This is a genomic window from Rhizobium sp. YAF28 (genome assembly GCF_052113285.1).
GTDB lineage: Bacteria > Pseudomonadota > Alphaproteobacteria > Rhizobiales > Rhizobiaceae > Rhizobium.
The window spans coordinates 610,157-666,944 of record NZ_JBFRCX010000002.1 but is presented as its reverse complement, the minus strand read 5'-3'; the positions used below and the strand labels follow the sequence as shown (position 1 = coordinate 666,944).

The following is a 56,788-nucleotide window of genomic DNA, read 5'->3' as shown; positions in this document are numbered from 1 at the left end:
CAAGCAGTACCGCATCCAGGAAGTCATCAAGCGCCGCCAGATCCTGCTGGTGCAGGTCGCCAAGGAAGAGCGTGGCAACAAGGGTGCTGCTCTCACCACCTATCTTTCGCTCGCAGGTCGCTACTCGGTTCTGATGCCGAACACGGCGCGCGGTGGCGGTATTTCCCGCAAGATCACCAACCCCCAGGACCGCAAGCGGCTGAAGGAAATCGCCCGCATGCTCGAAGTGCCGCAGGGTATGGGCGTGATCCTGCGTACGGCCGGTGCGAACCGCACCAAGGTCGAGGTCAAGCGCGACTTTGAATATCTGATGCGCCTGTGGGAGAACGTCCGCACGCTGACGCTCGCTTCTACCGCTCCGTGCCTCGTCTACGAGGAAGGCTCGCTCATCAAGCGCTCTATCCGAGATCTCTACAACAAGGATATCAGCGAGATCATCGTTGCCGGCGAAGAAGGCTATCGTGAAGCAAAAGACTTCATGAAGATGCTGATGCCGAGCCACGCCAAGGTGGTTCAGCCCTACCGCGATATCCACCCGATCTTCTCGCGCTCCGGCATCGAAGCGCAGCTCGATCGCATGCTGCAGCCGCAGGTAACGCTGAAGTCCGGCGGCTATCTGATCATGAACCAGACGGAAGCGCTGGTTTCGATCGACGTCAACTCCGGCCGTTCGACCCGCGAACACTCGATCGAGGACACGGCCCTTCAGACGAACCTCGAAGCGGCGGAAGAAATCGCCCGTCAGCTTCGCCTGCGCGACCTTGCCGGCCTGATCGTCATCGACTTCATCGACATGGAAGAAAAGCGCAACAACCGCGCTGTCGAGAAGAAGCTGAAGGAATGCCTGAAGAACGACCGCGCCCGCATCCAGGTCGGCCGCATCTCGCATTTCGGCCTTCTGGAAATGTCGCGCCAGCGCATCCGCGCTTCCGTTCTCGAATCGACGACGCAGGTCTGCTCGCATTGCGGCGGCACCGGCCATGTCCGTTCACAGTCCTCCGTCGCCCTGCATGTGCTGCGCGGCGTCGAGGAATATCTGCTCAAGAACACCACGCACAACATCACCGTGCGCACGACGCCAGATATCGCGCTCTACCTGCTCAACCATAAGCGTCAGACGATCGTCGATTATGAAAGCCGCTTCGGTGTGGCGATCATCATCGATGCGGATGGCTCGGTTGGTGCGCAGCACTTCGCGATCGATCGTGGCGAGCCGGTTGAAAACCCGGTCAAGATCGAAAGTCTCTTCAATTTCGCAGCCATCCCCGATGACGATGACGACGATATCGTCATCGAGCATGACGAGGAGGAAGACGAAGAACTGGAAGAAAAGCCTGTTGCTGCCGAACGCCCGGCTGCTCGCGCAGAGGCTGAAGGCGAAGGTGGACGCAAGCGCAAGCGCCGTCGCCGCCGTCGCGGCCGCAATGGCAATGCCGAGCAGCAGGTTGGTGCCGATACTGTCTCTGACGTGGCTGACGATAGTGATGAGGGCGAGGACGACGGCAGCGAGGGCGATAGTGACGCCAGCGAAGCTCCAGCCGAAACCCACGCCGACGGCGAGGATTCGCAGCGCCGCAAGCGCCGCCGTCGCGGCAAGCGCGGTGGCCGCCGCAACCGCGGTGAAGAAGGTGCTGAAGTCAACGCCGCTTCCGAAGGTGACGAGGGCGACGATAGTGGAGCCGACGAGACGTCCGAGACCGCAGCGGAAGTGATCGAAGTCGTCGCAGCCGAAACGGTTGAAGCTCAGCCGGCAATGGCTGCTGTCGAAGCTGGCGAAAGTGTTGCCGAAGAGGTCAAGCCGGCACGCGGCCGTGGCCGCCGCAAGGCAGCTGCCGCACCCTCGCCGATCGAGGAGCCCGTAATCGAAGCGCCTATCGCTGAGACCGCGGCCCAGGCCGACTCGGAAGTGATGGAAGCGTCTGCGGATCTCGCAACACCGGCGCAGGAAGAGGCAAAGCCGGTTCGCGCCAACCGCGGATCGAACATCTCGTCTTCTGAGCCGACCGTCACCTCGACCCGCACCGAAAGCGCGGAAGCTGAGGGCGAAGGCAAGCCGAAGAAGGCTGGCTGGTGGCAGCGCCGCGGCTTCTTCTGAAAGCTGATTTTCGGCGATAAGTGATATGATCCGGCTGCGGCGACGCGGCCGGATTTTTTTGTGCCGTAGAGTGGCAGAGCCCAGTATCAGCCGGCCAGAAAAAAGTTCAGGATTAGAGTGTTCAGCGAACCAGATGGTGGTTTCCGAAGACGAAACAAGCTGCGGCACAAGACGCGTAGAGCCGCGCGAGGATCAAAAGCGCAGCCCGCCCTGATTTGCCCGCATTGACGCCGAGATGAATGTCGCTGATGGCCGCCTTGCGAGCCTGCGACACCCGCTCATCCGAAAGCGCAATGCAGTCGCCCTGCCCCTGAAGGCGTGGCAGGCGGTTCATGCCATGCTTGTCCGACACGAGAACGGTCTTCTTCGGGACTCAGCACCAGATAGAGGTGGAATAAATGTGACCGATCAGCCTGATATCGCGGTACAGATGGCTCGCATCCTGCCCACTGTCACCAGTCGCAAGCGAGATGGCGTAGACCTCACCGAGATCGTCTTGCCGCGCGTTGCGAAATGGCAGCATTTACGCTGCCGGCGGATAGAGCAGATCGACGATGTAGCTCGCATCGAAGCGGGAATCGAGCATGCCGTAGGTCGAGCGCCAGCCGCCTGCAAGACGGGTCTCGATGAAGGCATCGGCAATGCGCCCTGCCCCGAGCCGGTAAAGCTCGGCGGCGCCGGCAACGAGCGCCAGCTGCTCGACGAGCAAGCGGGCAGCGCCCTCGTCCTGTTCGCAGAGCGCGATCGCGGCGCGCAGCACGTCGATCGTCTTCTTGCCGGCCGGCCCAAGATCGCGCGCAAAGCCTGCAAATACCGTCTCGAACAGATCCTTGCCGCGGTTCAGCACACGCAGCACATCGAGCGCCATGACGTTGCCCGAACCTTCCCAGATCGCATTGACCGGCGCCTCGCGATAGTGGCGGGCGATCGGGCGTTCTTCGATGTAGCCGCTGCCGCCGATGCATTCCATCGCCTCATAGATCAGCGACGGGGCGATCTTGCAGCACCAGTATTTGGCGACCGGCGTCATGACGCGGGCATAGGCGGCATCTTCCGCATTGCCGCGCGCCTTGTCGAAGGCATCGGCCAGGCGGAAGGAAAGAGCCGTGGCGGCTGCCACATCGAGCGCCATGTCGGCGAGCACGCGCGTCATGATCGGCTGGTTGACCAGCATCTTGCCGAAAACGCTGCGGCCGCGGGTGTGGTGCACGGCCTCGGCGAGCGATGCGCGCATGATGCCCGAAGAGGCAAGCGCGCAATCGAGCCGCGTCAGCGTCACCATATCGAGGATGGTGCGGATGCCGGCATCGGGACCGCCGAGCAGGAAACCGAACGTATCGGTGAACTCCACTTCGGAAGAAGCATTGGAGCGGTTGCCGATCTTATCCTTCAAGCGCTGGAACTGCAGGCCATTGGCAGAACCATCCTCGAGCAGACGCGGCACCAGGAAGCAGCCCATGCCGTCCTTGGTCTGTGCCAGCATGATGAAGGCGTCGCTCATCGGCGCGGACATGAACCACTTGTGGCCGGACAGCCGGTAAATGCCTTCGCTGACCTTTTCGGCAGTGGTCTTGTTGGCGCGGACGTCGGTGCCGCCCTGTTTTTCCGTCATGCCCATGCCGATCGTCACGGCCGATTTCTGCATGGCCGGACGATTGGACGAGTCATATTTGCGCGACAGGATCTTCGGCGCCCAGTCCTTCTGCACGGCCGGTGAGGCCGAGAGAGCGGCAACGGACGCGCTTGTCATCGTCAACGGGCAAAGATGGCCGGATTCCAGCTGCGCCGTCAGATAGAAGCGGGCTGCGCGAATATGGTGGGCCTGATCCTTGGCCTCCGTATCGGCCTGCGGATCCCAGACGGAGGAATGCAGGCCGGACGCCATCGAACGGCGCATCAGCGCATGCCAGGCGGGGTGGAATTCGACGATATCAAGACGTTCGCCGCGCGGGCCATGGGTGCGCAGCTGCGGCGTGCCCTGGTTTGCCATGCGCGCCAGTTCCTGCGCTTCCGGCGAGGTGACGAAGCGGCCCATGTTTTCAAGGTCTTCACGGATGGTGCGTGGCAGTGTGGCAGTCAGATCGACGATCAGCGGATCGGATCGGTAGGCGTTGATTCCCGACCAGAGGCTCGGCTGGTTGAGTTCGGCGAGTTTGTCTTCAGTCCGGTTTGCGGAGGTCATAGTTCGCTTCTATTTCATGAGCCCGGCAAAAGGAAACCGGAAGTTCGTGATTCGCAGATTTCTGCTCTAGCGGGATTCGATGGAAAATGCATGGGGAACATGGGATTTGCGTACAGCACAAGCTTGCCCCTTCCCCCCGCACTCTTTATAGACCCCGCGAAGACAATAAGAGGCAGGGTCATGGTCTTTTTCCCCCACCGCCACCTCATTGGCATCAAGGGCCTCACCGAGCAGGATATTACCTATCTTCTCGACAAGGCTGACGAAGCCGTCAAGATCAGCCGACAGAGAGAAAAGAAGACGTCGACCCTTCGGGGCCTGACGCAGATCAACCTCTTCTTCGAGGCATCGACACGGACGCAAGCCTCCTTCGAACTTGCCGGCAAGCGCCTCGGCGCCGACGTGATGAACATGTCGGTCGGCAATTCCTCGGTGAAGAAGGGCGAAACGCTGATCGACACGGCTATGACGCTGAACGCGATGCGGCCGGACGTCCTGATCATCCGCCACTCCAGCGCCGGTGCCGCGGCACTTCTCGCCCAGAAGGTCTCCTGCTCCGTCGTCAATGCAGGCGACGGCCAGCATGAGCACCCGACGCAGGCGCTGCTCGACGCGCTGACGATCCGTCGCGCCAAGGGCCGGCTGTCCCGCATCATCGTCGCAATCTGCGGCGACGTCTTACATTCGCGGGTGGCGCGCTCCAACATTCTTCTTCTGAACGCCATGGGCGCGCGGGTGCGGGTCGTCGCTCCCGCTACGCTGCTGCCGGCCGGCATTGCCGAGATGGGCGTCGAGGTCTTCCATTCGATGAAGGAAGGGCTGAAGGACGCAGATGTGGTGATGATGCTGCGGCTGCAGCGCGAGCGCATGTCCGGCGCCTTCGTGCCGTCGGTGCGCGAATATTACCATTTCTACGGCCTCGACGCGGAAACACTGAAGGCAGCGAAGGAGGATGCTCTCGTCATGCATCCGGGACCGATGAACCGCGGCGTGGAGATTGCCTCCGAGGTCGCCGATGGCCCGCAGAGCGTGATCGCCGAACAGGTGGAAATGGGGGTCGCCGTGCGCATGGCCGTCATGGAGACGCTGCTCGTTTCCCAGAACCAGGGTCCCCGCACTGATGGAGTGGGCGCATGAGCAATCTCGTCCTCAAGAACGTCCGCATCATCGACCCTTCCCGCAATCTCGATGAGATCGGCACGATCGTCGTCAAGGATGGTCTCATCGTCGCGGCCGGCAAGGATGCACAGAGCCAGGGAACGCCTGAGGGTGCCACCGTGCGCGACTGCACCGGCCTCGTCGCGGCGCCGGGCCTCGTGGATGCGCGCGTCCATATCGGCGAACCGGGCGGCGAGCACCGCGAGACAATCGCTTCGGCAAGCCGGGCTGCGGCAGCGGGCGGTGTGACCTCCATCATCATGATGCCGGATACGCATCCCGTCATCGACGACATCGCGCTCGTCGAGTTCGTCAAGAAGACGGCACGGGACACGGCCGTCATCAACGTCTACCCGGCAGCAGCCATTACCAAGGGGCTCGCTGGTGAGGAGATGACTGAAATCGGCCTCCTGATGCAGGCAGGCGCCGTCGCCTTTACCGACGCACATTCCAGCATCTCCGATACACAGGTGCTGCGCCGGGTGATGACCTATGCACGCGAATTCGGCGCCGTCCTTTCCTGCGCCACGCGCGACAAATATCTTGGCGCCAATGGCGTCATGCATGAAGGCCTGCTTGCAAGCTGGCTCGGCCTCTCCGGCATTCCGAAGGAAGCGGAACTGATCCCGCTCGAGCGTGACCTGCGCATCGCGCAGCTGACGCGCGGCAACTACCATGCGGCGATGATCTCCGTGCCTGAGTCGGTCGAGGCGATCGAGCTTGCCCGCGCGCGTGGCGTGAAGGTCACCTGCGGTGTCTCGATCAACAATCTGGCGCTGAACGAGAATGACATCGGCGAATATCGCACCTTCTTCAAACTCTATCCACCGCTGCGCTCCGAAGACGACCGGGTTGCAATGGTGGATGCGCTGGCAAAAGGCGCGATCGATATCATCGTCTCCTCGCATGACCCGCAGGATGTCGATACCAAGCGCCTGCCCTTCGGCGAGGCCGAAGATGGCGCGGTCGGACTGGAGACGATGCTCGCGGCAGCGCTACGGCTTTATCACAGCGAGCAGGTCAGCCTGTTGCGGCTGATCGATGCGATGTCGACGCGGCCGGCGCAGATCTTTGGCCTCGATGCCGGCACGCTGAAGCCCGGCGCCAAGGCCGATATCGCGCTGATCGATCTCGAAGAACCTTGGCTTGTCTCCAAGGACATGCTTCTCTCCCGCTCGAAGAACACACCGTTCGAGGATGCGCGCTTCAGCGGGCGAGCCGTTGCGACCTATGTCGAGGGCACGCTGGTTCACGCATTGCAGGACTGAGGGCTGCCCTGCCCTTCCGGGCATCCTCTCGGCAAAAGACTTGGGGAACAAAAATGATATCTGATCTTGTCACCTGGCAGATTACCCTGCCTCTGGCGCTTGCCGCCGTCGTCGTTGGCTACCTGCTCGGCTCCATCCCGTTCGGTCTCATCCTCACGCGCGCCGCCGGCCTTGGTGATGTGCGCAGCATCGGCTCCGGCAATATCGGCGCGACCAACGTTCTACGTACCGGCAACAAGAAGCTCGCGGCCGCTACGCTTCTGCTCGATGCGCTGAAAGCCGCCGCGGCCGCCTGGATCATGGCTTATTTCGCAGGTGAGGAAGCGGGCATCATCGCCGGTTTCTTTGCCTTCATTGGCCACCTGTTCCCCGTCTGGATCGGTTTCAAGGGCGGCAAGGGTGTTGCCACCTATATCGGCACGCTGCTCGGCGTTGCGCCATCAATGGTTCTGCTCTTTGCAGCCGTCTGGCTTGGGGTTGCCTTCGTCAGCCGCTATTCCTCGCTTTCAGCGCTTGTTGCGATGCTTGTCATTCCGGTTGCATTGTGGATATTGGGCGACGAAAAGGTTGCGGCAATCATGGCGATCATGAGCGTCATCTCCTACTGGAAACACAAGGCCAATATCTCCCGCCTGATCAGCGGGACGGAAAGCAAGATCGGGGCTAAGGGGTAATGGACGCGCTCAGCGCAAAGCCAAAAGGAATTGCGCTGACGGAGAGACAGAGGATCGCCTGGCTGAGGCTGATCCGCTCCGACAATGTCGGCCCTGCGACCTTTCGCGATCTCATCAATCATTTCGGTTCGGCGGAAGCCGCTCTTTCCATGCTGCCGGAACTATCGGCGCGTGGCGGCGCGACGCGTTCGATCCGCATCGCCACCGAAGCCGAAGCATACCGCGAACTCGAAGCGGCGCAGCGCTTCGGCGCCCGCTTCATCGGCATCGGCGAGCCTGATTATCCGCAGGCGGTCCGCCAGATCGACGGTGCGCCGCCACTGCTCGCGGTCAAGGGCGATCTTTCCGTGCTGGACAGGCCGGCGGTCGGCATCGTCGGTTCGCGCAATGCTTCCGTCAGCGGCGCGAAGTTCGCGGCGATGATCGCCCGAGACTGTGGCCGGGCCGGCTATGCGGTCGTCTCCGGCCTCGCCCGCGGTATCGACACGGCCGCCCATCGGGCGAGCCTCGTTACCGGCACCATTGCCGCAATGGCCGGAGGGCTGGACCAGCCCTACCCGCCTGAGAATGTCGGATTGCTGGAGGAGATATGGAATGGCAACGGGCTTGCCGTCAGCGAGATGCCTTTCGGCTGGGAGCCGCGTGCGCGTGATTTCCCCCGCCGTAATCGGCTGATTGCCGGCATCTCGCTCGGCGTTGCGGTCGTGGAGGCAGCAGTTCGCTCCGGTTCGCTGATCACGGCGCGGATGGCGGGCGAATTCGGGCGGCTGGTCTTTGCCGTGCCGGGTTCGCCGCTCGATCCGCGCTGCCACGGCACGAACGGCCTTCTGAAGGACGGGGCGATGATCGTCACTTCGCCCGAGGATGTCGTGGAAGCGCTGGCGCCGCTCTCTCAACCCGATCTCTTCTCGCTGCCGTCAGCCGAAGAACCGAAGCGCGAAGGCAGCAGGATGTCGCTTCCGCCCGACGAAACGGATCGCACGCTCGTCATCGATGCGCTCGGTCCGACGCCGACGGAGGTCGACGACATCATCCGTCATACCGGTCTTTCGGCTTCCGCCGTCTATCTCGTTCTTCTGGAACTGGATATGGCCGGGCGGCTCCATCGCCATGTCGGCGGGCTGGTTTCAATTTCCATGGCCGACTGAGCCGCTATCGATGCGTGACTGCAGGTCTCCGGCTTCGACACAGGCCATTTCGATGAGATAACAGAGCATCTCCGCATTTTCGCGTTCTGCCACCTGGCGCAACTCTGCGAGCATCTGCCGGATGAAAGCAATGTTTTCAAGCGATGCCGAGCGATCGGCGTCTTTTTCTGCAGCCTTGGGCGCCATAATTGTCTTTATGAAATCGGAGAGCGCTGCTTTACCAGGAGCCCGAACCACACTTCAAAAACGATAGCGCAATCATCCTGAATTGCAATAGGTTCAGAATCTCGTAATGGTTGCGATACGCGGCAAAGAGGTAAAATTGAAGCAAACCTCTTGACCAGAGCGAATTCCCTGTCCATGTCGGGGGGCCGGTATTCATGTTGCAGTGCATGTTACGCCTGCCTCTCCGCCGGATCGGCATCTTTTTTAGAGAATCATCATGAATGTTGTAGTGGTGGAATCGCCTGCCAAGGCCAAGACGATCAATAAGTATCTGGGTCCAGGATACAAGGTGCTCGCCTCTTTCGGCCATGTGCGCGATCTGCCTGCCAAGGATGGATCAGTTCTTCCGGATCAGGATTTCGAGATGCTTTGGGAGGTGGACAGCGCGTCCGCCAAGCGCATGAAGGATATTGCCGACGCGGTGAAATCCTCCGATGCCCTGTTCCTGGCGACCGACCCGGATCGCGAAGGCGAAGCAATCTCCTGGCATGTTCTCGACCTTCTGAACAAGAAGCGTGTCATCAACGGCAAGCCGGTCAAGCGTGTGGTCTTCAACGCCATCACCAAGAAGGCCGTGCTCGATGCGATGGCCGATCCGCGCGACATCGACGTCCCGCTGGTCGATGCCTATCTGGCACGCCGCGCACTCGATTACCTCGTGGGCTTCAACCTCTCGCCGGTTCTCTGGCGCAAGCTGCCCGGTGCGCGTTCCGCCGGCCGCGTGCAGTCGGTTGCGCTGCGCCTCGTATGCGATCGAGAATCCGAGATTGAGCGCTTCATTTCCGAGGAATACTGGAACCTTTCGGCGCTCTTGAAGACGCCGCGCGGCGACGAGTTCGAGGCAAGACTGGTTGCCGCCAATGGCAAGCGGCTGCAGCCGCGCTCGATCGGAAATGGCGAAGAAGCCGGCAAGCTGAAGGCGCTGCTGGAAGGCGCCAGCTATGTCGTCGAAAGCGTCGAGGCAAAGCCGGTCAAGCGCAACCCGGCACCGCCCTTTACCACTTCCACGCTGCAGCAGGCGGCCTCCTCCAAGCTCGGCTTCTCGGCCTCGCGCACCATGCAGATCGCGCAGAAGCTTTACGAGGGCGTCGACATTGGCGGCGAGACCGTCGGTCTGATCACCTATATGCGTACGGACGGCGTGCAGATGGCGCCGGAAGCGATCGATGCGGCGCGAGGCGCCATCGGGGAACAATTCGGCGAGCGTTACCTGCCGGAAAAGGCACGTTTCTACTCGACCAAGGCGAAGAACGCCCAGGAAGCACACGAAGCGATCCGCCCGACCGACTTCAACCGCTCACCGGATCGCGTCCGCAAGTTCCTGGATGCCGACCAGATCCGTCTCTACGATCTGGTCTGGAAGCGCGGTATCGCCAGCCAGATGGCATCGGCCGAAATCGAGCGTACGACGGCTGAAATCATTGCCGACAACAACGGCCAGAAGGCTGGCCTGCGCGCCGTCGGTTCCGTCATCCGCTTCGACGGCTTCATCGCCGCCTATACCGACCAGAAGGAGGATGGCGAGCAGAGCGACGACGCAGATGACGAAGACGGCCGCCTGCCGGAGATCAATGCGCGCGAGAACCTCGCCAAGCAGAAGATCAACTCGACGCAGCACTTTACCGAGCCGCCACCGCGTTATTCCGAAGCCTCGCTCATCAAGAAAATGGAAGAGCTCGGCATCGGCCGTCCGTCGACCTATGCCGCGACGCTCGCTACCTTGCGCGATCGTGACTATGTGACGATCGACAAGCGCAAGCTGATCCCGCAGGCGAAGGGGCGTCTCGTTACCGCCTTCCTCGAAAGCTTCTTCACCAAGTATGTCGAATATGATTTCACGGCCGATCTCGAAGAGAAGCTCGACCGGATCTCCGCCGGCGAACTGAACTGGAAGCAGGTTCTTCGTGACTTCTGGAAGGATTTCTTCTCGCAGATCGAAGACACCAAGGAACTGCGCGTCACCAATGTCCTGGATTCGCTCAACGAAGCACTGGCGCCGCTGGTCTTCCCGAAGCGCGAAGACGGCAGCGATCCGCGCATCTGCCAGGTTTGCGGCACCGGCAACCTGTCGCTAAAGCTCGGCAAGTACGGCGCCTTCGTCGGCTGCTCCAATTATCCGGAGTGCAACTATACCCGCCAACTCTCCTCCGAAAACGGCGGCGAGGCCGAAGGCGCTGCTGTGAACGAGCCGAAGAACCTCGGCACCGACCCGACAACCGGCGAGGAACTGACGCTGCGTTCGGGCCGTTTCGGACCCTATATCCAGCGCGGCGACGGCAAGGATGCCAAGCGCTCCTCACTGCCGAAGGGCTGGAAGCCCGAGGATATCGACTACGAGAAGGCGATGGCGCTGATTTCGCTGCCGCGCGATATCGGCAAACATCCGGAATCCGGCAAGATGATCTCGTCCGGGCTCGGTCGCTACGGGCCGTTCCTGCTTCATGACGGCACCTATGCCAATCTGGAAAGCATCGAGGACGTCTTCTCGGTCGGTCTCAACCGCGCCGTGACGCTGATTGCCGAAAAGCAGGCCAAGGCGCCAGGCGGCAACCGCGGAACGCCGGCAGCCCTGAAGGAACTCGGCGCTCATCCTGACGGTGGCGCGATCACCGTTCGCGACGGCCGCTACGGCCCCTATGTCAACTGGGGCAAGGTCAACGCGACGCTGCCGAAGGGCAAGGATCCGCAGGCCATCACCGTCGAAGAGGCGCTGGCGCTGATTGCGGAAAAGGCAGGCAAGGCTCCCGCCGCCAAGACAAAGGCCAAGTCAGCAGCGAAGCCGAAGGCTGCGGCCGCTGAAGCCAAGACGACGAAGACCGCCGCAAAGCCGAAGGCAACCAAGGCAAAAGCGCCGGCGAAACCGAAGAAGAGCTGAGAGTGGCGAGAGAACCGCGCGAGACTACGAGAGCCATGGGCAAGCGCCCGGGAAAATTCGGACGCGCGAGCAGGGAACCTGCGCCTGAGCCGCTAAACATCGTGCACGGCATCTTGCCGCCGCGCGAAGTCATCTTGCGCTTCATCGCCGAACATCCGCAGAAAGCCTCCAAACGCGAGCTCGCTAAGGCCTTCGGGCTGAAGGGCGAAAGCCGCGTCGAGCTCAAGCACCTGCTGCAGGAGCTGGAGCAGGAAGGCATGCTGCAGAAGACCCGCAAGTCGCTGATCCGGCCCGGTGCGCTGCCGCCCGTCACCGTGCTCGACATTACCACGCGCGACAAGGATGGCGAGTTGATCGGCCGCCCGGCCGAGTGGCCCGAGGATCAGGGCGTAGCACCCGCTGTCGCCATCCGCCAGCAATCGCCGGCTGGCCGCCAGGGCAAGGGCAAGTCGCCCGTTGCCGGTCTCGGCGACCGCATCCTCGCCAAGATCTTCCCGGCCGTCGATCGAGGTGGCCCCGCCTATACGGCCCGCATCATCAAGGTGATCGACAAGCGGCGCGGCGCCAGCATGGGCGTCTTCAAGGATGCCCCCGGGGGGGCCGGACGCCTGCTGCCGATCGAGCGGCGCGGCGAGGAAATGGTGATCGACCCTGAATACAAGGGCGACGCCAAGGACGGCGATCTCGTCGAAGTGGAAATTGCCCGCCTCGGCCGGTTCGGCCTGCCGCGTGCCAAGGTTCTCTCGGTCGTCGGCTCGGTCGCTTCGGAAAAGGCGATCTCGATGATCGCCATCCATGCGCACGGTATTCCGCACGTCTTCCCGCCAGCCGCAGTCGCAGAGGCGGATGACGCCAAGCCTGCCACCATGTCGCATCGGGAGGACTGGCGCGACCTGCCACTGATCACCATCGACCCTGCCGATGCCAAGGACCATGACGACGCGGTCTATGCCGAGGATGATCCATCGGAAGACAATGCCGGCGGCGTTATCGTCACCGTCGCCATTGCCGATGTCTCCTGGTATGTGCGGCCGAATTCGCCGCTCGACCGTGAAGCGCTGAAGCGCGGCAACTCGGTCTACTTTCCTGATCGTGTCGTGCCGATGCTGCCGGAGCGGATCTCCAACGATCTCTGCTCGCTGAAAGAAGGGGTCGACCGCCCTGCCCTTGCGGTTCGCATGGTCTTCTCGAAGGACGGCCGCAAGATCGGCCATACCTTCCATCGCATCATGATGAAGAGTGCTGCCAAGCTGTCCTATCAGCAGGCGCAGGCGGCGATCGACGGCAAGCCTGACGACAAGACCGGGCCGATGCTGGAGCCAATCTTGAAGCCGCTGTGGCACGCTTACGAGACGATGAAGCGCGGCCGCGACCGGCGCCAGCCGCTCGAGCTCGACATGCCCGAGCGCAAGATCCTGCTGAAGCCTGACGGCACCGTCGACAGGGTCTTCGTGCCGCCCCGCCTCGATGCCCACAAGCTGATCGAAGAAATGATGATCCAGGCGAACGTTTGCGCTGCCGAGACATTGGAAAAAAAGCGCCAGCCGCTGATTTACCGTATCCACGATACGCCAACGCTTGCCAAGCAGGAGGTGCTGCGCGAGTTCCTCGCTACCCTCGGCATCTCGCTTGCCAAAGGCGGCAATATGCGCGCCAACAGCTTCAACGGCATCCTCGCCAAGGCTGACAACACGCCGCACCAGACGATGGTCAACGAGATGGTACTGCGCTCGCAGAGCCAGGCGATCTACAGTCCCGAAAATATCGGCCATTTCGGCCTGAACCTGATGAAGTATGCGCACTTCACCTCGCCGATCCGCCGTTATGCCGACCTGATCGTGCATCGTGCGCTAGTCGGCTCGCTCGGCTTCGGCGAGGGCGGCATCACACCGGACGAGGAAGCGACGCTCGACGACATCTCCGCCGAAATCTCCACCTTCGAACGTCGCGCCATGGCCGCCGAGCGCGAGACGGTCGATCGGCTCATCGCCCATCATCTTGCCGGCCGCATAGGCCAGGAATTCGAAGGGCGCGTTTCGGGCGTCACCAAATCCGGTCTGTTTATCATGCTGCCGGACTATGGCGCTGATGGTTTCATCCCTATATCTACGCTCGGCACCGACTACTTCATCTATGACGAGGCGCATCAGGCGCTATCGGGTGAAAAGACAGGTCTTGGCTATCGTCTCGGCGACGATGTGACTGTGCGGTTGGCAGAGGCGATCCCGCTTGCGGGCGCCCTGCGCTTCGAGATGCTGAGCGAGGGACGCAAGATGCCGACGGCTGTGCGCTCCTTCCACAAGGCGGGGCGACGCGACGCAAGCCGCGCTCGCAAGAAGATCGGAACGAGGCCACCGAGCGGGCGGCGCTGAAGCAACTCCAGCAAAAGTGCGCAGCGGTTTTGCGTCCGGAATTGCGTGAAGAGAAAGAGACGGAGCCTTTCCATATTTCGAAGAAAAATGGAAAGGCTCTGGTTCCGGGAAGGGAAAGATCGATGAGCACACCGACAGACGAGGTCGTACGCTACGGGGATACGCCCGATGCCGAGCGCCCGCTCGGACGCTCCATCATGCGCGGCATGCTGAACCGCTGCCCGGCCTGCGGCAGCGGCAAGCTGTTTCGCGCCTTTCTGAAGCCGGTCGATCATTGCGCCGCCTGTGGCGAGGCGATGTACCACCAGCGCGCCGACGACCTGCCGCCCTATATCGTCATCCTCGTGCTCGGCCATGTCGTCGTCGGTGGGTTCATGCTGACGGACATGGCCTTTGTCCTGCCGGTCTGGGTGCATCTCGCCATCTGGACACCGATCACCATCATCACGGCGCTCGTCTCGATCCAGCCGATCAAGGGCGGCGTCGTAGGCCTGCAATGGGCGCTGAAGATGCACGGTTTCGGCGGCCATGATGACGAACCAGAAGATTACGACGTACCCGGCCGGCAAGCTTGAACACCTTCACCTTCCAGACATATTTCGCGTGTAGTGGCAGCGACCAGAGCGCCACGGCCCATAGCCGACTATCTGCAGAGGATCGACACGGTCATCATCTTTTGTACGGGGAAAGCTTACACTCAAGAAATCGTCGGCGGATGCCAGAAATATTGTGAAACCCTGCCCGTCACTTGGATTTGGCATGCCTATGTCTTTCTATGTGGCTCCAGACGGACGATTCGTCCGCATACCTCTCTAAGGATGGATAAATGTCTCAGCCGAGGAACGGCACACCGGGCGATGTTGAGGAAATCCATTGGCCTTCTCTGGTGGCAGCCGTCTCGTCCATCTCCGCCGTCGGCATAGCGATCGGCCTGGGACTTCCTCTCCTCAGCATAATTCTCGAAAAGCGTGGCATTTCTTCCACCCTCATCGGCCTCAATACCGCTATGGCCGGTATTGCGGCGATGGCGGCGGCACCGATCACCACCAAGCTCGCGCATAAATACGGTGTCGCGCCCACCATGATGTGGGCGGTGCTGATCTCGGCGCTCAGCGCGCTCGGCTTCTACTATGCGCAGGACTTCTGGATGTGGTTTCCGCTGCGTTTCGCCTTCCACGGCGCAACGACCACACTCTTCATCCTCTCTGAATTCTGGATCAATGCGGCCTCGCCGCCTTCCAAACGCGGCTTCGTGCTCGGCATCTACGCGACCGTCCTTTCACTCGGCTTTGCTGCTGGGCCGCTGATCTTCTCGCTGCTAGGCAGCGACGGCATCCTGCCCTTCCTGGTCGGTGCCTTCGCGATCCTGCTGGCTGCGATCCCGATCTTCATCGCCCGGCACGAAAGCCCTGTCCTGGACGAGAAGCCAGAACTGCATTTCATGCGCTATGTCTTCCTGGTGCCGACCGCAACCGCGGCCGTCTTCATCTTCGGTGCAGTCGAAGCCGGCGGCCTGTCGCTCTTTCCGATCTTTGCGGTGCGCGCGCATTTCACCGAAACGCAGGCGGCCCTGCTGCTCACCATGATGGGTGTCGGCAACGTCATCTTCCAGATCCCGCTCGGGTTGCTTTCGGACCGTATCAAGGACAAGCGTCCCCTGCTGGCGCTGATGGCGCTGACCGGTTTCGTCGGAACAATGATGCTCCCGGTCCTCGTCAATAACTGGATTCTCATGGCCGGACTTCTGCTTTTCTGGGGCGGCTGCGTCTCCGGCCTCTACACGGTCGGTCTCAGCCATCTCGGCTCGCGGCTGACAGGTTCGGACCTTGCGGCGGCCAATGCGGCCTTCGTTTTCTGTTATGCCGTCGGCACCGTTGCAGGCCCCCAGGTAATCGGCGCTGCCATCGATGTTGCCGGAAACAACGGTTTTGCCTATGCAATTGCCGGTTTCTTCGGGCTTTATGCCTTGCTTGCCGGCATAAGACTGCTTTTCCTCGGAAAGCGGGCTTGACTTTTCGGGCTAGATTCGTAGTTTCGCGCCAGAATTTGCCGTGGAGCCTATCCGGTTTTCCACGGCTTTCATTTTCTTAAAGGCAGGACGACCATGGCCAAGGCTACCACTATCAAGATCAAGCTTCTGTCGACGGCCGACACCGGTTTCTTCTACGTCACGACGAAGAACAGCCGTACGATGACGGACAAGATGACGAAGACCAAGTACGACCCGATTGCCAAAAAGCACGTCGAGTTCAAGGAAACCAAGATCAAGTAATTACCTGATCTCACGGCTCTTTCAAAAAGCGCGCGCCTCCGGGTAGCGCGCTTTTTGTTTGCACTGGACTTCCTGACGGCAATGTTAGCGCAAACAAAGAAAAACGCCGCCCTTCCATCTTCGGGAAGTGACGGCGTTTTTACGAAAAGGGGGTCGGCCAGCATGCAAAACGGCACGAGGAACCGTTTGAGATTGCGTACCAGCCGACCGACCCCACGACCCAGGAGATGCGGCGGACCTGAGCATCATGGGGTATCGACAGCTCCTCCATGGGAGCGTTTTCTGTTCTGAGCCGATAATTTGCGCAAAAATGAAAGAAAATCAACAAATTCTTAATGGTAAAATTTCCGAGTATGATTCTATGGTTAAAAGTCCAGTTTTGGCACGTGTAAAGACGCAACCAAATCTCTTTTACCAAAAGGACAATATTTGATATCAGCAAGAATTTCAGAAATATATTACAACAACACCTCAGCCCCTCCCCTAACGTAAGGCGCCGGCGTTACGTTTTGTGAAATACGATTTACAGAGGCCAGACAATCAGGATGCAACTATAGTCCGCTCTTCTTTTCGCGTTCGACGCCTCTAGCTTTCGGAAGCAGGCGATACGTGTTATCGGAAGAAACACGCTTTAAAGTCCATTTTCTGGCTATCGGGTTGAAAAACCGGCGCCTTAGTTTCAGCCAACAAAATTAAATATTCGTAAGGTTCAGCTACTCCCAGTGGATAACCGAAAGCGACGCATTACGGAACGTTATGTCGTCAGGCGGCGGAGGCTACGACGCGGTTGCGCCCGGTATTCTTCGCCTCATAGAGCGCAAGGTCTGCCTGCTTCATGAGCTGGTCGGGCGTTATGACCGAGGCGATGCGCGAGGATATGCCGAAGGAGGCCGTAATATTCAGCGTTTCGCCCGACGACTTCAGCAGGAACGGCGTGCTTTCGATGGCCGCGCGCAAGCGCTCGGCAACGGCCGCGGCAATTTCCGGCGAGGTGTCCGGCATGACGACGACGAACTCTTCCCCGCCGTAACGGCAGGCAAGATCAGCGCCGCGGACGGTCGAGCGCACGCGGTTTGCGAATTCCTTCAGCACCTGGTCGCCGCCGTCATGGCCATAGGTGTCGTTGACCTGCTTGAAGCGGTCGATATCGGTAATCAGCACCGAGAGCGGCCGGCCACGGGCCATCGAGCGGTTGAAGAGCACATTGAGATGGTTGTCGAGATAACGGCGGTTATTGAGACCGGTCAACGGATCGGTGACAGCGAGTTCGATCGTCTGCTTGACACTGGCGCGCAGGCGGTCGTTGTAGCGCTTGCGGCGGATCTGCGTCAGGCTGCGGGCGACCAGCTCGTTCGGATCGACAGGGCGCACGATGTAGTCATTGACCCCGAGATCGAGCGCGCGGACAACCATCTCGTCGGCCCCCTGCTCCGTGATGATCAGGATCGGCAGGAAACGGGTCCGCTCCAGCGAGCGGAACTGCGAGCAAAGCCTGAGCGGATCGTATTCATCGAAATTGGCGTTGACGATGACGAGTTCGAAGGCGCTCTCGGCGGCTTCGAAAAGAGCCGCCTGCGGATCGGAGATGGCGACCACGTCTGCGACGGGCTTCAGCGTCTTGATGATGCGTTCCTGCGAGTTGGCACGGCTGTCGACCAGCAACACCTGTCCCGCCTCGTCGGAGCGTCCGTCGCCGGTGCGCATCAACTCGTCCATCCCCATCGTATGGGCGGTCTCGGCGCGCACGCGCAACTCGTCGCTCAGCGTCTTCAGGCGCAGCAGACTTTTTACGCGGGAAATGAGCTGCAGGTCGTTGACGGGCTTTGTCAGGAAGTCGTCGGCACCGGCCTTCAGGCCGCGCACGCGGTCGGTCGACTGGTCGAGCGCGGTGACCATGACGACGGGGATATGGGCGGTCTTCGGATTGGCCTTCAGCCGCTCGCAGACTTCGAAACCGTCAATGCCGGGCATCATGATGTCGAGCAGGATGAGATCCACCTGGTTGCGGTCGCAGATCGCCAGCGCCTCGTAGCCGTCGGCCGCGGTCAGCACGTCGAAATATTCTGCCAGCAGCCGCGCTTCGAGCAGCTTCACATTTGCCGGAATATCATCAACAACCAGTATTCGCGCAGTCATGAATCTTTTTTCCGATGCCTCAGGCGTCGCCCAAATAAGTCTTAATCGTCTCAATGAATTTCGGAACGGAGATCGGTTTCGAGACATAAGCCTCGCAGCCGCCCTGCCTGATCCGCTCCTCGTCGCCCTTCATGGCAAAGGCCGTAACGGCAATGACCGGGATCACATGCAGTTCGTCGTCTTCCTTCAGCCACTTGGTGACTTCGAGGCCGGAAACTTCCGGAAGCTGAATATCCATAAGTATAAGATCGGGGCGATGTTTGCGCGCAAGATCAAGCGCTTCCATGCCGTTGCGGGTCTGGATCGTGGTATAGCCCGAGGCCTCGATGAGGTCGCGAAAGAGCTTCATGTTGAGCTCGTTATCTTCTACAATCATCACCTGTTTGGGCATGATCAGCTGTCCCTACGTCCGCTCTTGAAGCCAAATGTCCATGATAAGACATTAGCTGACAAATGGCTCCATGAAACCGATAGTGCAAGCTACCGGTATTTGGTTGAAGAAAAGGTAACTCGACCACCGCAATGCAAAGCAATTTCAAGACTTCGAAACAACTTGCGGCGGCAGCCGATCCGCAAGAAACGGCCATCGCCGTCCTTGGCTGGCTTGCGAACGACCCGGATCTCTTCGGTCGCTTCCTGGCATTGACAGGCGTAGAACCCCAGCAAGTGCGTAATGCCATCAACGATCCTGGCTTTCTCGCCGGCATGCTGGATTTCCTCATGAACCATGAGCCGACGGCGATCGCCTTCTGTGAGGCGACGAACACGACGCCGGAAGCGCTGACTGGGGCATGGCGCCACTTCTCGCCGCCCGGCCTCGACTCTGGGGAATACTGATCGTGAGCAACAGCGCCGAATTCGACATCTCGCATATCCGCCTTGGCGACAGGCCGCTCATCGTCTGCGATGTCGATGATGTGGTGCTGCAATTCATCGGTCCTTTCCAACTGTACCTCAAAAGTCTCGGCCATGAATTTCTGCCGCGCTCCTTCCGTCTTCATGGCAACATCGTCTCGCTGGCCGACGGGGTTGCGCTTGAGGATCAGCATGTCAGCCGGCTGATCCTGGAATTCTTCGAAGCCCAGGAAAGCTGGCAGACGCCTATGGATCCCGTCGTTTCGACGCTCGAACGCTTGTCTGATGATGCCGACGTCCTGTTCCTCACCGCGATGCCACCGCAGTTTTCCGCCCACCGTCGTCGCCTTCTCGACAGCGCGGGCCTTACCTTCCCGTTGCTTGCCAGCGAACAGCCGAAGGGACCGATCGTGCAGGCGCTGCATGGCGGTCGCGATCTTCCTGTCGTCTTTATCGATGATATGGCGCGCAACCTGCATTCCGTGAAGGAGCATGTGGCAGATTGCCTGCTCATCCATCTCATGCCGGATTCGCCCGTTCACCGCTTCGCGCCGGCCGCCGCCGAGAATATCGCGCGGGCGAGAGACTGGGCTCATGCCGCCGAACTCATCGACCAACACCTTGCGGCACACACGATCAGCCGTGCAAATCCAGCCGCATGAGCGGCCGGCCGTCCTTGCGCCGCGCGATCGTTTCGAAACCTGCCGTGTCGAAAATCGCCGTGGAGCCGATGCAAAGCGTGACGGATTTCGACTGCTTCACATGGTCGATCGGACAGGCTTCCAGCAACCGTGCGCCCTGACCGCGGGCATAATCGACGGCACCAGCAAGCAATCTGTGGCTCAAGCCTTTTCCGCGCAGCTTCGGCAACAGGAAGAAGCAACTGACTGCCCAGATAGAGGGATCATGAGCGTCACCCTCCTCGAGTGGCCGCGAAACCGTTCGCGGCGAATTGAACTGCGGCACGTCGTGGCGCGGCCCCACCTGAACCCAGGCCACAGGCTCGCCCTCGATATAACAGAGAATGCCCGGCGGCGGTCCCACCTCAATGCGGCCCTGCATATGGGCCTTGCGCTCCGAAGGCTCCATCGTCGTGCGGACGGCATGCGGAAGGCGCAGTGCCACGCACCAACAATTATAGAAGGCACCCTGCGGGCCGAACAGCTTTTCGAAATCGCCCCAGCGCTCGGCCGTGACAGGTTCGAAACGAAGATCGATATCCACGGCCAAGCTGTCCTCCCTCTCTTGAGACTCAAAAGCTTAGGGCGTAATGTTGCAATGTTCAACCTTTGTTCTCACCATGGCGCCTGCATCTGACAAGACACCCGGCTTCTGTCGCGACTGCCTTGCCGAGCAGAAGGGAGACGTGCGTCGCTGCCATGTTTGCGGCAGCCCGCGTCTGGTGCGTCACAAAGAGCTCTATGATCTGACGCTCGCGCATATTGACTGCGACGCTTTTTACGCCGCCGTGGAGAAACGCGACAATCCGGAGCTCGCCGATAAACCCGTGATCATCGGCGGCGGCAAGCGCGGCGTTGTCTCCACCGCCTGCTACATCGCCCGCATCCACGGCGTACGCTCGGCTATGCCGATGTTCAAGGCGCTGGAGGCTTGCCCGCAGGCGGTCGTTATCCGCCCGGACATGGAGAAATATGTCAAGGTCGGGCGGGAGGTTCGCGCACTGATGCAGGAACTGACACCGCTTGTGCAGCCGCTCTCCATCGACGAGGCCTTCCTGGAACTCGGCGGCACGGAACGGCTGCATCACGATCCGCCGGCCCGCACGCTGGCGAAGTTTGCCCGCCGCGTCGAAAAGGAGATCGGCATTACCGTCTCGGTCGGTCTTTCCTATTGCAAATTCCTCGCCAAGGTCGCCTCCGATCTGCAGAAACCGCGTGGTTTTTCCATCATCGGACGCGAGGAAGCCGTGGAGTTTCTGGCGCCCCGTCCCGTGACGACCATCTGGGGCGTCGGCAAGGCATTTGCCGCGACGCTCGAAGCAGACGGCATCCGCACGATCGGCCAGTTGCAGCAAATGGAAGAGAACGACCTGATGCGTCGTTACGGCAGCATCGGCCAGCGGCTTTCCCGCTTGTCGCGCGGCATCGACGACCGCGAGGTGCATATCAACGATGCCGCCAAGAGCGTCTCAGCCGAAACCACCTTCTTCGATGACATCTCTCGTTATGACGATCTGGTGCCGATCCTGCGCAACCTCTCGGAAAAGGTCTCCTGGCGGCTGAAGAAGAACGGCATTGCCGGCCAGACGGTGGTGCTGAAGATGAAGACGGCCGATTTCAAATCGCGCACCCGCAACCGGCGCCTTGAAGACCCGACACAGCTTGCCGACAAGATCTTCCGCACGGGGCTCGACCTTCTGGAGAAGGAAACCGACGGCACGAAATTCCGCCTGATCGGCATTGGCGTCACCGATCTCGGCGATGCCGGCCGCGCCGACCCGCCCGATCTCATCGACCAGCAATCCGGCCGCCGCGCGGCGGCGGAAGCCGCCATGGACAAGTTGCGCGACAAGTTCGGCAAGGGCACGGTCGAAACCGGCTATACTTTTGGCGGCAAGGGGAACCGCTAGCCTACAGCATCAGGCTTTCCGAAAATCGGAATCGATTTTCGGAAAGCCTGATGCGTAGATTCCAAGAGTTAGAGCGTCTTTGTGCGTCCGAATGGACGCACGGCGCTCTAGGCCGGCACCGCGGCCAGTTCCTGTAGTGCCGCCGCCCTGTTCTTCGCAGCCTGTGCATAACCGGGTTCGATCGCGATGGCACGATCATAGCTTTCCAGCGCCTCATCGTGGCGCCCCAGTCGCCGTAAAACATTGCCGCGATTGTTGAGAGCGATGGCGTGACCCGCATCGAGAGCGATTGCCCGATCGTAACTTGCAAGCGCGCCATCGAAATTCGAAAGCCGCGCCTGGATATTGCCGCGATTGCAATAGGCTGAGGCGGATGTCGGTTTCGCCTCGATCGCATTGTCGACGCAGACTGCTGCGCCACGCAGATCGCCCTTCTGCAACAGAAGCAATGCCAGATGCTGCAGAGCATCGAAATGATCTGGCATGACTAAGATCACGTCGCGATAGCCAGCTTCCGCAGCAGTAAGATCGCCGGCCCGATGACGTTCGGCGGCAGCACTGAAATGGGTTTCGGGGTCACCGGTCAACCTTGGCCGCCGCGCCGCCTCGATTTTCGCCAGCAATGAGCTGGCTTGCGCATGTTTCTCGTCGACGGCCAGGATCTGCCGGCAGCAGAGTTCGGCGGCGGTCGGGTTTCCATTCCTGAAGAAATGCACCGCCTGATGCATGGCGATGCCAAGCGAGTGCGGATCGAGACGGTCGCCGATATTACGGCCGGTGAGCGTCGAGATCTGTAGCTTCTCGACGATATGATGCTCCGATCCGAGTAAATCCTTATAACTGTAATTGCCGGTGCCCATGTCGTAGATGCGGTAGCCATTTTCGATCGCCCAGCGCAGATTGTAGCAATGGAGCATGAAGCCGGGGCTGATCGAGTGGCGGAAGGTCAGGTCGCGGCTTCCGAGAAAGCACATCATCGACTTGCGGTAGGGATCGAGGAAGATGATGAAGGTGCCGACCGGCTTGTCCTGATGCCAGAGGATCGGCATGAAGACCGTGCCATGCTCGATGCAGGCCGGCAGCATATGACGGCTGTTGTCGAGAATGAACTTTCCGTAGCGCGGCTGGCGCTCGCCCCATTGCAGGTTCCACATCTCGTAAAAGAGCGCCAGGTCGCGCTCCATCGTCTCGGGCGTGACGTGCGTGATGCGCAGCTTGTTCTGCGGCGCGACCAGATCGCGCAGCGCTTTTCGCGCATTGCGCCGGGTCTTCGAGCCGAAACGCTCATCGACGAAGGTTTCGAAATCATCGCCGAGCGGCACATAGACATAGACGTCGTGGTCGATGTTTTCACCAACCGAGGTGATGTGCGGCCTGCGAGCGACCTTTCTCTTTGAAAATTCGGAAGCCGGAAAGGCCTCGAGGAGCGCCTTCAGTCTCTCCTCGGATATATAGACATCGTCGAGATCGAGATGTTTCCAATTGAAGGTCTGGAGGCAACCGGCAAAGGCGCTGAGCGCCGCTTCGACATCCTCGGGACGCGTCAGGAGGCCGTTATAGCCGGCATAGGGTGTGCCGCCGAGCCGCAGGATATTGACGAGGCCCTGCCCTTCCTCGAATTCGACATGCAGCTGGATGGGCAGGAAAGCCACGTATCGTTCATCCCCCTCCTGCCGCCTGGCGGCGAGAACGAACCACGACGCGCGCCGCTCCAGCCATTTGACGATCCAGTGCCAGGAGAGGAAGTAGTTCCCCTCCGGATCGGCAGCATAGACCTCGTTCCAGTTGTCTTTCAGGGCATGCAGATCATCGAACGCGGAAACAATATCGACATGCATTTCCAAGTCTCCCCCAAGACTTCTCCTTTTTTAGATTTGCATAAAATTGAATATCCCACAATCTCGTGATCAAAGCGGCGCCGCGTATTCAAGCCTTCGTTAAACTTCGCGTGCTTAACTCGCGTCGTTTTTGTGCATGTGGTGTATTGCGTCATGTCTGTGCGTGTAAGCGTTCTTATCGGGTTGCTGTCGGCAACCGCTCTTGTCCATCCGGCTTTTGCAGCAGACGCGCGCACGCTGCAGATTTTCGTGTCCAAGGATAAGCAGTCGCTGGCCGTCTATGACGGTGCGGAGGTCGTGGCGACCTCCAAGATCTCGAGCGGCAAGGACGGGCACACGACGCCGAGCGGTATCTTCTCCGTCATCGAGAAGCAGAAGTACCACGAATCCAACATCTATTCGAACGCGCCGATGCCCTTCATGCAGCGGCTGACATGGTCCGGCATCGCGCTGCACGAGTCTAGTTCCGTGCCGCGCTATCCGGCCTCGCATGGCTGCGTGCGCATGCCCGGCGCCTTTGCGAAATCGCTCTACAAGATGACCGAGATGGGCGTGCCTGTCATCATTACCGACAGTGAGCTGATACCAGAGCCGATTGACCATCCGACCCTGTTCCGCCCCGACCGGCCCGAACCGGCACCACTGCTGTCGGACGTGGAGCTGCGGCCGTCCATAGGTGACGCGAAGAAGCAGGTGCAGGTCGCCATGAACGAGACGACGGCTGCCCTGCCGATGCCGCAGTTCCAGCTGCAGGCGCCTGCTGCGGATAGCGCGCCGATCAGCATGCTGATTACGCGTCGGACGCTGCGTGAAAACGTCATCGATATCCAGACCCTGCTGAACCAGCTCGGCTTTGCTGCCGGCGAGCCTGATGGGCTGGCCGGTCCTGCGACCGTTCAGGCCATCAATGCCTTCAAGGCGCTGCGGCCAACGGAATTTGTCCGTGACAAGGGCCTGGTCACTGATACTCTCCTTAAGGAAGTTTACGCCGCGGCAGGCAAAGGCGAGCCTCCGAATGGCGTCATCATGGTACGCCAGGATTTCAAGCCGCTCTTCGAGGCGCCCATTACCATCGCCGATCCGGGTCTTGCTCTCGGCACGCACTTCTTCTCGCTGCATTCAGTCAATGAGGCCGCCGGCACGGCGGACTGGCTGGGCGTAACGCTGGAGAACAATCTCTCCCGCGAAACGGTGAAGCGGCTCGGCATCGCCAATCAGGAAAGCTCCATCATCAGCGGCCGTTCAATCGCCAGAGCGCTCAGCCGCATCTCGATGTCAGAAGAAACCCGTCACCGGATCGATGCACTGATCTCGCCCGGCTCAACGCTGACGATATCAGATACCGGCCTCGGATCCGAAACCGGCGAAGGCACGGGATTCATCACCATCACCCGCGAGAGCTGAGGCCTACCAAAGCTTCTCGCTGGCGCGTTCATCGTAGCTTCGGCGGGCGGAGATGATCTTTGCCTGGTTCGTTTCCGTCCAGACCACGAGCGCCTTGATTGTGTCGTGCAGCGTGCAGCCGAGCTCCGTCAGAGCATAGTCAACCCTTGGCGGAACGACGGGATAGACTGTCCGCTCGATCAGCCCGTCACGCTCGAGCTGACGCAATGTCGTCGTCAGCATGCGCTGGCTGATGCCATCGATGCTCTTGCGCAATTCGGTAAAGCGCAAGGTGCGTTTTTCGAGCAGGGCAATGACCAACAGCGACCATTTGTCGGCGATGCGATCGAGGATCTGGCGCACCTCACATTCCTCCCGCGAATCCCACTGGTGGACGTCGTAATCGCGGTCGGTGCTGCAGCAGTCACTCGGTGAGTTTGAAGTGCCTTCTTCCATGGCTGCAAACCATGCCTTATGTCAGCCTTGGTTACAATAGGGAACCGAGGATCAATATGTAACCATTCTCGCTCTTCCCTGCTTCACCGACAAGGAAATCAGAATGTCTACAAGTCCTCCACTGGCAGTGGATAGCGGAAGAATGAGCCGCAGCGCCGCCGGAATGCTCGCCGTTCTGTGCGGCGCGATCTTTCTCGAAGGCGTCGATGCGGCCATGCTCAATATCGCGCTTCCATCGATCCGGGCCGAGCTTGGTCTTTCGACCACCACGCTGAGCGCCGTGGTTTCGGCCTATGTGCTTGCCTATGCCGGGATGATGCTGCTTGGCGGGCGCGTCGCCGACATGTACGGCAAGCGCAAGGTCTTCCTGACGGCACTGACCGTCTTCCTGCTGTTCTCCGGCCTCGGCGGCTTTGCGACCGAGGGCTGGATGCTGCTGACGGCCCGCTTCGTGACGGGTGCAGCGGCCGCCTTCATGACGCCCGCCGGGCTTGCGCTCATCAATGGCAGCTTTCGCGAGGGATCGCAGCGTAACAGGGCCGTGCTGATCTATGCCGGCACGGCATCAGCCGGCTTCTCCCTCGGCCTTGTCATCGGCGGGCTTCTGTCCGCTGTCGGCTGGCGATGGGTGTTCTTCGCACCTGTTATCTTCTCCGCCATCCTGCTCGTTGCCGGCATGAAGCTGATCGTGGAGAACAAGGAGGACACAACCCCACGCCAGAGGTTCGACATTGCCGGTGCGGTGACCCTGACTGGCGCCATGCTGCTTGCCGCCTATGCGCTGACCCGGCTGGAACATGCCACCAGTGAGCTAACCTTGACGATCGCAGCAGCAGGCGCGAGCGCTGTGCTCTGGCTCGCCTTCATCCTGATCGAACGCAATTCGCGGGCGCCGCTGGTACGGTTCGGGATCTTCCGGTCTGCCGCCTTGGTACAATCCAACCTCGGAGCGATGCTCTTCACCGGCGCCTTCTTCGGCTTCCAGTTCATCGTCTCGCTCTACCTGCAGGAACTGCTCGGCTGGTCCTCTTTCGAAACCAGCCTCGCCCTCATCGTCATCGGCATGGACGCCATTCTGGCGCCGCTGCTGACGCCCCTGCTCGTCGAGCGCTTCGGTAATGGACGCGTGGTGCTTGGCGGCTTTGCTTTTGCCATCGCGGGCTACGCGCTCTTCCTTGGTATGGGGCTCGACTGGACTTATGCGGCGATGCTGCCGTCGACGATCCTGCTCGGCCTGGCCTTCTCGCTTGGCTACGGCCCGCTGACGATCATTGCGACTGAGGGTATTGCCGAAAACGAACAGGGACTGGCAAGCGGGCTGGTGAATACGTCGTTCCAGTTCGGCGCGGCACTCGGCCTCTCTGCCGTCAGCGCCGTCGGCACACTTGCTCTCGGCGATGGAGACAGCCCATCCGAACGCCTGGAAGCGCTGCGCACCGCCTTGCTGGTGCCGGTAGCGGCGACGTTGATCGGCATGGTCATCATGGGCTTCGGCAGAGGCCGCTGCGCGGATGCATCCTGCCGTCTGCAGGCCGGCTGAAAAATAATGGCGACCGGTGCACTGCCGGTCGCACTTTTCGTTCAGACGAGTTCGACGTCGACGACGCCAGGAGCAGCCCGCAACGCAGCTGCGATCTCGGGCGTGATGCGATATTTCTCTTGCAGCACCACTTCGACCTCGCGCTTGCCCTCCTCCTTGATGACGATGAAGGAGACGAGGCCGTCGCCCTTGGCGTTCAGATGTGCGGCGACGGCGCGTAGCGGGCCGGAGTCGCGGACATAGACGCGTAGCGCCTTCTGCATCTGCAGCGACTTTTCTTCCAGCGACTGGATGGTCTGCAGACGCAGGCTGACACCTTCCGGCCGCTCTTCGCCGATCGCGGTGATGACGAAGGATTTCCCGGGCTCGAGTATGTCAGAATACTGGTTCAGCATTTCGGAGAAGAGCACGGCTTCATACTGGCCGGAGGAATCCGAGAAGACGATGATGCCCATCTTGTTGCCGGTGCGCGTCTTGCGCTCTTGCTTGGAAATGACGGTGCCCGCCAGTCGCCCGTTCGCAGCACCTTGCTTCACCGCCGTCGAGAAATCCGCGAAGGTCTGTACGCGCATCTTCTGAAGGATGTTGTTGTAGCTGTCGAGCGGATGGGCGGTCAGGTAGAAGCCCAGCACCTGGAACTCCTTGAGTAGCCGCTCGGAGGCAAGCCAGGGCGAGAATGGCGGCAGGGCGATCTTTTCCGGGCCCGAGGATAGGGCACCGCCGAAAATATCCGACTGGCCGCTCAGTTTGTTTTCCTGGGCGCGCTGCGCATAGCCGAGCACGCGGTCGAGACCGGCCGAAAGCTGGGCGCGATCCAGGTTGAAGCAATCAAAGGCTCCGGCGTAGATCAGGCTTTCCAGCACGCGGCGGTTCACCTGGCGCGGATCGATCCGCAGGCAGAAATCCTCGATGCTGGCAAAGGGCTTATCGCCGCGCATTTCGACGATGTGATCGACAGCGGATTCGCCGACACCCTTGAGAGCCGCAAGCGCGTAATAGATACGGTTATCGCCGGTCTCGAACTGGCGGAAGGAGGTCTGGACGGAGGGCGCGATGACCTCGATGCCCAGGCGCTTGGCATCCTGGCGGAAGTCGTTGACCTTTTCGGTGTTCGACATATCGAGCGTCATCGACGCGGCCAGGAATTCGACCGGATAATGCGCCTTCATATAGGCCGTCTGATAGGAGACGATGGCGTAGGCGGCAGCGTGCGACTTGTTGAAGCCGTAGTTTGCGAACTTTGCGAGCAGTTCGAAGATGTTGTCGGCCTGCGGCTTCGACACGCCGTTCTGGACCGCGCCAACGACGAAGCGCTCGCGCTGCTGGTCCATTTCTGCCTTGATCTTCTTACCCATGGCGCGGCGCAGAAGATCGGCTTCGCCAAGCGAATAGCCCGACAGGACCTGGGCGATCTGCATCACCTGCTCCTGGTAGACGATAACGCCCTGCGTTTCCTTGAGCAGATGATCGATCATCGGATGGATCGATTCCAGCTCTTCATCGCCATGCTTGCGGGCATTGTAGGTCGGAATGTTTTCCATCGGACCCGGGCGATAGAGCGCGACCAGCGCGATGATGTCCTCAATGCAGTCTGGCTTCATGCCGATCAGTGCCTTGCGCATGCCGGCACTTTCAACCTGGAACACGCCGACCGTCTCGCCGCGCGAAAGCATCTCGTATGTTTTCTTGTCGTCGAGCGGGATCTTGGGAAGATCGACCTCAATGCCGCGCTTCCTGCAGAAGTCGACAGCGACCTTGAGCACGGTCAGCGTCTTCAGGCCGAGGAAGTCGAACTTGACTAGACCGGCCTGTTCCACCCACTTCATGTTGAACTGGGTGACCGGCATGTCGGAACGCGGATCGCGGTACATCGGCACGAGCTTCGACAGCGGGCGGTCGCCGATCACGATGCCGGCGGCATGGGTCGAGGCGTGGCGGTAGAGGCCTTCGATCTTCTGGGCGATATCCAGGAGGCGGGCAACCACCGGTTCCTTGGCTGCCTCTTCCTGCAGCTTCGGCTCTTCCTCGATCGCCTTGGAAAGCGGCGTCGGGTTTGCCGGGTTGTTCGGCACCAGCTTGCAGATCTTGTCGACCTGACCGTAGGGCATTTCCAGCACGCGGCCGACGTCGCGCAGCGCGGCGCGCGCCTGCAACGAACCGAAGGTGATGATCTGCGCCACCTGCTCGCGACCATATTTCTGCTGCACGTAGCGGATCACCTCTTCGCGGCGGTCCTGGCAGAAGTCGATATCGAAGTCGGGCATCGAGACGCGTTCCGGATTGAGGAAGCGTTCGAAGAGCAGCGAGAAACGCAGCGGATCGACGTCGGTGATCGTCAGTGCATAGGCGACGAGCGAACCCGCACCTGAACCGCGGCCGGGACCGACCGGAATATCATGCTGCTTGGCCCATTTGATGAAATCCGCAACGATCAGGAAGTAGCCGGGAAACTTCATGCGCTCGATGACGCTGAGCTCGAATTCCAGCCGTTCACGATAATCCTTCTCCTCGTAGCCGGCCGACATTCCAAGCTCGGCAAGGCGCATGTCCAGCCCCTCCTCCGCCTGGCGGCGAAGTTCGAGCGATTCTGCGCGCTCGGCCTCCTCGGGATCATCGGTCGCGCCGGTGAAGCGCGGCAGGATCGGCTTGCGGGTCTTCAGAATGAAGGAACAGCGCCTTGCGATCTCGACGGTATTATCCAGTGCCTCAGGCAGATCCGCGAAAAGCTTTTCCATCTCAGCACGGCTCTTCAGATAATGGTCCGGCGAGAGGCGGAAGCGGCTGTCGTCGGAAACGATCGCGTTGTGCGCCACCGCCATCAGCGCGTCATGCGCGTCGTAATCGTCTCGTGTTGGGAAGAAGGCCTCGTTGGTCGCCACCAGCGGCAGATCATGCTTGTAAGCAAGGCCGATGATCTTCTGTTCGTGCCGCTTGTCGTAGGTTCCGTGCCGCTGCAGCTCGACATAGAGCCGGTCACCGAAGAGGCGCTTCAGCGCCAGCAGCCGCGTCTCTGCCGCAGCAGCATGGCCGTCCTTAAGCGGCATGTCGACAGGGCCGGTCGAGGCACCGGTCAAAGCGATCAGCCCCTCGGTACCGATTTCCTCCAGCCAGGAGGAACGGATATGGACAGCCTGATTGCTCTCGCCGCCGAGATAAGCGCGGCTGACGAGATCGACCAGCCGCTCATAACCTGCGTCCGTAGCGGACAGAAGCACGATCGAAGGCAATTTGACCAGCGCCTGCTGACCGCCCCGCTTCTCGGTGTCGAGGCCATCTTCCATGTCGATCGACACCTGGCAGCCGATGATCGGCTGCAGACCGTCGTCCAGCGCCTTCTGGGAAAATTCCAGGGCGACGAAAAGATTGTTGGTATCGGTGATGGCGATTGCCGGCTGGCTGTCGCCCGATGCCTTGTAGAGGATCTTTTTGAGGGGCAGCGCGCCCTCGAGCAGCGAATAGGCGGAGTGGACCCTCAGATGGACGAAGCCCGGTTTCCCGCCGACGACTGCGCCAGCAGCACCTTTTTCCGCATCCGCCATGATCTGCCTTTCGAACCGCCTCACTGAAGAGTGCGCATTGTCGGCATTGTCGGCGATTCTGTCCAGAAAAAGTCCTGCTTCGGGACCGCATGGCTGCCATGCGATCCCCTGAATTCTTACATTGCCATGACGATCAGCGAGAAGCTGGTAATGAACATTGCGATGGAGGTGAATGCTGCGATATCACGGATCATGTCAGTCATTTGGCTCTCCTTTTGCTCTTATGTTTTTAATTTGTTCCATGTATGTTCTGTTGTCAACAGGTTTACCCCCCGCTTCTGCGGGACATGGTTAACATCGGAGCAGTGGGACGATGGACACGCAGGAACTCAACGGCTTCATTGTCGAAGCCAAATCGCAGACTTATGTTGCCGGCGCCAAGGCACAGCCTTCCTATCGGATCGGCGCCCATGACCTCGGCTACAAGCGCGGCATCTGGCGCTATCTCGACAGCTATTTCGGCGGCACGGATTTTGCCGGTCAGGAAGTGGTGTGGCTGGAGGAAAAGCCGGTGTGGGCGATGAACTATTTCGGGCGGATCATCGAGCCCGGGATCATCGACGGAACTGTCGCCGGCACGATCATTAGCGCCGCGCTGTCACAGCTCTACAAACAAGGCCGCTTCCTCGGCGGCATGGTCTTCGATCATTCGCTGGGGCGCTATGTCGATACGAGCGAAGGCGACTGCACGCATTTCCGTGGCCATGAATTCATCCTTGTCGATGGTCACAAGGCCTATGAGCTCGATTATCGCGGCGGGCTGATTATCCCCTGATAATCAGAAATCCACGACCTTGCCGTCGGAGATCGTCACGCGCCGGTCCATGCGCCGGGCGAGCTCGTGGTTGTGTGTGGCGATCAGCGCGGCAAGGCCGGACTGACGCACCAGAGCCTCGAGAGCGTCGAAGACATAGCTGGCGGTTTCCGGGTCGAGATTGCCGGTCGGCTCGTCGGCCAGAAGCAGGCTCGGTGCATTGGCAACGGCGCGAGCGATTGCCACGCGCTGCTGCTCGCCGCCGGAAAGCTCGCCCGGGCGATGCGTACCGCGGTGGCCGATGCGCATGTAATCCAGAAGCATCTTTGCCCGCTCGCTCGCTTCCTTCCATGAGAGACCGGCGATGAGCTGCGGCATCATGATGTTCTCCTGCGCCGAGAATTCCGGCAGCAGGTGATGGAACTGATAAACAAAGCCGATCTCACCGCGGCGGATGGCCGTGCGCTTGTCATCGGAAAGGCCATCACAGGGGCGACCGTTGACCATTACCTCGCCGCCGTCAGGATGCTCCAGCAGCCCTGCGACATGCAGCAGCGTCGACTTGCCGGTGCCTGACGGCGCCACCAGCGCCACCATCTCACCGCTCGACAGGGTGAAATCCGCACCCTTGAGGATGGTCAGCAGCGTTTCGCCCTGCCCGTAATGGCGCTCGACGCCCGAAAGCTTGAGAACGACGTTGCGTTTCATGAATGCGGCATTCCTTGGATTGGGCCGGGGATTTGACCTTGGATCACGGCCCTATTCGTAACGAAGGGCCTGGACGGGGTCGAGGCGGGAGGCGCGCCAGGCGGGGAAGATCGTCGCGATGAAGGAGAGCGTCAGCGCCATGATGACGACGGACACCGTTTCGCTCACATCCATTTCCGCCGGAAGCTGGCTCAGGAAGTAGAGCTGCGGATCGAAAAGCACCGTGCCAGAGACCCATGAGAAGAACTGGCGGATGGACTCGATGTTGATGCAGACGAGCACGCCGAGCAGCACGCCAGCGATCGTGCCGACAATGCCGATTGCAGCTCCCGTCATGAAGAAGATACGCATTATTGCGCCGGCGCTCGCGCCCATGGTGCGCAGGATCGCGATATCGCTGCCCTTGTCCTTCACCAGCATGATGAGGCCGGAGATGATGTTGAGCGCTGCGACGAGCACGATCAGCGTCAGGATCATGAACATGACGTTGCGCTCGACCTGCAGGGCGGAAAAGAAGGTCTGGTTGCGCTGACGCCAGTCGGTGATGGCTATCTGCCGACCGGCCGCCTCCTCCACCTTGGGCCTCAGATTGTCGATATCGTCGGGGTTATTGACGAAGAGTTCGATCGACTGCACCAGCCCGTCGGCATTGAAATAAAGCTGCGATTCCTCGAGCGGCATATAGATGATCGAGGAATCGTATTCCGACATGCCGATCTCGAAGAGACCGGAGATCTTGTAGGATTTGATGCGCGGATTGACGCCCATCGGCGTCACATCACCTTCCGGTGACGTCAACGTAATCAGGTCACCGACCCGCAGGCCGAGCTGGTCGGCCATGCGCGTGCCCATCAAAACGCTGTCGCCTGCAGCAAAGCCTACCATGTCGCCGGACTTGATATTGTCGGATACTGCCTTGAGCTTGGTCAGGTCTTCGGCGCGCGTGCCGCGCACCAGCGCACCGGTGCTGCCGCCCGTCCGCGAGGAAGCCAGCACCTGGCCCTCGACCAGCGGCAGCGCCATCTTGATACCGGGCACCGCCTCGAATTTCTTCACGAGGTCGGCATAGTCGGTGAAGGGACCATCGACCGGCTGGATGATCATGTGGCCGTTGATACCGAGGATGCGGGAGACGAGTTCCGTGCGGAACCCGTTCATAACAGCCATGACGATGATCAGCGTCGCAACGCCCAGCATGATGCCGACAAAGGAGAAGCCGGCAATCACCGAAATGAACGCTTCCTTGCGGCGGGCGCGCAGATAACGCCACGCCACCAGGCGTTCGAAGGTGGAAAATGGCTTGCCAGCCGGACCCAAGCCGGATTTGGAACTCCGGTCCAATGCTGCCTCTGCCATTTCGCCTCCGTCTTTCTTAAGCCACGAACCTGTTAATCGCCGCCTCGATGGTCATCGTCTCGCGGGCGCCAGTCTTGCGGTCCTTCACTTCCACTTCGCCATTCGCGACCGCGCGCGGACCGGCAATGATCTGGTACGGCACGCCGATCAGGTCGGCGGTCGCAAACTTGGTGCCGGCACGGTCGTCCGTGTCGTCATAGAGCACATCCTTGCCGGCCTTGGTCAGCGCCGCGTAGATCAGCTCGCAGGTGCCGTCGCAGGCTTCGTCGCCGGCCTTCATGTTGATGACCACGACATCGAAGGGCGCGACCGACTCCGGCCAGATGATTCCGTTCTCATCATGCGATGCTTCGATGATGGCGGGAACAAGGCGTGTCGGGCCGATACCGTAGGAACCCATGTGAACGGTATGTTCCTTGCCGTCGGGACCCTGGACCTTCGCACCCATCGGCTCGGAATACCTGGTACCGAAGTAGAAAATATGACCGACTTCGATGCCGCGCGCAGAAAGACGCTCGCCTTCCGGAATGGCGTTGAAGGCGGCCTCGTCATGCATCTCGGAGGTCGCGGCATAAAGCGACGTCCACCTGTCGAAGATCGACTTCAGGCCGTCAACGCTATCGAAATCCGTATTTTCCACGGGAATGTCAAAATTGACGAAATCCTTGTGGCAGAAGACTTCAGACTCACCGGTATCGGCAAGAATGATGAACTCGTGGCTGAGATCGCCGCCGATCGGGCCGGTGTCCGCGCGCATCGGAATGGCGCGCAGGCCGAGACGATCGAAGGTGCGCAGATAGGCGGTGAACATCTTGTTGTAGGAATGTTCCGCACCTTCGCGCGTCAAGTCGAAGGAGTAAGCGTCCTTCATCATGAATTCGCGCGAGCGCATGGTGCCGAAGCGCGGACGGATCTCGTCACGGAATTTCAGCTGGATATGATAGAGATTGAGCGGCAGGTCCTTGTAGGACTTCACGGAGGAACGGAAGATATCCGTGATCACTTCTTCGTTGGTCGGGCCGTAGAGCATCGGACGGTCCTGACGGTCCTTGATGCGCAGCATCTCCTTGCCATAGGCGTCGTAACGGCCACTCTCCTGCCAGAGCTCGGCCGACTGCAGCGTCGGCATCAGAAGCTCGATGGCGCCGGCGCGGTTCTGCTCCTCGCGGATGATGTTGTTGACCTTGTCCAGCACCTTCTTGCCGAGCGGCAGCCAGGAATAGATGCCCTGGGACTGCTGGCGCACCATGCCGGAGCGCAGCATCAGCCGGTGAGAGACGATTTCCGCCTCCTTGGGGTTTTCCTTCAGGATGGGTATGAAAAAGCGGGACAGACGCATGGCGGATTCCGGTACAGTTGAGACGCCGCTTACCCAAGCGGAATCGACGGCATTTGTTAAAGATGGGAGCGTTCATAGCCGCTTCGCGGCAGGAAGGAAACCCGCGACCGGTGCCAGCTGCCTCCCGCAGACGCATGTTAGCGCCCACAAATTGAGCAGGCGCGAAAAAGCGCGTATTTATAAGGGCTTGAAGGCAAATCTTGTCAACAGAAAAATTTTGCGTGAGTGTAGCAAAAATGCAAAAAAAGCTAATGACAAAGCACAATCTTTGAGCTAGCTTTAGCTCACAAAACAGGCAGGAAGGTTAAATTCTTGCCGAACTCGCGGTCAAGTCTTGGGAGGATCAGATCTTAGGCGCGCTCGTCGCTGCCCCGGTAACGGTTAAGGATCACGCGATAATTAAAACAAGGCTTTTAGCCTTGTTTTTTTTTGCTTTTTCGGCTTCCACCATTCCTGAAAAATCAAGCTCGCCTTTCGTTAAGTAAGCTCGCCTTCCGTTACGCAAGCTCTTTGCCTCACTTGCGTGACGTACGTATGACAGATTTTTCGCGGTTGCATTTACATCTGCTCAAAGATTGAGCAAAAGCCATCCCTAATAGAAGCTAGGCCCTATTTGTGGAAGTGCATCGAAGCCGAGACCGAAATAGGTCGAGCAGATATACCAGAAGCCATAAATTGCACCTGAAACGAGCGTCGTCAGCGAAAAAACAAAAACCGGACGAAAACGGGTCGGGGCGCTCGGCACGGTGCCCAGCACAACATCATTATCGTCCGCCTGGGTGCGCAGGCCGATCGGCAGTACGGCAAAAAGCGTGATCCACCAGATGATGAAATAGACTGCGAATCCCTGGAGGAAGGCCTGAAACATCTTGGTTCCCGTCGATATGGTGCCTTGGCGGCAGGTTTTGGCTGCTTATAAGGCGGAATGGCCGCGAGTTCAAAGGCGGTGAACAGTTTAGGTCACTCTGACGCAGAGCTTCAGACCTGTTCCAGCTCGATCAATGTACCGAAGAAGTCCTTCGGGTGGAGGAAAAGCACCGGGTTGCCATGCGCGCCAATCTTCGGCTCGCCATTGCCAAGCACCCTCGCCCCCGATGCCGTTAACCGATCGCGGGCGGCGAGGATATCGGCGACCTCGTAGCAGATGTGGTGCATTCCGCCCGACGGGTTCTTCTCGAGGAAGGCCGCAATGGGTGAGGCTTCACCGAGCGGCTCCAGCAGTTCCACCTTGGTATTCGGCAGTTCCACGAAAACGACCGTCACGCCATGCGCCGGTAGTGCTTGCGGCTGCGAGACCGCTGCCCCCAGAGTGTCGCGATAGCTCGCGACTGCGGCGGCCAGATCAGGCACGGCGATGGCGATATGGTTCACCCGGCCAAGCATCATCAGACCCTGGTGATGAAGACCGTGACGAGAGGCTTCTTGCCCCAGGTATGATTGGCGGCAGCGCGCACGGCGCGGCGCAGAGCCTCCTGTACCATGTCGATATCCTTCCGGCGGGCGCGTGGAATGCTCTCGAACGCCCCGATCGCGGCGTCGAACAACCCATCTTCCATATCCTCGCCCTCGTCGTCATAGACCGGCAGGCCGATCGCCACGAGATCGGGCTCGCCGATGATGTCGTAGCGGCTGTCGAGCACGATGCTCAGGGCGACATGGCCGACATAGGAAAGCTTCTTGCGCTCGCCGATGCCCATCTCATCGAAGTCACCGATCAGTGACCCATCCTTGTAGATGCGGCCATGCGGCGCCTCGTCGATCACCTCGACCGGTCCCGGTGCAAGCCGCAACACATCACCGTTTCGCACGCGCGGCACCGTCGGAATGCCCGACTGTTCGGCAAGCTCCTTATGCGCCGTCAGATGCGTTGCCTCGCCATGCACGGGCACAACGACTTTCGGCCGTGTCCACTCGTACATCTTCTGCAACTCGTTGCGGCGCGGATGGCCGGAGACATGCACCAGCGCCTCTGTGTCGGTAATGATGTGAACGCCCTGCTCCACCAGACCGTTCTTGATGTCCTGGATCGCCTTCTCGTTACCGGGGATGGCACGCGAGGAGAAGACAACGATATCGCCGGCGGTGAACGCCACATTGCGCATCTCGTCACGGGAGAGCTTGGCAAGGGCAGCGCGCGGCTCGCCCTGACTGCCGGTGAGGATCACCACGACCTTGTCACGCGGGATGAAGCCGTAATCTTCCTCGGAAATGAAGGGCTTTACGCCTTCCAGCAGGCCGATGTCCTGAGCAACGTCGCACACACGCTTCAGCGAGCTTCCGAGCAGCAGCACTTCGCGACCGGCGGCTTCGGCGGCTTCGGCGACAGTGCGGATACGGCCGACATTCGAGGAGAAGGTGGTAATTGCCACACGTCCTTCGGCATTCTCGATGATCTTGCGCAAGCTCTCCGAGACATCCTTCTCGGAGGGCGAAACGCCGTCACGCAGCGCATTGGTGGAGTCGCAGAGCAACGCCAGCACGCCCTCATCGCCAATCTGACGGAAGCGCGCCTCGTCGGTCAGCGGTCCGAGCGACGGCTCATGGTCGATCTTCCAGTCGCCGGTGTGGATGACATTGCCGAGCGGCGTGCGGATCACCAACGACATGGGCTCGGGGATCGAGTGATTGACGGCGACACCCTCGATGCTGAAGGGGCCGACATTGATCGTATCGCCGGCCTTGAAGATCGTCACCGGTACTTCGCCGATCGCATCCTTCTCGAAATTGCGCTTGGCTTCCAGCAAGCCGGCCGTGAAGGGCGAGGCATAGACCGGCACGTTGAGGCCCGGCCAGAGATCGGCGAGCGCGCCATAGTGATCCTCATGGGCGTGGGTGATGATGATCGCCTTGAGGTTCTTGCGCTCATTGGCAAGGAAGCGGATATCCGGCAGGACGAGATCGACACCCGGCAGATCCGGCCCCGGAAAGGTTACGCCGCAATCCACCATGATCCACTGGCGATGATCCGCCGGGCCGTAGCCGTACAGCGCGAGATTCATGCCGATCTCGCCGACGCCGCCCAGGGGCAGAAATACCAGTTCGTCCTGTTTCGCCATAATGTTTGTTTTTTCCACTATCCAAAGAATACATCGCCGGCCGCAATCGGCATTATCCTGCCTGCGCCGGTATCGAGCATCAACAGGCCATTATCATCTATTCCGGCGAAATATCCTGAAATCGACCTGTCGGGCAGATTCACGGTTATCTTTTCGCCAATGCCGCAGGCAACCGCACGCCATAGCGCCGTGACCTCGCTTATACCCTGCCCCTCGTCCCAGATATCCAGCACTTCGGTCATCGACGCAAAGAGGTGGGCGAAGAGTTCTTCGGGCGAAGCCGCACTTCCCTGATCACGCAGGCAGGTCACCGGATAGATTGGGTTGTCCGGCATGACGGATACATTGATGCCGATACCGATCACCACGGCATGGCGACCATCCGCCAGCCGTTCGCCTTCCACGAGGATGCCGCAGGTCTTCTTGCGGCCGATCAGGATATCGTTCGGCCATTTCACTTCCAGCGGCTCGGCGCCCGGCGGCAACACGCTTCGGATCGCCTGATGCACGGCGACCGCGATTGCCAGCGGCAGGGAGGCAAGGCGCTCCATAGGCGCCGGATCGATCAGAAGAAGGGAGGCGTAGAGATTGCCGCGCTCGGAAACCCAGGGACGGCCCCGACGGCCGCGGCCGCCGGTCTGTCTTTCGGCGGTCACCCAGAGCAGACCGCCATCCCCTGCCCGAGCCCGGGCAAGGCATTCCGTGTTGGTCGACGACGTATCCGACAAGGCCTCGTGCCTGATATCGCCGAGCGATATCCGGCGCCGCTTGTCGGAAGCCATCAGAACAGCGTTGCCGCAGCGAGCTCTGCCGCACCACCGATCGGACCGCCGATGAGAACATAGGCAGCGACGAAGAGGCCGGAGAGACCGAAGACGAGGCGCAGCGAACCGGAAACGCGGGCGAACTCGCCGGTCGCCTCATCGAACCACATCAGCTTGATGACGCGCAGGTAGTAGTAAGCGCCGACGACCGAAGCCAGGACACCGATGACGGCAAGCGCATAGAGCTTGGCTTCGATGGCGGCGACGAAGACGAAGTACTTCGCAAAGAAGCCAGCGAGCGGCGGGATACCGGCAAGCGAGAACATCAGTGCGGTCAGCACGACAGCCATGAAGGGGTTCGTCGTCGACAGGCCGGCGAGATCGCTGACATTCTCGACAACCGTACCGTCCTTGCGGCGCATCGACATGATGATGGCGAAGGAGCCGAGGGTCATGACCATGTAGATCGCCATGTAGAGTATGACGCCTGTGACACCCGTCTGGTTGCCGGCTGCGAGGCCGACCAGTGCATAACCCATGTGACCAATCGAGGAATAGGCCATCAGTCGCTTGATGTTCTTCTGGCCGATGGCGGCAAACGAACCGAGCAGCATGGAAGCGATCGAAATGAAGACGATGACCTGCTGCCAGTCGGTCAGCACCGGCTCGAAGGCGGTGATGACGATACGGGTCATCATCGCCATGGCGGCAACCTTCGGTGCGCTCGCCAGGAAGGCAGTGACCGGGGTCGGCGCGCCTTCATAAACGTCCGGCGTCCACATGTGGAACGGAACGGCCGAGATCTTGAAGGCGATGCCGGCGAGGATGAAGACGAGGCCGAAGATCAGGCCGAGCGAGCGTGCTCCTTCGACCGTGAGCGCCTGGGCAACCTCGGCGAAATGCGTGTGACCGGTGAAGCCGTAGACCAGCGACATGCCGTAGAGCAGCATGCCCGAGGAAAGCGCGCCAAGGACGAAATACTTCAGGCCGGCTTCGGTCGACTTCAGGCTGTCGCGGTTGATCGCAGCGATGACGTAGATCGCCAGAGACTGCAGTTCGAGGCCGAGGTAGAGCGCAATCAGATCATTTGCCGAGATCATCAGCATGATGCCGAGCGTGCAGAGCACCAGGAGAACCGGGAACTCGAACTTGTCGAGCTGGTTTTCCCGCGCATGACCCATCGACATGAACAGCGCGACCAGAGAACCGATCAGGGCCAGCACCTTCATGAAGCGTGCAAAGCCGTCGGCGAGATAGACGCCGCCATAGGCAAGGCCGTCGCCGGGAACGAAGATCAGCCACAGGCCCGAGATGGCAATCACGATCATCGCCAGCGCGCTGACGAGCGGACCGGACCGCTCGCCCGAGAAAACGCCGATCATGAGCAGCAGAAGGGCACCGATCGCGAGGATGATTTCCGGCGCGGACAGGTACAGGCTCAGGGAGATTGTTTCAGCAGTCATGTCCTAAAGTCCCGTCATTTCATCGACAGCGCAACATTCTGCGCTGCCTGCACTGCGGCCGAATAGCTGTTGATCAGATGGTCTACCGAAGCTGCGGTCGCATCGAAGACCGGAGCCGGATAGACGCCGAAGAAAATAGTGAGCGCGACCAGCGGATAAAGGATGACCTTTTCACGCGGCGAAAGGTCGAGCAGAGCCTTCAGCTTTTCCTTCTCCAGCGCACCGAAGATCACCCGGCGATAAAGCCAGAGCGCATAGGCAGCCGAGAGGATGACACCGGTGGCGGCAAAGAGCGCAACCCAGGTGTTGGCGCGGAAGACACCGATCAGCGTCAGGAATTCGCCGATGAAGCCCGAAGTGCCCGGCAGGCCGACATTGGCCATAGTGAAGACCATGAAGGCCACGGCATATTTCGGCATGTTGTTGACCAGACCGCCGTAAGCCGCGATCTCGCGGGTGTGGGTACGGTCATAGACGACACCGACGCAGAGGAAGAGCGCGCCCGAGACGATGCCGTGCGACAGCATCTGAAAGATCGAACCCTGCAGGCCCTGAGCGTTCGCCGCGAAAATGCCCATGGTCACGTAGCCCATGTGAGCGACCGAGGAATAGGCGATCAGCTTCTTGATGTCGTCCTGCATCATCGCGACCAGCGAGGTGTAGATGATAGCGATAACGGACAGCGCGAACACGAGCGGCGCGAAATGATCCGAAGCGACCGGGAACATGCCGATCGAGAAGCGGATCAGGCCGTAGCCGCCGAGCTTCAGAAGCACGCCTGCCAGGATGACGGAACCGGCCGTCGGCGCCTGGACGTGTGCGTCGGGGAGCCAGGTATGGACCGGCCACATCGGCATTTTCACCGCGAAGGACGCGAAGAAGGCAAGCCACAGCCAGGTCTGCATTGCCGGCGGGAACTTGTAGGCCAGCAGCGCGGTGATGTCAGTCGTGCCGGCCTGCCAGTACATGGCCATGATGGCGAGCAGCATCAGCACCGAGCCGAGCAGCGTGTAGAGGAAGAACTTGTAGCTCGCATAGACGCGGTTCGCACCGCCCCAGACGCCGATAATCAGGAACATCGGAATGAGGCCGCCTTCGAAGAAGACGTAGAAGAGAACGATATCGAGCGAGACGAAGACACCGACCATCATCACTTCAAGGATGAGGAAGGCGATCATGTATTCCTTCAGGCGCTTCTCGATCGAGAGCCAGCTTGCGAGCACGCAGAAGGGCATCAAGAAGGTCGAGAGGATGATGAACAGCATGGAGATGCCGTCGACACCGACATGGTAGCCGATACCGGTGCCGAGCCAGCTATGCTGCTCGATCATCTGGAAGCCCGGATTGGCGTTGTCGAAACCGATCCAGATGAAGAGCGAGAGGATGAAGGTGAAGACCGTGGTGATCAGCGAAATCCACAGCACGTTCTTGCGGCCGTTCTCGGTTTCGCCGTTCATCAGCAACAAGAGCACCACGCCGACGAGCGGCAGGAAGGTGACCGTTGAAAGAATAGGCCAATCGGTCATCAGAAGGAACTCCCGAGCATCATCCAGGTAACGAGCGCTGCAACGCCGATCAGCATCGCGAAGGCATAGTGATAGAGGTAGCCGGTTTGCAGGCGCACGACGCGGTCGGTAACGTTGACGACGCGGGCGGCAATGCCGTTCGGACCGTAGGTATCGATGACGCCGACATCACCCTTCTTCCAGAGGAAGTTGCCAAGCGCCTTGGCGCTGCGCACGAAGAGGAAGTCGTAGAGCTCGTCGAAGTACCACTTGTTGAGCAGGAACTGGTAGAGCACACGGTGCTGCTCGGCGAGCTTGCGCGGCGTCGACGGCGACCTGATGTACATGTACCAGGCGGTAACGAAACCGAGCAGCATGGCGATGAAGGGACTGAGGCCGACCCAGGCCGGGACGTGATGGAATTCTTCCACCAGTTCGTTCTCGGCACCAGTGAAGAGTGCGCCCTTCCAGAACTCGGCATATTCCTCGCCGTAGAAACGGCCTTCGAAGAGCACGCCCGCGACGACCGCGCCGATCGCCAGGATGTAGAGCGGCACCAGCATGACCTGCGGCGATTCATGGACGTGATGCATGACTTCATGCGAAGCGCGCGGCCTGCCGAAGAAGGTCATGAAGATCAGGCGCCAGGAATAGAAGCTCGTGAAAAGTGCCGCAATAACGAGCAGCGTGAAGGCGAAGCCCGCAGCCGGCGAATGCGACGCATAGGTAGCCTCGATGATGACATCCTTGGAGAAGAAGCCTGCAAAACCGATCGGGGTGAAGGGGATGCCGACACCGGTGATCGCGAGCGTACCGATGATCATGAGGCCGCCGGTAACTTTGATATGCGGGTACAGACCACCCATATGACGCATGTCCTGCTCGCCATCGACGGCGTGGATGACCGAGCCGGCGCAAAGGAAGAGCAGAGCCTTGAAGAAGGCGTGCGTGAAGAGGTGGAAGATCGCCGCGCCATAGGCGCCGACGCCGAGGGCGACGAACATGTAGCCGAGCTGCGAGCAGGTCGAGTAGGCGATGACGCGCTTGATGTCGTTCTGCACAAGGCCGACGGTCGCCGCGAAGAAGGCAGTGATCGCGCCGATGATCGTCACGACGACGAGTGCGTCCGGCGACAGTTCGAAAAGCGGCGACATGCGGGCGACTAGGAAGACGCCGGCGGTCACCATTGTTGCGGCATGGATGAGTGCGGATACCGGGGTTGGGCCTTCCATGGCATCCGGCAGCCAGGTGTGCAGCAGGAACTGCGCCGACTTACCCATTGCGCCCATGAAGAGCAGCAGGCAGGCGCCGGTCAGCGCATGCGCCTTGTCGAGATGCATGCCGAAGAGGTTCAGGATCACTTCACCGGCTTCACCGCCGCCTTCCGCCGGAGCGAAGGTCGAAGCATTGGCGAAGATCGTGTCGAAGTTGATCGAGCCGAACAGCACGAAGACGGTGGCAATACCGAGCACGAAGCCGAAGTCGCCGACGCGGTTGACGATGAAGGCCTTTATTGCAGCCGCCGATGCCGAGGGCTTCTTGTACCAGAAGCCGATCAGCAGATATGAGGCGAGACCCACGCCTTCCCAGCCGAAGAACATCTGGGCGAGGTTGTCGGCGGTCACCAGCATGAGCATGGCGAAGGTAAAGAGCGACAGATAGGCGAAGAAGCGCGGGCGATGCGGATCGGTGTGCATGTACCCGATCGAGTAGACGTGCACCAGGGTCGAGACCGTATTGACGACGATCAGCATGACCGAGGTCAGCGTATCGACACGCAGAGACCAGGAGACGTCGATGCCGCCGGACTGGATCCAGCGCAGAACCTCGACCTTGATCACGCCTTCCGGATGGCCGAGCGCAACCGTGAAGAAGACGACCCAGGACAGGATGGCGGCGATGATCATCAGGCCGCTGGTGACATATTCCGACGCCTTGGCGCCGATCGCACGGCCAAAGAAGCCGGCAATGATCGCACCGATCAAGGGAAGGAAGACGATAGCCTTATAGAGGAACATGAGCCGCTCAGCCCTTCATCATATTGACGTCTTCGACCGCGATCGAACCGCGGTTGCGGTAGAAGACAACGAGAATTGCGAGACCGATCGCCGCTTCAGCAGCAGCAACAGTCAGAATGAACAGTGCGAACACCTGGCCGACGATGTCGTTGAGGAACGACGAGAAGGCGACCATGTTGATGTTGACCGACAACAGGATCAATTCGACCGACATCAGGATGACGATGATGTTCTTCCGGTTCAGGAAGATGCCGAAGATGCCGATCGTGAAGAGGATGGCGCTGACCGTGAGATAGTGGGAAAGTCCGATGACCATGTTCTTTGCTCCTTGACCTCTCGGCTCAGCTCACGCCTTGGCCCGGCTTGACCTTGATCACCTCGACGGCGGTCGCAGGCGTGCGGGCAACCTGGCGGGAAATATTCTGCCGCTTGATATTGGTGCGATGCTTCAGCGTCAGCACGATCGCGCCGATCATGGCGACCAGCAGGATCAGACCGGCGATCTGGAAGAAGTAGACGTAGTTCGTATAGAGCACATCGCCGAGAGCCGCCGTATTGGTGCGTTCGGTCAGTGCCGGGATCGGCATGGCGACCGTCTTGGCAATCTCGGGCGAGATCGAGCTGCCGCCGATGACGACGATGAGTTCGGCTGCGAGGATGAGACCGATCAGCGCGCCGATCGGCGCATATTCGAGAACACCGGCGCGAAGCTCGGTGAAGTCGATGTCGAGCATCATCACAACGAAGAGGAAGAGAACAGCGACCGCGCCCACATAGACGACGAGCAGGATCATCGCCAGGAATTCGGCACCCAGCAACAGGAAGAGACCCGCTGCATTGAAGAACACCAGGATCAAGAACAGAACCGAGTGAACCGGGTTCTTCGCCCAGATGACCATGAACGCCGACGCTATCGCGACAAAGGCGAAAAGATAGAAAAATAGAGCCTGCAGACCCATGTTGGTGCCTTTTTCATCTTCCCCCGGGCAGCCGGGAGTTTCCCTGCCCGATAGGACTTCGCACAGCTTTCGCCGGCAAAGCCCCGGTGCATGTTGACCGCGGTGAGCAAGAGTGCTCTTCCCGCGGCATTTCAAATTTCAATCAACGATACGGCGCATCGATCGCCATGTTGCGGGCGATTTCACGCTCCCACCGGTCGCCGTTTTCGAGGAGCCTCTGCTTGTCGAAGTAGAGTTCTTCACGGGTTTCGGTGGCGAATTCGAAATTCGGGCCTTCGACGATCGCATCAACAGGGCAAGCTTCCTGGCAGAAGCCGCAGTAGATGCACTTCACCATGTCGATGTCGTAACGCACTGTGCGGCGCGTGCCGTCATTGCGGCGCGGGCCGGCTTCGATGGTGATCGCCTGAGCGGGACAGATCGCTTCGCACAGCTTGCAGGCGATGCAGCGCTCTTCACCGTTGGGATAACGGCGCAGTGCATGCTCGCCGCGGAAGCGCGGGCTGACCGGACCCTTTTCGAAGGGGTAATTGATCGTCGCCTTCTGCTTGAAGAAATAGCGCATCGACAGGAAGAAGGCGCCGACGAATTCCTTAAGAAAAAGCGAGTTGATGGAGGCGGACAGGCTTCCCATCTTCAATCTCCAATTTTGCCGGAAACGAGGTTGGACATCAGCCTGCCCATCCCGTCAGTTTCAGCACGAATGCAACGATGACGACCATGGCGAGCGACAGCGGAAGGAAAACCTTCCAGCCGAGACGCATGAGCTGGTCGTAGCGGTAACGCGGCACGAAAGCCTTGACCATGGCGAACATGAAGAACACCAGGCACGACTTCAGCATGAACCAGATGATACCGGGCACCCAGTTGATGAGCCAGAAATCAACCGGCGGCAGCCAGCCACCCAGGAAGAGGATCGTCGTCAGCGAGCACATCAGCACGACGGCCGCATATTCGCCGAGCATGAACATCATGTACGGAGCCGAGCCGTATTCGACCATGAAGCCGGCGACGAGTTCGGATTCTGCTTCCGGAAGGTCGAAAGGCGGGCGGTTCGTCTCGGCGAGCGCAGAGATGAAGAAGACGATGAACATAGGGAACAGCGCCAGCCAGTGCCAGTCGAGGAACGAGTTCGGCAGGCCGAGCATCGTACCGAGGCCGGTGCGCTGGGCATTGACGATGTCAGTCAGGTTCAGCGAACCGACGCAGAGAAGAACGGTAACGATGACGAAGCCGATCGAGACTTCGTAAGACACCATCTGTGCGGCGGAGCGCAGCGCGCCGAGGAACGGATACTTCGAGTTCGAAGCCCAGCCACCCATGATGATGCCGTAAACTTCGAGCGAGGAGATCGCCAGGATGTACAGGATGCCGACATTGATGTTGGCAACCACCCAGCCGTCAGCAAGCGGCACGACCGCCCAGGTCGACAGCGCCAGAAGCACGGTCACGAGCGGGGCGAGCAGGAAGACCGCCTTGTTGGCGCCGGCCGGAATGACCGGCTCCTTGAAGACGAACTTCAGAAGGTCGGCGAAGGACTGGAACAGGCCGAAGGGGCCGACGACGTTCGGACCGCGGCGCAGCTGGACGGCAGCCCAGATCTTGCGGTCGGCAAGAAGGACGTAAGCAATGAAGACCAGCAGGCAGACGAGCAGCAGCAGTGACTGACCGATCATGATGATCGCCGGCCAGACATAGGTCGAGAAGAAAGAATCCATGAGTTCCTGCCCTTACTCTGCCGCGACTTTGAAATTGTTGCGGGCCAATGCCGAGCACTCGGCCATGACAGCCGAGGCGCGCGCTATCGGGTTCGTCAAATAGAAGTCTTTGACCGACGACGCAAACCCGGATTTGTTCATCTTACCGGCTTTTTTCGCCAGTGCGGCAATTTGGGCGCTATCACCTTCGGTGATCTCATCGATGGCCGCAAAATGCGGGAATGCCGCATAGAGTTTGCTGCGCAATTCGCCGAGAGAATCAAAGGGAAGCTTCTTGCCGAGCACGTCGGAAAGGGCGCGGATGATCGCCCAGTCTTCGCGGGCGTCGCCCGGTGCGAAACCGGCGCGATTGCCCATCTGGACACGGCCTTCGGTGTTGACCCAGGTGCCGGACTTTTCGGTGTAGGCAGCAGCCGGCAGGATGACATCGGCGCCATGTGCGCCGTTATCGCCATGCGAGCCGATATAAACGGTGAACTTCGCAGCCTTGGTCGAGAAGTCGAGTTCGTCGGCGCCGAGCAGGAAGAGCACGTCCATGGCCTTCAGCATCTCGGCGGCATTGGCGCCCTTGGCGCCCGGCACGAAGCCGAGGTCGAGGCCGCCGACGCGCGACGCCGCGGTGTGCAGCACCGCAAAACCGTTCCAGCCTTCAGCGATCGCGCCGACATTGACGGCGAGCTTGGCGGCGGTTGCGAGAACGCCTGCGCCATCCGTGCGGGTCAGAGCGCCCTGACCGATGATGATCATCGGCTTGGAAGCCTTGGAGAGGACTTCGGCGAAGGCGTGGCCGCCGTCGAGAATGTCCTTCAGCGTATCGGGGCCTGCGCCGAGGTAATCATACTTATAGCGCATCTCGCCGCCCTCACCGATCACACCGATCGGGAAGCCGCCGCGACGGAAACGCTTGCGGATGCGGGCATTGAGGATGGCGGCTTCAAAGCGCGGATTCGCACCGACGATAAGCAGCGCGTCGGCCTGTTCGATGCCTGATATAGTCGGATTGAAGAGGTAGCTTGCACGGCCGAGCGACGGATCAAGTGCCGCCCCATCCTGGCGACAGTCGAGGTTCCCGGAACCCAGCGACTTTACCAGTTCGGACAGGGCATACATTTCTTCAACCGAAGCGAGGTCGCCGGCAATCGCGCCTATCTTTTCGCCCGACGTTGCCGATACGGCAGCCTTGATGGCGCCGAAGGCTTCGCCCCAGCTCGCCGGCTGCAGGCGGCCGTCCTTGCGGACGTAAGGGCGGTCGAGGCGCTGCGTCTTCAGGCCGTCCCAGACGTGACGGGTCTTGTCGGAGATCCACTCTTCGTTCACCGCCTCGTTGACGCGCGGCAGGATGCGCATGACTTCGCGGCCGCGGGTATCCACGCGGATTGCCGAACCGACAGCGTCCATGACGTCGATCGATTCGGTCTTGTTCAGCTCCCACGGACGGGCCGTGAAGGCGAAGGGCTTGGAGGTGAGCGCGCCGACCGGGCAGAGGTCAACAACGTTGCCCTGCAGCTCGGAGGTCATGGCCTGCTCGAGATAGGTGGTGATTTCAGCGTCTTCGCCGCGGCCGATCAGGCCGAGTTCGGAAATGCCGGCCACTTCCGTCGTGAAGCGGACGCAACGCGTGCAGTGAATGCAGCGGTTCATGACGGTCTTGACGAGCGGGCCGATATACTTGTCTTCGACGGCGCGCTTGTCTTCCTGATAGCGCGACGTGTCGATCCCGAAGGCCATGGCCTGGTCCTGCAGATCGCATTCGCCGCCCTGGTCGCAGATCGGGCAATCCAGCGGATGGTTGATCAGCAGGAATTCCATCACGCCTTCGCGGGCCTTCTTGACCATCGGCGTGTTGGTGAAGACTTCAGGCAGTTCGCCGTTCGGGCCGCCGCGGATATCGCGCACGCCCATGGCGCAGGAAGCCTGCGGCTTCGGCGGACCGCCCTTGACCTCGACGAGGCACATGCGGCAATTGCCGGCAACCGACAGACGCTCATGGAAGCAGAAGCGCGGAACTTCAGCACCGGCCTCTTCGCACGCCTGAATCAGCGTGTAATGATCCGGAACTTCGATCTCGTTACCGTCAATCTTCAGTTTTGCCATCGTCACTCAGTCCTGTTTCCCATTCGCCGGGCACCGGCAAACAAACCTATTTTTGCAACATCCATATTGCCAAGACAGACATTTCGTCCGTCCTGGCGCCGGAATTGCCCAAATTCTCTTTCGCTGGTTCCGAGACCCGAAACCCGCCATCGGCACCACGACCCGGAGCCCCTGCCCCGTCGATCAATATGCCATTCTTCCGGCCATCGCCTGCGGCCGGAAACCTATTTCTTCCTGCGACCCCGTGTCGCCAGGACCTTGGCCTGGCCAACCCAGTCGTCACGCAGGATGCGGCCATCGAAGCCGAGTTCGGCGTCCAGGCTCGCAACGTCGGCATCGCTCCATGCCGCGATATCAGCAAAGGTGCGGATGCCTCTTTTGTTCAGCACCTGCTCCAGCTTCGGACCGATGCCGGCGATCAGCTTCAGGTCGTCAACCTTCCTGGACCTTGCGGCCGGCTTCGCCTTGGCAACCGTCGGCTTTACAGTTTCTACCGTCGGGGCCCTGGTGGAAACCACCGTCAGCTTCGGCTTTACAGCCTTGCGAACCGGCATAGCCGTTTCAGCCGGGCGGCGAATATTCTCCGGACGGATGGCCATCTCAGGCGTTTCTTCATCCGGCGGCGTTTCGTCGAGCGCTGCGGCTGCCATGTTCGCCGTCTCGAATGCTCCCTGCAGCGCGCCGAAGAAGACGCCGGCCATCTGCGTGGAAATGCCGAAACCGATCGCCGTGGCTGCGGCAAATGCCGCAGCTTGATGCGCCATCAGCGGATGAACGGGCATCGCACGCGCATTTTCCAGCATGCCGGCAGCAAGACGGCCGAAGTCAGCCGCGAAATCGGCTGCCCCTTCTCCCACCTTGCTATCGGATGCCTTGGTCGTCATGCGCTTACTCTGCCGCCTCCAGAACCGCACCGTGATCGAGCGCACTGGCCGTATACTGGTCGATGCGGGCTTCGATTTCCGGACGGAAGTTACGGATCAGACCCTGCACCGGCCATGCGGCGGCATCGCCGAGCGCGCAGATGGTGTGGCCTTCGATCTGCTTGGTGACCTGGAACAGCATGTCGATTTCGCGCTTCTGGGCGTTGCCGCGTGCCATACGCTCCATCACGCGCCACATCCAGCCGGTGCCTTCGCGGCACGGCGTGCACTGGCCGCAGCTCTCATGCTTGAAGAAGGCCGAGATACGGGCGATCGCCTTGATGACGTCGGTGGACTTGTCCATGACGATCGAGGCGGCCGTGCCGAAGGAGGAGCCGACGGCGCGCAGACCGTCGAAGTCCATCGGGCAGTCGATGATGTCCTTGGCCGGAACGATCGGGCACGATGCGCCACCCGGAATGACGGCCAGCAGGTTGTCCCAACCGCCGCGGATGCCGCCGGCGTGCTTGTCCACCAGTTCGCGGAAGGTGATGCCCATGCTCTCTTCTACGGTGCACGGCTTGTTGACGTGACCGGAGAGCATGAAGAGCTTGGTGCCGACGTTGTTCGGACGGCCGATGGACGAGAACCAGCCGGCACCACGGCGCAGGATGGTCGGGGCAACGGCGATCGATTCGACATTGTTGACCGTCGTCGGGCAGCCATAGAGACCCATATTGGCCGGGAATGGCGGCTTCAGGCGCGGCTGGCCCTTCTTGCCTTCAAGGCTTTCGAGCAGCGCGGTTTCTTCGCCGCAGATATAAGCGCCGGCGCCGTGATGGACGAAGATGTCCATGTCCCAGCCGAGCTTGTTGTTCTTGCCGAGAAGGCCGGCATCATAGCATTCATCGATTGCGGCCTGCAGCGCTTCGCGCTCGCGGATATATTCACCGCGCACATAGATATAGGCAGCGTTGGCGCCCATGGCGAAGCTTGCGACCACGCAGCCTTCGATCAGCGTATGCGGATCGTTGCGCATGATGTCGCGGTCCTTGCAGGTGCCGGGCTCCGATTCGTCGGCATTCACGACGAGGTAATGCGGACGGCCGTCGCTCTGCTTGGGCATGAACGACCACTTGAGACCCGTCGGGAAGCCTGCGCCGCCACGTCCGCGAAGGCCGGAAGCCTTCATCTCGTCGATGATCCAGTCACGGCCCTTTTCGAGGATCTGCTTGGTGCCATCCCAGTGGCCGCGGCTCATCGCGCCCTTCAGGGATTTGTCCTTAAGGCCGTAGATGTTGGTAAAGATGCGGTCTTTATCTTCTAACATATCTCACACCTCTTACCGCGGCTTCTTGCCGAAGACCTTGATATATTCCGCTTCGCCGCCCTTGGCGAGCGCCTTGGCCTGCTTGACCCAGTCATCGCGCTCGATGCGGCCGCGGAAATTCAGGAAACCATCGACCCATTCGCGTTCGGCCTTCTTCCAACCCGCGATCTGCGAGAAGGTGAAAATGCCGATTTCGTTCAACGTTGCTTCGATCTTCGGACCAACGCCGGAAATCATCTTGAGATCATCGGGAGCGGCGGGCTTTTCGATGCCGGCCGGGCGATTCTTGTCGGTCAGCGACGGCTTTACAACGGCTTCAGCAACAGGTTTCGGCGCGGGTTCGGAAGCAGCCGTACCGGACAGCGGCTGAACTTCGGCAGCCTTCGCGTTCTTGGCCGATGCCTTGGGAGACGTTGCCGGCGTCTTCAGCGACGCGTTGGTCTCTGCATCGGTGCTCTTCGGGCGAGCGGCCTCGGAGGGCGGAACCGGCGCGCCGTCGACAGGCGCGGCAGCCGGGGCCTTCTTAACCCCAGTGCGGCTGACAGCAACATCGTCCAGCAGGGTCGTCGGGCCACCTTCGGGTGAGGACAGGTGACGGTCGATCTGCGGGCCGACCTTGACGCTCGCCCCATTTCCTGCCGCGAACGTATCGATGATTTCTTCCAGGCGCTCCGGCGTCAGATCCTCGTAGGTATCCTTGCCGATCATCACCATCGGAGCGTTGACGCAGGCCCCGAGACATTCGACCTCTTCCCAGGAGAGCGTGCCCTCGGCGTTGCGCTCGAACGGATGCTGGTGGATCTTGCTGCGGCAGACCCCCATCAGCTTTTCCGAACCGCGCAGCATGCAGGGCGTCGTGCCGCAGACCTGCACGTGAGCGCGGGTGCCGACGGGATGAAGCTGGAATTGGGTATAGAAGGTCGCGACTTCGAGGACACGGATATAGGCCATGTCCAGCATGTCGGCGATCTTTTCGATCGCCGGACGGGTGACCCAACCATCCTGCTCCTGCGCACGCATCAACAGCGGAATAACCGCGGACTGCTGACGGCCTGCGGGATATTTCTGAATCGTCTTTTCCGCCCAGACCGCATTTTCATCGCTGAAAGCGAATGCGGCCGGCTGGAATTGATCTTCGGCTAATCGACGAACGGACATTCTTCCTCACGCCTTGTCAGTTTAGCGTTCCACACCGCGAAGCAGTCAAAGACTGCATTTCACAGGCATAGGCCGACTGGTCTTTTTGCATAAACACCACGAACTTGCCGCCATTCGGCACGGCGGCCTTGATTTGATAGCCCTTGGACAAAAGATCGCCCATGGACGATTGCTCTGCCGGCGGCTGCGCTTCCTCATGGCCCAGCGGCGTGCCGAGCTTTCCGGCATCCTGCGCAAAGGCGGAGGAAGCCGAAAGAAGAAGTGCGGCTGCGAGCGGCAGAGCCTGCATCAGCGGTCCACCTCGCCGAACACGATGTCGAGCGAGCCGAGAACGGCCGCGACGTCGGCAAGCTGGTGGCCACGGCACATGAAGTCCATCGCCTGCAGGTGTGCATAACCCGGAGCGCGGATCTTGCAGCGGTAAGGCTTGTTGGTGCCGTCGGAGACGAGGTAGACGCCGAACTCACCCTTTGGCGCTTCGACGGCAGCATAAACTTCGCCGGCCGGAACGTGATAGCCTTCGGTATAAAGCTTGAAGTGGTGGATCAGCGCTTCCATCGACCGCTTCATCTCGCCGCGCTTCGGCGGAACGACCTTGCCGTCGATCGAGGAGAACGGTCCCGCCTTGGCATCACCGAGCAGGCGGTTCACGCACTGCTTCATGATCTTCACCGATTCGCGCATCTCGATCATGCGGATCAGGTAACGATCGTAGTTGTCGCCGTTCTTGCCGATCGGAATGTCGAACTCGAGATCCGAGTAGCATTCATAGGGCTGCGCGCGGCGCAGGTCCCAGGCAGCGCCCGAACCGCGCACCATGACGCCCGAGAAGCCCCAGGCCCAGCAATCTTCCAGCGAGACGACACCGATATCGACGTTACGCTGCTTGAAGATGCGGTTGCCGGTCAGAAGGTCGTCGATATCGTCGAGCTTGCCCGGGAATTGGTCGCACCACTTGCCGATATCCTGCACGAGCTCTTCCGGCAGGTCCTGATGGACACCGCCCGGACGGAAGTAAGCGGCGTGCATGCGTGAGCCGCTAGCACGCTCATAGAACACCATCAGCTTTTCGCGCTCTTCGAAGCCCCAAAGCGGCGGCGTCAGCGCACCGACGTCCATGGCCTGCGTCGTGACGTTCAGCAGGTGCGACAGAATACGACCGATTTCCGAGTAGAGCACGCGGATGAGCTGGCCGCGAATCGGGATCTCGATGCCGAGCAGCTTTTCGACCGCCATCGCATAGGCATGTTCCTGGTTCATCGGCGCCACGTAGTCGAGGCGGTCGAAGTAGGGAACGGCCTGCAGATAGGTCTTGGTCTCGATCAGCTTTTCGGTACCGCGGTGCAGCAGGCCGATATGCGGATCGACGCGCTCCACGATTTCGCCGTCAAGCTCCAGCACAAGACGCAGAACGCCGTGCGCTGCCGGATGCTGCGGCCCGAAATTGATGTTGAAGTTACGGACGTTATGTTCGGTCATGGCGATGGGCTCGCTTTTTCAGGTAGTCAGTGAACAGCAGGCTTTCGGCCCGCCACACGCCTCAAACTTACTGCTTCGCCTTTTCGTCGCCCGGCAGCACATATTCCGTGCCTTCCCAAGGGGACAAGAAATCGAAATTGCGGAATTCCTGCTTCAGTTCGACAGGTTCGTAAACGACGCGCTTTGCCGCATCGTCGTAGCGAACTTCAACGAAACCGGTCGTCGGGAAGTCCTTGCGCAGCGGATGGCCTTCGAAACCGTAGTCGGTCAGGATCCGGCGCAGGTCCGGGTGGCCGGTGAAGAGCACCCCGTACATGTCCCAGGTCTCGCGCTCGAACCAGTCGGCGCCCGGATAAACGGCGCAGGCGGACGGAACCGGCGTATCCTCGTCGGTCGCCACCTTCACGCGGATGCGCAGGTTCTGCTTCGGAGACAGAATATGATAGACGACATCGAAGCGCAGTTCGCGCTGCGGCCAGTCGACGCCGCAAATATCCGTCAGGTTGACGAAGCCGCATTTGGCGTCATCGCGCAGGAAGGTCAGCAGCGGAATAAGGTTATCGCCAGTCGTCGTCAGCGTCAGCTCGCCATATTTGAGCTGTGAGGCGGCAATCAGGTTGCCACGCGCTTCCGAAAGGTACGACGAAAGCTCAGTAAGGGCTTCGCTCATAATTCTCTGTCCTTACCCTTAGCGTTCGATCGTGCCGGTGCGGCGGATCTTCTTCTGCAGCAGAAGCACGCCGTAAAGCAGCGCCTCCGCCGTGGGGGGACAGCCCGGCACGTAGATATCGATCGGCACGACGCGGTCGCAACCGCGCACGACCGAATAGGAATAGTGGTAGTAGCCGCCGCCATTGGCGCAGGAGCCCATGGAGATGACGTAACGCGGCTCGGGCATCTGGTCGTAGACCTTGCGGAGCGCAGGCGCCATCTTGTTGGTCAGCGTGCCGGCGACGATCATGACGTCGGACTGGCGCGGCGAGGCACGCGGGGCGAAGCCGAAACGCTCGACGTCGTAACGCGGCATGGAGAGCTGCATCATTTCGACGGCGCAGCAGGCAAGACCGAAGGTCATCCACATCAGCGAGCCGGTACGGGCCCAGTTGATCAGCTCATCGGTCGAGGTGACGAGAAAACCCTTGTCGGCGAGCTCGTTGTTGATCTCGCCGAAGAACGCGTCGTTGCTGCCGATCGGCTTGCCGGTGGAGGGATCGATAATCCCCTTCGGCTGCTGCGCTACGAGCGTCTGATTGCTAGCGGGGGCTACTCCCATTCCAGGGCTCCCTTCTTCCATTCATAGATAAAGCCGATGGTCAGCACGAAAAGGAAGACCATCATGGACCAGAAGCCGAACCAGCCGATGGCGCCGAAGGAAATGGCCCACGGGAAGAGGAAAGCGACTTCAAGGTCGAAGATGATGAAGAGAATCGACACGAGATAGAAGCGGATGTCGAACTTCATGCGAGCGTCGTCGAATGCGTTGAAGCCGCATTCATAAGCCGAAAGCTTTTCCGAATCGGGCGCCTTGAAGGCAACGGCAAACGGCGCAATGAGAAGCGCCAGGCCGATAACGAGCGCGATGCCGATGAAGATAGCGATCGGAATATAGGAACTGAGCAGTTCAGTCATCATGTTCATCCCTGCTTGCGGGCGGCGCCTGGCGGCGCAACTGGGCAAATGCCCGGCAAGCGAACGTGCGTTGCAACAAGCCGTGGTTAGCGCAGCCGGAGCCCCGGCGCAAGACTTTTACAGAAGCTATTCGAACAGCGTGAGACGGACATTATCAAGCAGATGCAACGATGTCGCGACAAATCCGCAAATGTCGTGGAAGGCCGCATGGCTGACCCTCGGAAACTGCATGGCTTTTCGGAGATAAATGGCGCGAGTGACGGGGCTCGAACCCGCGACCTCCGGCGTGACAGGCCGGCACTCTAACCGACTGAGCTACACCCGCGCATTGGACCTTTCGGACCGTGAGGATACCACGCAACCGGACAGACGGCGTCAAATTGACGCCTGCTTTGAAATGGCGCGAGTGACGGGGCTCGAACCCGCGACCTCCGGCGTGACAGGCCGGCACTCTAACCGACTGAGCTACACCCGCATTCTTTCAAGCAATCCGGTGCCTGAGCACCTTCTCCAAACGGGCTGGCCGTTGGGATGAGCGGCTAACTAAGGGGTTCGCCTTTTAGTGTCAAGCAGGTTTGGAGACAAAACCATGACAGTCCTGAAATTGTTTCGGAAAGCCTTCTCGATCCTCCCGGCAAATCGGCGATTCTGCTTTGCCTGCGGACCTCATATCCGTTGCGTCAGGTTTTCCACAAGCAGCCCGCACGGATGCGGTGGGGATGCCTGAAACGCCTCGGCCCGCGACAGAGCTTCGCAACGGAAGCTCGAATCGCATGCGCTCTCTCAGAGCCTGAAGTCGGGCAGCCGCCTCAGGCCTTGCCAGCATATTGCTCGTCGCTGACCTGCTCCAGCCAGTCGGCGACGCTGCCGTTCAATGCTTCCTGGATGGCGATATGGCTCATGGCGGTCTCGGGGCTTGCGCCATGCCAGTGCTTCTCGCCCGGCGGGAACCACACAACATCACCCGGGCGGATTTCCCTGATTTCCCCGCCCCATGTCTGAGCGAGGCCTCTGCCTGACGTAACGATCAGCGTCTGCCCCAGGGGGTGCGTATGCCAGGCAGTGCGCGCGCCCGGCTCGAAGGTCACGTGAGTGCCCCGCACGCGCGCCGGCTCCGGCGCCTCGACGAGCGGATCGAGACGAACTGAGCCGGTGAAATAATCGGCCTGGCCCTTCGTGGAAGGGCGCGAGCCTGTAGCCTTGATATCCATGATCTTTCCTGTTCTTCCGTCGTCTGCGGTTGAAGCCGTCGTGGACAAGGATATTTGATCGCAGCAGGCGATCCAAGCGCCATCGGCAATTGCCGCCCTACCCGGCGCCTGCTACTGCGAGGGCCTTTCATCACGAACGGAGGATTTCCATGAAACATCATGCTTTTGGCCGCCTGCCCTTTACCGTCACCGATGTGGGCTTCGGCGCCTGGCAGATCGGCGGCTCCTGGGGCGATGTCAGCGAAGCGGACGGCCGCGCTGCCTTGAATGCCGCGCTCGACGCCGGCATGACCTTCATCGATACCGCCGACGTCTATGGCGACGGCCGTTCCGAAAAGATCATTGCCGAAGTGCTGAAGGCGCGCGGCGGTGAACGCCCGATGGTCGCGACCAAGGCCGGCCGCCGTCTGAACCCGCATGTCGCTGATGGCTACACCAAGGCCAATCTGGAAGGCTTCATCGACCGCAGCCTGAAAAACCTGCAGGTCGACAGCCTCGATCTCGTGCAGCTCCACTGCCCGCCGACGGAAGTGCTCTATCGCCCGGAAGTCTTCGCAGGTCTGGACGAGCTGCAGAAGGCCGGCAAGATCAAGGGCTACGGCGTCAGCGTCGAGAAGGTCGAGGAAGCACTGAAAGCGATCGAATATCCCGGCGTCGTCAGCATCCAGATCATCTACAACATCTTCCGCCAGCGTCCCGATCATCTGTTCTTCAGCGAAGCCCGCCGCAAGAACGTGGCGATCATCGCCCGCGTGCCGCTCGCCAGCGGCCTGCTCTC

General features: G+C 60.4%; 52 protein-coding genes and 2 tRNA genes (2 of these 54 cut by a window edge). 18 read left to right on the top strand and 36 right to left on the bottom strand.

The window, feature by feature from the left end:
- On the top strand, positions 1 to 2,095 hold the 3' portion of the coding sequence (locus tag AB4Z13_RS07600; protein WP_439014690.1) for an Rne/Rng family ribonuclease. It extends 746 nt beyond the left edge of the window; 2,095 of the gene's 2,841 nt are visible here — the last part of the coding sequence; its start codon lies beyond the left edge, outside the window; it ends in the stop codon at positions 2,093 to 2,095.
- Between the two features lie 121 nt (positions 2,096 to 2,216).
- Here the strand turns inward: AB4Z13_RS07600 and AB4Z13_RS07595 are convergent, their stop codons facing one another.
- The 3 genes from AB4Z13_RS07595 to AB4Z13_RS07585 are packed head-to-tail and all read right to left on the bottom strand — an operon-like array spanning position 2,217 to position 4,277.
- Positions 2,217 to 2,447 carry a hypothetical protein gene (locus AB4Z13_RS07595; protein ID WP_439014689.1) on the bottom strand — a complete coding sequence of 77 codons (231 nt, stop codon included), beginning with the start codon at positions 2,445 to 2,447 and terminating at the stop codon, positions 2,217 to 2,219.
- A 21-nt stretch (positions 2,448 to 2,468) separates the two neighbouring features.
- Positions 2,469 to 2,618 carry a hypothetical protein gene (locus AB4Z13_RS07590; protein ID WP_439014688.1) on the bottom strand — a complete coding sequence of 50 codons (150 nt, stop codon included), beginning with the start codon at positions 2,616 to 2,618 and terminating at the stop codon, positions 2,469 to 2,471.
- Complete coding sequence (locus AB4Z13_RS07585; protein WP_439014687.1) at positions 2,619 to 4,277, bottom strand: acyl-CoA dehydrogenase family protein; 1,659 nt, start codon at positions 4,275 to 4,277, stop codon at positions 2,619 to 2,621.
- Positions 4,278 to 4,457: 180 nt separating this feature from the next.
- Here AB4Z13_RS07585 and AB4Z13_RS07580 point away from each other — a divergent pair, with 180 nt between their 5' ends.
- Genes AB4Z13_RS07580 through dprA form a run of 4 tightly spaced genes read left to right on the top strand, consistent with a single transcriptional unit; the run spans position 4,458 to position 8,525 of the window.
- Positions 4,458 to 5,414, top strand: coding sequence for an aspartate carbamoyltransferase catalytic subunit (locus AB4Z13_RS07580; RefSeq protein WP_007823958.1), 957 nt, complete (start codon positions 4,458 to 4,460; stop codon positions 5,412 to 5,414).
- Complete coding sequence (locus AB4Z13_RS07575) at positions 5,411 to 6,703, top strand: dihydroorotase (RefSeq protein WP_439014686.1); 1,293 nt, start codon at positions 5,411 to 5,413, stop codon at positions 6,701 to 6,703. Before AB4Z13_RS07580 ends, AB4Z13_RS07575 begins: the two co-directional genes overlap by 4 nt.
- 53 nt (positions 6,704 to 6,756) lie before the next feature.
- Complete coding sequence (gene plsY / locus AB4Z13_RS07570) at positions 6,757 to 7,377, top strand: glycerol-3-phosphate 1-O-acyltransferase PlsY (protein WP_113323308.1); 621 nt, start codon at positions 6,757 to 6,759, stop codon at positions 7,375 to 7,377.
- Positions 7,377 to 8,525 (top strand): DNA-processing protein DprA, encoded by a 1,149-nt coding sequence (gene dprA / locus AB4Z13_RS07565; RefSeq protein ID WP_439014685.1) that lies wholly within the window; start codon positions 7,377 to 7,379, stop codon positions 8,523 to 8,525. The genes plsY and dprA overlap by 1 nt, the downstream gene beginning before the upstream one ends.
- Here the strand turns inward: dprA and AB4Z13_RS07560 are convergent.
- The gene (locus AB4Z13_RS07560; RefSeq protein WP_439014684.1) at positions 8,505 to 8,711 is read right to left on the bottom strand and encodes a hypothetical protein; all 207 of its coding nucleotides are present in this window, start codon (positions 8,709 to 8,711) and stop codon (positions 8,505 to 8,507) included. The genes dprA and AB4Z13_RS07560 overlap by 21 nt on opposite strands.
- Positions 8,712 to 8,967: 256 nt before the next feature.
- Between AB4Z13_RS07560 and topA the strand changes: the two genes are divergently transcribed.
- From topA to rpmG, 5 genes are all read left to right on the top strand, one after another.
- Positions 8,968 to 11,625, top strand: coding sequence for a type I DNA topoisomerase (topA, locus tag AB4Z13_RS07555; RefSeq protein ID WP_439014683.1), 2,658 nt, complete (start codon positions 8,968 to 8,970; stop codon positions 11,623 to 11,625).
- 2 nt (positions 11,626 to 11,627) lie between these two features.
- A complete protein-coding gene (rnr, locus tag AB4Z13_RS07550; RefSeq protein ID WP_439014682.1) occupies positions 11,628 to 13,997 on the top strand; it encodes a ribonuclease R in 2,370 nt (789 codons plus the stop codon).
- 122 nt (positions 13,998 to 14,119) lie between these two features.
- Positions 14,120 to 14,572, top strand: a complete 453-nt coding sequence (locus AB4Z13_RS07545; protein ID WP_439014681.1) for a DUF983 domain-containing protein — start codon at positions 14,120 to 14,122, stop codon at positions 14,570 to 14,572.
- 251 nt (positions 14,573 to 14,823) lie between these two features.
- Positions 14,824 to 16,008 (top strand): MFS transporter, encoded by a 1,185-nt coding sequence (locus AB4Z13_RS07540; RefSeq protein ID WP_113323302.1) that lies wholly within the window; start codon positions 14,824 to 14,826, stop codon positions 16,006 to 16,008.
- A gap of 93 nt (positions 16,009 to 16,101) precedes the next feature.
- Positions 16,102 to 16,269 (top strand): 50S ribosomal protein L33, encoded by a 168-nt coding sequence (rpmG, locus tag AB4Z13_RS07535; protein WP_003587245.1) that lies wholly within the window; start codon positions 16,102 to 16,104, stop codon positions 16,267 to 16,269.
- Between the two features lie 762 nt (positions 16,270 to 17,031).
- Here the strand turns inward: rpmG and AB4Z13_RS07530 are convergent.
- Positions 17,032 to 18,405, bottom strand: a complete 1,374-nt coding sequence (locus AB4Z13_RS07530) for a PleD family two-component system response regulator (protein ID WP_442205949.1) — start codon at positions 18,403 to 18,405, stop codon at positions 17,032 to 17,034.
- 19 nt (positions 18,406 to 18,424) lie between these two features.
- The gene (locus tag AB4Z13_RS07525) at positions 18,425 to 18,796 is read right to left on the bottom strand and encodes a response regulator (RefSeq protein ID WP_003547430.1); all 372 of its coding nucleotides are present in this window, start codon (positions 18,794 to 18,796) and stop codon (positions 18,425 to 18,427) included.
- Positions 18,797 to 18,927: 131 nt separating this feature from the next.
- Between AB4Z13_RS07525 and AB4Z13_RS07520 the strand changes: the two genes are divergently transcribed.
- Positions 18,928 to 19,242 (top strand): DUF3572 domain-containing protein, encoded by a 315-nt coding sequence (locus AB4Z13_RS07520; RefSeq protein ID WP_113323300.1) that lies wholly within the window; start codon positions 18,928 to 18,930, stop codon positions 19,240 to 19,242.
- Positions 19,197 to 19,922 (top strand): hypothetical protein, encoded by a 726-nt coding sequence (locus AB4Z13_RS07515; protein ID WP_439014679.1) that lies wholly within the window; start codon positions 19,197 to 19,199, stop codon positions 19,920 to 19,922. The genes AB4Z13_RS07520 and AB4Z13_RS07515 overlap by 46 nt, the downstream gene beginning before the upstream one ends.
- On the opposite strand, the gene AB4Z13_RS07510 is transcribed toward AB4Z13_RS07515, so the two are convergent.
- On the bottom strand, positions 19,897 to 20,484 hold the full coding sequence (locus tag AB4Z13_RS07510) for a GNAT family N-acetyltransferase (RefSeq protein WP_439014678.1): 588 nt from the start codon (positions 20,482 to 20,484) through the stop codon (positions 19,897 to 19,899). The two genes, AB4Z13_RS07515 and AB4Z13_RS07510, sit on opposite strands and share 26 nt — an antisense overlap.
- 76 nt (positions 20,485 to 20,560) lie before the next feature.
- Here AB4Z13_RS07510 and AB4Z13_RS07505 point away from each other — a divergent pair, with 76 nt between their 5' ends.
- On the top strand, positions 20,561 to 21,850 hold the full coding sequence (locus AB4Z13_RS07505; RefSeq protein ID WP_439014677.1) for a DNA polymerase IV: 1,290 nt from the start codon (positions 20,561 to 20,563) through the stop codon (positions 21,848 to 21,850).
- Positions 21,851 to 21,957: 107 nt separating this feature from the next.
- Here AB4Z13_RS07505 and AB4Z13_RS07500 read toward each other — a convergent pair whose 3' ends face one another.
- Positions 21,958 to 23,688, bottom strand: a complete 1,731-nt coding sequence (locus AB4Z13_RS07500; protein ID WP_439014676.1) for a GNAT family N-acetyltransferase — start codon at positions 23,686 to 23,688, stop codon at positions 21,958 to 21,960.
- A 153-nt stretch (positions 23,689 to 23,841) separates the two neighbouring features.
- Between AB4Z13_RS07500 and AB4Z13_RS07495 the strand changes: the two genes are divergently transcribed.
- The gene (locus tag AB4Z13_RS07495; protein ID WP_439014675.1) at positions 23,842 to 25,092 is read left to right on the top strand and encodes a L,D-transpeptidase family protein; all 1,251 of its coding nucleotides are present in this window, start codon (positions 23,842 to 23,844) and stop codon (positions 25,090 to 25,092) included.
- Between the two features lie 3 nt (positions 25,093 to 25,095).
- On the opposite strand, the gene AB4Z13_RS07490 is transcribed toward AB4Z13_RS07495, so the two are convergent.
- Positions 25,096 to 25,527: a winged helix-turn-helix transcriptional regulator gene (locus AB4Z13_RS07490; protein WP_113324428.1), complete on the bottom strand. Its 432-nt coding sequence runs from the start codon at positions 25,525 to 25,527 to the stop codon at positions 25,096 to 25,098.
- Between the two features lie 142 nt (positions 25,528 to 25,669).
- Between AB4Z13_RS07490 and AB4Z13_RS07485 the strand changes: the two genes are divergently transcribed.
- A complete protein-coding gene (locus AB4Z13_RS07485; protein WP_439014674.1) occupies positions 25,670 to 27,067 on the top strand; it encodes an MFS transporter in 1,398 nt (465 codons plus the stop codon).
- 41 nt (positions 27,068 to 27,108) lie between these two features.
- Here the strand turns inward: AB4Z13_RS07485 and dnaE are convergent, their stop codons facing one another.
- Positions 27,109 to 30,606: a DNA polymerase III subunit alpha gene (gene dnaE / locus AB4Z13_RS07480; RefSeq protein ID WP_442205948.1), complete on the bottom strand. Its 3,498-nt coding sequence runs from the start codon at positions 30,604 to 30,606 to the stop codon at positions 27,109 to 27,111.
- A gap of 313 nt (positions 30,607 to 30,919) precedes the next feature.
- On the opposite strand from dnaE, the gene AB4Z13_RS07475 reads away from it, so the two are divergent.
- Positions 30,920 to 31,381 (top strand): DUF5680 domain-containing protein, encoded by a 462-nt coding sequence (locus tag AB4Z13_RS07475; RefSeq protein ID WP_439014673.1) that lies wholly within the window; start codon positions 30,920 to 30,922, stop codon positions 31,379 to 31,381.
- Between the two features lie 3 nt (positions 31,382 to 31,384).
- On the opposite strand, the gene AB4Z13_RS07470 is transcribed toward AB4Z13_RS07475, so the two are convergent.
- From AB4Z13_RS07470 to proS, 3 genes are read right to left on the bottom strand one after another with little or no spacing between them, the layout of a single operon-like run.
- A complete protein-coding gene (locus AB4Z13_RS07470; RefSeq protein WP_439014672.1) occupies positions 31,385 to 32,068 on the bottom strand; it encodes an ABC transporter ATP-binding protein in 684 nt (227 codons plus the stop codon).
- A 51-nt stretch (positions 32,069 to 32,119) separates the two neighbouring features.
- Positions 32,120 to 33,424 carry a lipoprotein-releasing ABC transporter permease subunit gene (locus AB4Z13_RS07465; protein ID WP_310382968.1) on the bottom strand — a complete coding sequence of 435 codons (1,305 nt, stop codon included), beginning with the start codon at positions 33,422 to 33,424 and terminating at the stop codon, positions 32,120 to 32,122.
- A 16-nt stretch (positions 33,425 to 33,440) separates the two neighbouring features.
- Positions 33,441 to 34,763, bottom strand: a complete 1,323-nt coding sequence (gene proS / locus AB4Z13_RS07460; protein WP_439014671.1) for a proline--tRNA ligase — start codon at positions 34,761 to 34,763, stop codon at positions 33,441 to 33,443.
- On the opposite strand from proS, the gene AB4Z13_RS07455 reads away from it, so the two are divergent.
- Entirely contained in the window at positions 34,762 to 35,040 is a 279-nt protein-coding gene (locus AB4Z13_RS07455; RefSeq protein ID WP_162748094.1) for a hypothetical protein, read from the top strand. The two genes, proS and AB4Z13_RS07455, sit on opposite strands and share 2 nt — an antisense overlap.
- A gap of 315 nt (positions 35,041 to 35,355) precedes the next feature.
- On the opposite strand, the gene AB4Z13_RS07450 is transcribed toward AB4Z13_RS07455, so the two are convergent.
- From AB4Z13_RS07450 to AB4Z13_RS07340, 23 genes are all read right to left on the bottom strand, one after another.
- Positions 35,356 to 35,631, bottom strand: a complete 276-nt coding sequence (locus AB4Z13_RS07450; protein ID WP_192727455.1) for a DUF1467 family protein — start codon at positions 35,629 to 35,631, stop codon at positions 35,356 to 35,358.
- A gap of 110 nt (positions 35,632 to 35,741) precedes the next feature.
- Positions 35,742 to 36,146: a methylmalonyl-CoA epimerase gene (gene mce / locus AB4Z13_RS07445; protein ID WP_439017191.1), complete on the bottom strand. Its 405-nt coding sequence runs from the start codon at positions 36,144 to 36,146 to the stop codon at positions 35,742 to 35,744.
- A gap of 2 nt (positions 36,147 to 36,148) precedes the next feature.
- Positions 36,149 to 37,819 carry a ribonuclease J gene (locus tag AB4Z13_RS07440; protein ID WP_113324436.1) on the bottom strand — a complete coding sequence of 557 codons (1,671 nt, stop codon included), beginning with the start codon at positions 37,817 to 37,819 and terminating at the stop codon, positions 36,149 to 36,151.
- Positions 37,820 to 37,836: 17 nt separating this feature from the next.
- Positions 37,837 to 38,601, bottom strand: a complete 765-nt coding sequence (locus tag AB4Z13_RS07435) for a biotin--[acetyl-CoA-carboxylase] ligase (RefSeq protein WP_113324437.1) — start codon at positions 38,599 to 38,601, stop codon at positions 37,837 to 37,839.
- Complete coding sequence (gene nuoN, locus AB4Z13_RS07430; RefSeq protein ID WP_113324438.1) at positions 38,601 to 40,046, bottom strand: NADH-quinone oxidoreductase subunit NuoN; 1,446 nt, start codon at positions 40,044 to 40,046, stop codon at positions 38,601 to 38,603. The genes AB4Z13_RS07435 and nuoN overlap by 1 nt, the downstream gene beginning before the upstream one ends.
- Before the next feature lie 14 nt (positions 40,047 to 40,060).
- Positions 40,061 to 41,572, bottom strand: a complete 1,512-nt coding sequence (locus AB4Z13_RS07425) for an NADH-quinone oxidoreductase subunit M (protein WP_007823904.1) — start codon at positions 41,570 to 41,572, stop codon at positions 40,061 to 40,063.
- Positions 41,572 to 43,569 carry an NADH-quinone oxidoreductase subunit L gene (gene nuoL / locus AB4Z13_RS07420; RefSeq protein WP_113324439.1) on the bottom strand — a complete coding sequence of 666 codons (1,998 nt, stop codon included), beginning with the start codon at positions 43,567 to 43,569 and terminating at the stop codon, positions 41,572 to 41,574. The genes AB4Z13_RS07425 and nuoL overlap by 1 nt, the downstream gene beginning before the upstream one ends.
- Positions 43,570 to 43,576: 7 nt before the next feature.
- Positions 43,577 to 43,885: an NADH-quinone oxidoreductase subunit NuoK gene (gene nuoK / locus AB4Z13_RS07415; protein WP_007823900.1), complete on the bottom strand. Its 309-nt coding sequence runs from the start codon at positions 43,883 to 43,885 to the stop codon at positions 43,577 to 43,579.
- Positions 43,886 to 43,910: 25 nt separating this feature from the next.
- On the bottom strand, positions 43,911 to 44,528 hold the full coding sequence (locus AB4Z13_RS07410) for an NADH-quinone oxidoreductase subunit J (protein ID WP_113324440.1): 618 nt from the start codon (positions 44,526 to 44,528) through the stop codon (positions 43,911 to 43,913).
- Positions 44,529 to 44,670: 142 nt separating this feature from the next.
- A complete protein-coding gene (gene nuoI / locus AB4Z13_RS07405; RefSeq protein ID WP_037096244.1) occupies positions 44,671 to 45,162 on the bottom strand; it encodes an NADH-quinone oxidoreductase subunit NuoI in 492 nt (163 codons plus the stop codon).
- 37 nt (positions 45,163 to 45,199) lie between these two features.
- Positions 45,200 to 46,246, bottom strand: a complete 1,047-nt coding sequence (gene nuoH, locus AB4Z13_RS07400; protein ID WP_007823890.1) for an NADH-quinone oxidoreductase subunit NuoH — start codon at positions 46,244 to 46,246, stop codon at positions 45,200 to 45,202.
- A gap of 12 nt (positions 46,247 to 46,258) precedes the next feature.
- A complete protein-coding gene (nuoG, locus tag AB4Z13_RS07395) occupies positions 46,259 to 48,340 on the bottom strand; it encodes an NADH-quinone oxidoreductase subunit NuoG (RefSeq protein ID WP_113324441.1) in 2,082 nt (693 codons plus the stop codon).
- Between the two features lie 224 nt (positions 48,341 to 48,564).
- Positions 48,565 to 49,224: a 5' DNA nuclease gene (locus AB4Z13_RS07390; RefSeq protein WP_113324442.1), complete on the bottom strand. Its 660-nt coding sequence runs from the start codon at positions 49,222 to 49,224 to the stop codon at positions 48,565 to 48,567.
- A gap of 4 nt (positions 49,225 to 49,228) precedes the next feature.
- A complete protein-coding gene (gene nuoF, locus AB4Z13_RS07385; protein WP_113324443.1) occupies positions 49,229 to 50,533 on the bottom strand; it encodes an NADH-quinone oxidoreductase subunit NuoF in 1,305 nt (434 codons plus the stop codon).
- A 12-nt stretch (positions 50,534 to 50,545) separates the two neighbouring features.
- Positions 50,546 to 51,691, bottom strand: coding sequence for an NADH-quinone oxidoreductase subunit E (locus AB4Z13_RS07380; RefSeq protein ID WP_113324444.1), 1,146 nt, complete (start codon positions 51,689 to 51,691; stop codon positions 50,546 to 50,548).
- 16 nt (positions 51,692 to 51,707) lie between these two features.
- Positions 51,708 to 51,980 (bottom strand): hypothetical protein, encoded by a 273-nt coding sequence (locus AB4Z13_RS07375; RefSeq protein ID WP_113324445.1) that lies wholly within the window; start codon positions 51,978 to 51,980, stop codon positions 51,708 to 51,710.
- Entirely contained in the window at positions 51,980 to 53,170 is a 1,191-nt protein-coding gene (locus AB4Z13_RS07370; RefSeq protein WP_113324446.1) for an NADH-quinone oxidoreductase subunit D, read from the bottom strand. The genes AB4Z13_RS07375 and AB4Z13_RS07370 overlap by 1 nt, the downstream gene beginning before the upstream one ends.
- A 67-nt stretch (positions 53,171 to 53,237) precedes the next feature.
- Complete coding sequence (locus AB4Z13_RS07365; protein WP_007823880.1) at positions 53,238 to 53,840, bottom strand: NADH-quinone oxidoreductase subunit C; 603 nt, start codon at positions 53,838 to 53,840, stop codon at positions 53,238 to 53,240.
- 18 nt (positions 53,841 to 53,858) lie between these two features.
- Complete coding sequence (locus AB4Z13_RS07360; RefSeq protein WP_037096229.1) at positions 53,859 to 54,443, bottom strand: NuoB/complex I 20 kDa subunit family protein; 585 nt, start codon at positions 54,441 to 54,443, stop codon at positions 53,859 to 53,861.
- Entirely contained in the window at positions 54,434 to 54,799 is a 366-nt protein-coding gene (locus tag AB4Z13_RS07355) for an NADH-quinone oxidoreductase subunit A (protein WP_113324478.1), read from the bottom strand. Before AB4Z13_RS07355 ends, AB4Z13_RS07360 begins: the two co-directional genes overlap by 10 nt.
- Positions 54,800 to 55,047: 248 nt before the next feature.
- Positions 55,048 to 55,124: transfer RNA gene (locus AB4Z13_RS07350), tRNA-Asp, on the bottom strand.
- Positions 55,125 to 55,197: 73 nt separating this feature from the next.
- Positions 55,198 to 55,274 (bottom strand) — tRNA-Asp (locus AB4Z13_RS07345).
- Positions 55,275 to 55,608: 334 nt separating this feature from the next.
- Positions 55,609 to 56,010 (bottom strand): (R)-mandelonitrile lyase, encoded by a 402-nt coding sequence (locus AB4Z13_RS07340; protein WP_113324447.1) that lies wholly within the window; start codon positions 56,008 to 56,010, stop codon positions 55,609 to 55,611.
- Positions 56,011 to 56,159: 149 nt separating this feature from the next.
- On the opposite strand from AB4Z13_RS07340, the gene AB4Z13_RS07335 reads away from it, so the two are divergent.
- A protein-coding gene (locus AB4Z13_RS07335; protein WP_310382960.1) for an aldo/keto reductase crosses the window boundary here: on the top strand, positions 56,160 to 56,788 show its 5' portion. The gene runs 358 nt beyond the window's last position; the window shows 629 of its 987 coding nt (coding positions 1–629); it begins with the start codon at positions 56,160 to 56,162; its stop codon lies off the right edge, out of view.

Coding starts and splice junctions, on each gene's coding strand:
- AB4Z13_RS07590 (WP_439014688.1), bottom strand. CDS start 2,618: ATGCTGCCATTTCGCAACGCGCGGCAAGACGATCTCGGTGAGGTCTAC.
- AB4Z13_RS07585 (WP_439014687.1), bottom strand. CDS start 4,277: ATGACCTCCGCAAACCGGACTGAAGACAAACTCGCCGAACTCAACCAG.
- AB4Z13_RS07580 (WP_007823958.1), top strand. CDS start 4,458: ATGGTCTTTTTCCCCCACCGCCACCTCATTGGCATCAAGGGCCTCACC.
- AB4Z13_RS07575 (WP_439014686.1), top strand. CDS start 5,411: ATGAGCAATCTCGTCCTCAAGAACGTCCGCATCATCGACCCTTCCCGC.
- plsY (WP_113323308.1), top strand. CDS start 6,757: ATGATATCTGATCTTGTCACCTGGCAGATTACCCTGCCTCTGGCGCTT.
- dprA (WP_439014685.1), top strand. CDS start 7,377: ATGGACGCGCTCAGCGCAAAGCCAAAAGGAATTGCGCTGACGGAGAGA.
- AB4Z13_RS07560 (WP_439014684.1), bottom strand. CDS start 8,711: ATGGCGCCCAAGGCTGCAGAAAAAGACGCCGATCGCTCGGCATCGCTT.
- topA (WP_439014683.1), top strand. CDS start 8,968: ATGAATGTTGTAGTGGTGGAATCGCCTGCCAAGGCCAAGACGATCAAT.
- AB4Z13_RS07545 (WP_439014681.1), top strand. CDS start 14,120: ATGAGCACACCGACAGACGAGGTCGTACGCTACGGGGATACGCCCGAT.
- AB4Z13_RS07540 (WP_113323302.1), top strand. CDS start 14,824: ATGTCTCAGCCGAGGAACGGCACACCGGGCGATGTTGAGGAAATCCAT.
- rpmG (WP_003587245.1), top strand. CDS start 16,102: ATGGCCAAGGCTACCACTATCAAGATCAAGCTTCTGTCGACGGCCGAC.
- AB4Z13_RS07530 (WP_442205949.1), bottom strand. CDS start 18,405: ATGACTGCGCGAATACTGGTTGTTGATGATATTCCGGCAAATGTGAAG.
- AB4Z13_RS07525 (WP_003547430.1), bottom strand. CDS start 18,796: ATGCCCAAACAGGTGATGATTGTAGAAGATAACGAGCTCAACATGAAG.
- AB4Z13_RS07520 (WP_113323300.1), top strand. CDS start 18,928: ATGCAAAGCAATTTCAAGACTTCGAAACAACTTGCGGCGGCAGCCGAT.
- AB4Z13_RS07515 (WP_439014679.1), top strand. CDS start 19,197: ATGGCGCCACTTCTCGCCGCCCGGCCTCGACTCTGGGGAATACTGATC.
- AB4Z13_RS07505 (WP_439014677.1), top strand. CDS start 20,561: ATGGCGCCTGCATCTGACAAGACACCCGGCTTCTGTCGCGACTGCCTT.
- AB4Z13_RS07500 (WP_439014676.1), bottom strand. CDS start 23,688: ATGCATGTCGATATTGTTTCCGCGTTCGATGATCTGCATGCCCTGAAA.
- AB4Z13_RS07495 (WP_439014675.1), top strand. CDS start 23,842: ATGTCTGTGCGTGTAAGCGTTCTTATCGGGTTGCTGTCGGCAACCGCT.
- AB4Z13_RS07490 (WP_113324428.1), bottom strand. CDS start 25,527: ATGGAAGAAGGCACTTCAAACTCACCGAGTGACTGCTGCAGCACCGAC.
- AB4Z13_RS07485 (WP_439014674.1), top strand. CDS start 25,670: ATGAGCCGCAGCGCCGCCGGAATGCTCGCCGTTCTGTGCGGCGCGATC.
- dnaE (WP_442205948.1), bottom strand. CDS start 30,606: ATGGCGGATGCGGAAAAAGGTGCTGCTGGCGCAGTCGTCGGCGGGAAA.
- AB4Z13_RS07475 (WP_439014673.1), top strand. CDS start 30,920: ATGGACACGCAGGAACTCAACGGCTTCATTGTCGAAGCCAAATCGCAG.
- AB4Z13_RS07470 (WP_439014672.1), bottom strand. CDS start 32,068: ATGAAACGCAACGTCGTTCTCAAGCTTTCGGGCGTCGAGCGCCATTAC.
- AB4Z13_RS07465 (WP_310382968.1), bottom strand. CDS start 33,424: ATGGCAGAGGCAGCATTGGACCGGAGTTCCAAATCCGGCTTGGGTCCG.
- AB4Z13_RS07455 (WP_162748094.1), top strand. CDS start 34,762: ATGGCGGATTCCGGTACAGTTGAGACGCCGCTTACCCAAGCGGAATCG.
- proS (WP_439014671.1), bottom strand. CDS start 34,763: ATGCGTCTGTCCCGCTTTTTCATACCCATCCTGAAGGAAAACCCCAAG.
- AB4Z13_RS07450 (WP_192727455.1), bottom strand. CDS start 35,631: ATGTTTCAGGCCTTCCTCCAGGGATTCGCAGTCTATTTCATCATCTGG.
- mce (WP_439017191.1), bottom strand. CDS start 36,146: ATGCTTGGCCGGGTGAACCATATCGCCATCGCCGTGCCTGATCTGGCC.
- AB4Z13_RS07440 (WP_113324436.1), bottom strand. CDS start 37,819: ATGGCGAAACAGGACGAACTGGTATTTCTGCCCCTGGGCGGCGTCGGC.
- AB4Z13_RS07435 (WP_113324437.1), bottom strand. CDS start 38,601: ATGGCTTCCGACAAGCGGCGCCGGATATCGCTCGGCGATATCAGGCAC.
- nuoN (WP_113324438.1), bottom strand. CDS start 40,046: ATGACTGCTGAAACAATCTCCCTGAGCCTGTACCTGTCCGCGCCGGAA.
- AB4Z13_RS07425 (WP_007823904.1), bottom strand. CDS start 41,572: ATGACCGATTGGCCTATTCTTTCAACGGTCACCTTCCTGCCGCTCGTC.
- nuoL (WP_113324439.1), bottom strand. CDS start 43,569: ATGTTCCTCTATAAGGCTATCGTCTTCCTTCCCTTGATCGGTGCGATC.
- nuoK (WP_007823900.1), bottom strand. CDS start 43,885: ATGGTCATCGGACTTTCCCACTATCTCACGGTCAGCGCCATCCTCTTC.
- AB4Z13_RS07410 (WP_113324440.1), bottom strand. CDS start 44,528: ATGGGTCTGCAGGCTCTATTTTTCTATCTTTTCGCCTTTGTCGCGATA.
- nuoI (WP_037096244.1), bottom strand. CDS start 45,162: ATGGGAAGCCTGTCCGCCTCCATCAACTCGCTTTTTCTTAAGGAATTC.
- nuoH (WP_007823890.1), bottom strand. CDS start 46,246: ATGGATTCTTTCTTCTCGACCTATGTCTGGCCGGCGATCATCATGATC.
- nuoG (WP_113324441.1), bottom strand. CDS start 48,340: ATGGCAAAACTGAAGATTGACGGTAACGAGATCGAAGTTCCGGATCAT.
- AB4Z13_RS07390 (WP_113324442.1), bottom strand. CDS start 49,224: ATGACGACCAAGGCATCCGATAGCAAGGTGGGAGAAGGGGCAGCCGAT.
- nuoF (WP_113324443.1), bottom strand. CDS start 50,533: ATGTTAGAAGATAAAGACCGCATCTTTACCAACATCTACGGCCTTAAG.
- AB4Z13_RS07380 (WP_113324444.1), bottom strand. CDS start 51,691: ATGTCCGTTCGTCGATTAGCCGAAGATCAATTCCAGCCGGCCGCATTC.
- AB4Z13_RS07375 (WP_113324445.1), bottom strand. CDS start 51,980: ATGCAGGCTCTGCCGCTCGCAGCCGCACTTCTTCTTTCGGCTTCCTCC.
- AB4Z13_RS07370 (WP_113324446.1), bottom strand. CDS start 53,170: ATGACCGAACATAACGTCCGTAACTTCAACATCAATTTCGGGCCGCAG.
- AB4Z13_RS07365 (WP_007823880.1), bottom strand. CDS start 53,840: ATGAGCGAAGCCCTTACTGAGCTTTCGTCGTACCTTTCGGAAGCGCGT.
- AB4Z13_RS07360 (WP_037096229.1), bottom strand. CDS start 54,443: ATGGGAGTAGCCCCCGCTAGCAATCAGACGCTCGTAGCGCAGCAGCCG.
- AB4Z13_RS07355 (WP_113324478.1), bottom strand. CDS start 54,799: ATGACTGAACTGCTCAGTTCCTATATTCCGATCGCTATCTTCATCGGC.
- AB4Z13_RS07340 (WP_113324447.1), bottom strand. CDS start 56,010: ATGGATATCAAGGCTACAGGCTCGCGCCCTTCCACGAAGGGCCAGGCC.